General features: G+C 46.4%; 38 protein-coding genes and 1 CRISPR repeat array (1 of these 39 running past the window's edge). Of the genes, 14 read left to right on the forward strand and 24 right to left on the reverse strand.

Annotation, left to right across the window (positions count from 1 at the left end):
* The first annotated feature begins 233 nt into the window (after positions 1 to 233).
* A complete protein-coding gene (gene glsA, locus QUA50_RS07375) occupies positions 234 to 1,160 on the forward strand; it encodes a glutaminase A (RefSeq protein WP_333262275.1) in 927 nt (308 codons plus the stop codon).
* 371 nt (positions 1,161 to 1,531) lie between these two features.
* Here the strand turns inward: glsA and QUA50_RS07380 are convergent, their stop codons facing one another.
* Together QUA50_RS07380 and QUA50_RS07385 are read right to left on the reverse strand one after the other, a co-directional pair.
* Positions 1,532 to 3,346, reverse strand: coding sequence for an adenylate/guanylate cyclase domain-containing protein (locus QUA50_RS07380; RefSeq protein WP_333262277.1), 1,815 nt, complete (start codon positions 3,344 to 3,346; stop codon positions 1,532 to 1,534).
* A gap of 637 nt (positions 3,347 to 3,983) precedes the next feature.
* Positions 3,984 to 5,090: a FecR family protein gene (locus QUA50_RS07385; RefSeq protein WP_333298600.1), complete on the reverse strand. Its 1,107-nt coding sequence runs from the start codon at positions 5,088 to 5,090 to the stop codon at positions 3,984 to 3,986.
* A gap of 668 nt (positions 5,091 to 5,758) precedes the next feature.
* On the opposite strand from QUA50_RS07385, the gene petP reads away from it, so the two are divergent.
* Together petP and QUA50_RS07395 are read left to right on the forward strand one after the other, a co-directional pair.
* Positions 5,759 to 5,959, forward strand: a complete 201-nt coding sequence (petP, locus tag QUA50_RS07390) for a cytochrome b6f subunit PetP (RefSeq protein WP_333262282.1) — start codon at positions 5,759 to 5,761, stop codon at positions 5,957 to 5,959.
* Positions 5,960 to 6,158: 199 nt separating this feature from the next.
* Positions 6,159 to 7,253 (forward strand): Get3/ArsA fold putative tail anchor-mediating ATPase NosAFP, encoded by a 1,095-nt coding sequence (locus QUA50_RS07395; RefSeq protein ID WP_333262285.1) that lies wholly within the window; start codon positions 6,159 to 6,161, stop codon positions 7,251 to 7,253.
* A gap of 277 nt (positions 7,254 to 7,530) precedes the next feature.
* On the opposite strand, the gene QUA50_RS07400 is transcribed toward QUA50_RS07395, so the two are convergent.
* Both QUA50_RS07400 and QUA50_RS07405 read right to left on the reverse strand, forming a co-directional pair.
* Complete coding sequence (locus QUA50_RS07400) at positions 7,531 to 9,585, reverse strand: elongation factor G (RefSeq protein ID WP_333262287.1); 2,055 nt, start codon at positions 9,583 to 9,585, stop codon at positions 7,531 to 7,533.
* Between the two features lie 577 nt (positions 9,586 to 10,162).
* Positions 10,163 to 12,076 carry a heavy metal translocating P-type ATPase gene (locus tag QUA50_RS07405; RefSeq protein ID WP_333262291.1) on the reverse strand — a complete coding sequence of 638 codons (1,914 nt, stop codon included), beginning with the start codon at positions 12,074 to 12,076 and terminating at the stop codon, positions 10,163 to 10,165.
* Positions 12,077 to 12,237: 161 nt separating this feature from the next.
* Here QUA50_RS07405 and QUA50_RS07410 point away from each other — a divergent pair, with 161 nt between their 5' ends.
* Entirely contained in the window at positions 12,238 to 13,338 is a 1,101-nt protein-coding gene (locus tag QUA50_RS07410; protein ID WP_333262292.1) for a precorrin-8X methylmutase, read from the forward strand.
* A 51-nt stretch (positions 13,339 to 13,389) separates the two neighbouring features.
* Positions 13,390 to 18,534: direct repeats of the CRISPR family, unit length 37 nt; unit sequence GTTTCAATCCCTGATAGGGAGTTAGGTTAATTGCGGC.
* A 279-nt stretch (positions 18,535 to 18,813) separates the two neighbouring features.
* Here QUA50_RS07410 and QUA50_RS07415 read toward each other — a convergent pair.
* From QUA50_RS07415 to QUA50_RS07440, 6 genes are all read right to left on the reverse strand, one after another.
* On the reverse strand, positions 18,814 to 20,931 hold the full coding sequence (locus QUA50_RS07415) for a DNA-binding protein (RefSeq protein ID WP_333262295.1): 2,118 nt from the start codon (positions 20,929 to 20,931) through the stop codon (positions 18,814 to 18,816).
* Positions 20,932 to 21,302: 371 nt separating this feature from the next.
* A complete protein-coding gene (locus tag QUA50_RS07420; RefSeq protein WP_333262298.1) occupies positions 21,303 to 22,019 on the reverse strand; it encodes a Uma2 family endonuclease in 717 nt (238 codons plus the stop codon).
* A 33-nt stretch (positions 22,020 to 22,052) separates the two neighbouring features.
* Entirely contained in the window at positions 22,053 to 23,060 is a 1,008-nt protein-coding gene (locus QUA50_RS07425; RefSeq protein ID WP_333262301.1) for a ribonuclease III domain-containing protein, read from the reverse strand.
* 350 nt (positions 23,061 to 23,410) lie between these two features.
* Positions 23,411 to 24,103 (reverse strand): hypothetical protein, encoded by a 693-nt coding sequence (locus tag QUA50_RS07430; RefSeq protein WP_333262304.1) that lies wholly within the window; start codon positions 24,101 to 24,103, stop codon positions 23,411 to 23,413.
* 190 nt (positions 24,104 to 24,293) lie between these two features.
* The gene (locus QUA50_RS07435; protein WP_333262306.1) at positions 24,294 to 25,079 is read right to left on the reverse strand and encodes a PP2C family serine/threonine-protein phosphatase; all 786 of its coding nucleotides are present in this window, start codon (positions 25,077 to 25,079) and stop codon (positions 24,294 to 24,296) included.
* 172 nt (positions 25,080 to 25,251) lie between these two features.
* Complete coding sequence (locus QUA50_RS07440) at positions 25,252 to 25,914, reverse strand: VWA domain-containing protein (RefSeq protein WP_333262309.1); 663 nt, start codon at positions 25,912 to 25,914, stop codon at positions 25,252 to 25,254.
* A gap of 244 nt (positions 25,915 to 26,158) precedes the next feature.
* Here QUA50_RS07440 and QUA50_RS07445 point away from each other — a divergent pair, with 244 nt between their 5' ends.
* Positions 26,159 to 26,761, forward strand: coding sequence for a Uma2 family endonuclease (locus QUA50_RS07445; protein ID WP_333262311.1), 603 nt, complete (start codon positions 26,159 to 26,161; stop codon positions 26,759 to 26,761).
* A gap of 51 nt (positions 26,762 to 26,812) precedes the next feature.
* Positions 26,813 to 27,082 carry a DUF6737 family protein gene (locus QUA50_RS07450; protein WP_333262314.1) on the forward strand — a complete coding sequence of 90 codons (270 nt, stop codon included), beginning with the start codon at positions 26,813 to 26,815 and terminating at the stop codon, positions 27,080 to 27,082.
* Positions 27,083 to 27,259: 177 nt separating this feature from the next.
* Here the strand turns inward: QUA50_RS07450 and carB are convergent, their stop codons facing one another.
* From carB to QUA50_RS07465, 3 genes are all read right to left on the reverse strand, one after another.
* On the reverse strand, positions 27,260 to 30,571 hold the full coding sequence (carB, locus tag QUA50_RS07455) for a carbamoyl-phosphate synthase large subunit (RefSeq protein WP_333262452.1): 3,312 nt from the start codon (positions 30,569 to 30,571) through the stop codon (positions 27,260 to 27,262).
* Positions 30,572 to 31,154: 583 nt separating this feature from the next.
* Positions 31,155 to 31,394: a hypothetical protein gene (locus tag QUA50_RS07460; RefSeq protein ID WP_333262317.1), complete on the reverse strand. Its 240-nt coding sequence runs from the start codon at positions 31,392 to 31,394 to the stop codon at positions 31,155 to 31,157.
* 91 nt (positions 31,395 to 31,485) lie between these two features.
* Positions 31,486 to 31,614 (reverse strand): hypothetical protein, encoded by a 129-nt coding sequence (locus QUA50_RS07465; RefSeq protein ID WP_333262320.1) that lies wholly within the window; start codon positions 31,612 to 31,614, stop codon positions 31,486 to 31,488.
* A 387-nt stretch (positions 31,615 to 32,001) separates the two neighbouring features.
* On the opposite strand from QUA50_RS07465, the gene QUA50_RS07470 reads away from it, so the two are divergent.
* From QUA50_RS07470 to QUA50_RS07485, 4 genes are all read left to right on the forward strand, one after another.
* Positions 32,002 to 32,259 carry a hypothetical protein gene (locus QUA50_RS07470; protein WP_333262323.1) on the forward strand — a complete coding sequence of 86 codons (258 nt, stop codon included), beginning with the start codon at positions 32,002 to 32,004 and terminating at the stop codon, positions 32,257 to 32,259.
* A 13-nt stretch (positions 32,260 to 32,272) separates the two neighbouring features.
* Positions 32,273 to 33,481 (forward strand): murein transglycosylase A, encoded by a 1,209-nt coding sequence (locus QUA50_RS07475; RefSeq protein WP_333262325.1) that lies wholly within the window; start codon positions 32,273 to 32,275, stop codon positions 33,479 to 33,481.
* Between the two features lie 396 nt (positions 33,482 to 33,877).
* Complete coding sequence (locus QUA50_RS07480; protein WP_333262328.1) at positions 33,878 to 34,579, forward strand: tetratricopeptide repeat protein; 702 nt, start codon at positions 33,878 to 33,880, stop codon at positions 34,577 to 34,579.
* Positions 34,580 to 34,803: 224 nt separating this feature from the next.
* Entirely contained in the window at positions 34,804 to 35,691 is an 888-nt protein-coding gene (locus QUA50_RS07485; protein ID WP_333262331.1) for an ROK family protein, read from the forward strand.
* 342 nt (positions 35,692 to 36,033) lie between these two features.
* On the opposite strand, the gene QUA50_RS07490 is transcribed toward QUA50_RS07485, so the two are convergent.
* The 4 genes from QUA50_RS07490 to QUA50_RS07505 all read right to left on the reverse strand — a co-directional run bounded on the left by QUA50_RS07490 (position 36,034) and on the right by QUA50_RS07505 (position 40,995).
* Entirely contained in the window at positions 36,034 to 36,456 is a 423-nt protein-coding gene (locus QUA50_RS07490; protein WP_333262334.1) for a hypothetical protein, read from the reverse strand.
* Positions 36,457 to 36,919: 463 nt separating this feature from the next.
* Positions 36,920 to 38,578: a CTP synthase gene (locus QUA50_RS07495; RefSeq protein WP_333262336.1), complete on the reverse strand. Its 1,659-nt coding sequence runs from the start codon at positions 38,576 to 38,578 to the stop codon at positions 36,920 to 36,922.
* Positions 38,579 to 38,647: 69 nt separating this feature from the next.
* Positions 38,648 to 39,859 carry a transposase gene (locus QUA50_RS07500; RefSeq protein ID WP_333262339.1) on the reverse strand — a complete coding sequence of 404 codons (1,212 nt, stop codon included), beginning with the start codon at positions 39,857 to 39,859 and terminating at the stop codon, positions 38,648 to 38,650.
* A 131-nt stretch (positions 39,860 to 39,990) separates the two neighbouring features.
* Positions 39,991 to 40,995 carry an Rpn family recombination-promoting nuclease/putative transposase gene (locus QUA50_RS07505; protein WP_333262342.1) on the reverse strand — a complete coding sequence of 335 codons (1,005 nt, stop codon included), beginning with the start codon at positions 40,993 to 40,995 and terminating at the stop codon, positions 39,991 to 39,993.
* 314 nt (positions 40,996 to 41,309) lie between these two features.
* On the opposite strand from QUA50_RS07505, the gene QUA50_RS07510 reads away from it, so the two are divergent.
* The 3 genes from QUA50_RS07510 (at position 41,310) to cutA (ending at position 45,434) form a co-directional block, all read left to right on the forward strand.
* Positions 41,310 to 43,784: a VIT domain-containing protein gene (locus QUA50_RS07510; RefSeq protein ID WP_333262345.1), complete on the forward strand. Its 2,475-nt coding sequence runs from the start codon at positions 41,310 to 41,312 to the stop codon at positions 43,782 to 43,784.
* A gap of 253 nt (positions 43,785 to 44,037) precedes the next feature.
* Entirely contained in the window at positions 44,038 to 44,934 is an 897-nt protein-coding gene (locus QUA50_RS07515) for a pentapeptide repeat-containing protein (protein WP_333262347.1), read from the forward strand.
* Between the two features lie 167 nt (positions 44,935 to 45,101).
* Positions 45,102 to 45,434, forward strand: coding sequence for a divalent-cation tolerance protein CutA (gene cutA, locus QUA50_RS07520; RefSeq protein ID WP_333262350.1), 333 nt, complete (start codon positions 45,102 to 45,104; stop codon positions 45,432 to 45,434).
* A gap of 55 nt (positions 45,435 to 45,489) precedes the next feature.
* Here cutA and QUA50_RS07525 read toward each other — a convergent pair whose 3' ends face one another.
* Complete coding sequence (locus QUA50_RS07525; protein WP_333262352.1) at positions 45,490 to 46,029, reverse strand: DUF2231 domain-containing protein; 540 nt, start codon at positions 46,027 to 46,029, stop codon at positions 45,490 to 45,492.
* Positions 46,030 to 46,079: 50 nt separating this feature from the next.
* Entirely contained in the window at positions 46,080 to 46,358 is a 279-nt protein-coding gene (locus QUA50_RS07530; protein WP_333262355.1) for a hypothetical protein, read from the reverse strand.
* A gap of 211 nt (positions 46,359 to 46,569) precedes the next feature.
* On the opposite strand from QUA50_RS07530, the gene QUA50_RS07535 reads away from it, so the two are divergent.
* Positions 46,570 to 47,742, forward strand: coding sequence for an FAD-binding oxidoreductase (locus tag QUA50_RS07535; protein ID WP_333262455.1), 1,173 nt, complete (start codon positions 46,570 to 46,572; stop codon positions 47,740 to 47,742).
* Between the two features lie 268 nt (positions 47,743 to 48,010).
* Here the strand turns inward: QUA50_RS07535 and QUA50_RS07540 are convergent, their stop codons facing one another.
* From QUA50_RS07540 to QUA50_RS07560, 5 genes are all read right to left on the reverse strand, one after another.
* Positions 48,011 to 49,126 (reverse strand): ATP-binding protein, encoded by a 1,116-nt coding sequence (locus tag QUA50_RS07540; RefSeq protein WP_333262357.1) that lies wholly within the window; start codon positions 49,124 to 49,126, stop codon positions 48,011 to 48,013.
* Positions 49,127 to 49,130: 4 nt separating this feature from the next.
* Complete coding sequence (locus QUA50_RS07545) at positions 49,131 to 52,844, reverse strand: PAS domain S-box protein (RefSeq protein ID WP_333262360.1); 3,714 nt, start codon at positions 52,842 to 52,844, stop codon at positions 49,131 to 49,133.
* A 44-nt stretch (positions 52,845 to 52,888) separates the two neighbouring features.
* Entirely contained in the window at positions 52,889 to 55,714 is a 2,826-nt protein-coding gene (locus QUA50_RS07550; protein WP_333262363.1) for an adenylate/guanylate cyclase domain-containing protein, read from the reverse strand.
* A 217-nt stretch (positions 55,715 to 55,931) separates the two neighbouring features.
* Entirely contained in the window at positions 55,932 to 57,488 is a 1,557-nt protein-coding gene (locus tag QUA50_RS07555) for a PAS domain-containing sensor histidine kinase (protein WP_333262366.1), read from the reverse strand.
* Positions 57,485 to 57,671, reverse strand: partial view of a Rab family GTPase gene (locus QUA50_RS07560; RefSeq protein ID WP_333262369.1) — the 3' end only. Its footprint extends 350 nt past the window's final position; only the last 187 of its 537 coding nucleotides appear in the window; its start codon lies off the right edge, out of view; it ends in the stop codon at positions 57,485 to 57,487. Before QUA50_RS07560 ends, QUA50_RS07555 begins: the two co-directional genes overlap by 4 nt.

Raw genomic sequence — 57,671 nt, forward strand, 5'->3', positions numbered from 1 at the left:
GTTCTCGGAATTGCGGTGGAGTTCAGATACAAGCCCACATCTCCGGCGGTACTCCGCTTGATGCTGGGTAGTTGACTAGCCTGAAGTTCGAGCTTGGTTGAGATCCCCGAAGAAACCCAGTTTCTGGCCGCAGAGAGCTGAAGTGACACAATTCGGTTAATAAACGGGGTTTATGGCTCAATATCGCGCCAGGAATGGCAATCTAAAATTTAAAATGATCGAAATAATCGAGAGTGAAAATATCCACCAGCCAACTATCTTGCCTGCAACCCGAACAACTGGCAGTTTGGGCAAAAGAGGCAATTAATCGCAGTAAATCGGGTCAAATCCCTGCGTACATACCTCTCCTAGCGCAAGCCGACAGACAAGGGTTTGCCGTGCAAATTCGGGCAATTGACGCGCAAGTTATGAGCTGGGGTAGCATTGCTCAAACATTCCCGCTGATGAGTGCAGTCAAGCCTTTTGTGCTACTTTATTTGCTGTGCGAATTGGGCGAAAAAACGGTATTTGACTGCGTTGGCTGTGAGCCTTCGCAACTGCCTTTCAATTCTTTAACTCAACTCGAAATAGATCAAGGGAAGCCGAGAAACCCGATGATTAATAGCGGGGCGATCGCCCTAGCGTCTTTGATTCCCGGTCAAAATGCTGTGTCCCGCTGTCAAAACTTGCTCGATTGGCTGAATCAACAGGCAAACAGTCAGTTATTTGTTGACGAGTTAATGCTCGATTCAGTGATGACAACTCCGAATCAAAATAATTGGAATCTCGCCTGGAAAATGGTAGAATCGGGTTATATTAAAAATGCAGAAATTGCTTTAGAAACTTACAATCGCGTCTGCTGTTTGTCGGGAACTGTGGAGGATTTAGCTAAGCTGGGGATGGTTTTGGTAAATAGCGGCGATCGAGCAATGGGGGAAAACTGCCGTACTGTCAAAGCGCTGATGGCAACTTGCGGTTTGTATGAAGCATCGGGCCGCTTTGCGCTGCGGGTGGGATTGCCGGCCAAGTCGGGAGTTAGCGGGGCAATGCTTTCGGTAATTCCGGGTCAAGGTGCGATCGGCTTTTACAGTCCGCCCCTGGATCGAGACGGAAATTCTATCGGTGGGTTATTTTTGTTAGAAAAAATAGCTAAAACTCTTCGGCTGAGCGTATTTGATTAGATGAGATTGCTCTTTTGTTTACCCTTTTCTTTCCCCAAAATATTGGCAATTAGGAAACAAGATAATTCCGTAGGGGCGGGTTTTACCACAATATCTAATCAGTACAAACAAGCTTTATAAACCCGCCCCCACACCGCTAATAATCTACATCAACCAACACGGGCGATCGCCTGAAAAAAATGTATATTTCGATTTACCGTGGGGCGGGGGCGGGTTTTTGAGATTATTTGTTTGAGGCGTATATTGTCGAAAAACCAGCCCCTACAACCAATACTTTAATTTCCCAGTATGAAGTAATTGGGCCTAATTAACAGGACATAATATCACAACTAATGACTAATGACCAATGCCCCATGCCCCATGCCCGATAACTAATGCTTTTCGCCCAAAATAGCATAAATCACAGTCCGTTCTTTTTTGCCGCGCAATTGAATCTCTCCTACTTTTTTGCCTTCGTAGCGATCGCGCACATACGAAAAAGTTCTAGCCGTCACCAACAAATTAAAAGGACTGTCAGAAACAATTTCCTTATTCATCGCCTCCAATCTAGCAGCAACGTTAACAGCATCACCGATCACAGAATAATTCAAACGCCGGGAACCGCCCACGCTGCCAGCAACTAACTGTCCGGTATGCAAACCGATGCCAAACTTAATTAAAGGTTTGCGTTCAATTCTAAGCTGCTGGTTAAGTTGGTGCAGCCGTTCGTGCATCGCAATACAAGCCGCAACTGCATTCAAAGCATCTTGTTGAATTTCTCGATATTCGGTATGGCAAAAAGGCACTCCAAAAACTGCCATAATTGCATCACCGATGTATTTATCTACAACGCCACCGTGATCCATAATACAGTTAGTCATCGCTTCCAAATAATTGTTCAACCAGGTGAGTAAATCTCGCGGTGGCATTTTTTCGGAAATCGAAGTAAAACTACGAATATCCATAAACAGCACCGTTGCTGTAAGTTCTTGAGGTTCGAGTTCTCCCTGTTCAAATATCTCAGCTTTGCGTTGCCAAATAAGCTGAGCAGTCTCTGGATCGACGTGCTTTTCAAATAACCTCATCAACTGCTGCTTTTCGTACTGTTCCCGAAGTTGCAAAGCAGTGCTAGATAAAATGAGAGTGCCGATAGGTGCGGCAATCGGAACCCACCAAAAAAAGAAGCCAAATAACAAAGCGGCAGCCCCAATCCAAATTATAGGCAAACCGAGAGCGATCGCAATTCTCTCTTTAACACCTCGGTTGCCCAGAACCAAAGCGGTAAGCGGGCCAATCCCCAACAATAACAAAATTTCTACGAGTACCGGCAGCCGCTGCAGCAAGCGTTGATTGAGCAAATTGTCAATCAACGCTGCATATAAATAAACCCCAGCCGTAGTCTTGTTGAGAGGTGAAGATATCGGATCGAAACCGGTAGCAACTATGCCCACTAAAACTAACTTATTGGTCAGAGCATCTGCAGGAATTATACCTTCTACGACATCAACAAAAGAATAGGTAGGTAGATTTTCTGTTTGCCCCGGCCAGTTAACCCAGACTTTTTTTTCCTGCTTATTTTTGGACTGTGGGAGCAATACAGGCTCTTGGGGATTAGCAGCATTGTACCTGTGAGTCATTGCTAAACCGAAATTAGGAATCCCGTTGAGAAAGATTTTTGACTCGCGGCTAATACCGTCGCTATCGGGTTCCTGGCCGATGTGGCCGACACCTGCGGCGGCGGCTTTTAAAGATGCTACGGGTTCTTCTTTGGTGGTTCTAGCGAGTACAACTTTGCCGTTGGTGGCGATTGCAGCGGCTAAAATATCATCTTTCGGACTTGGATCGAGGAAAAGAATGTCAAAACCAAGGGCTGTGGGGGGAGATTTTTTCAGTGCTTCTAGCAGTTGGGCGTAGCGGTTGCGAGGCCAAGGAAATTGACCGTATTCTTGCAAGGAATGCCGTTCGATCGCAATTACCGCAATTCTCGAATCCCATCCAGGATTGGGCAAAATTCCCGATTCTCGAATTTGAAATAGCGTTTTGTATCCCAAATATTCAAGGGGTTTCCACATTCCAAAGTGTAGCATGGCTACAGACAGTATACCTACTAATCCCCCTGTGATCCAGGGAGGATTTGCGGTTAGATGTTGCTGCAGGCCGAGCAGTTTATTTTCTTTGAGACGATCGATCCATTCTTTGAACTTCATGCAATTAGTTTGACGCAATCATTGACATTCGATTCCGAATTTCGAGAGGAGTGGGAGTCAATCGATTTTAGATTTTAGATTTTAGATTTTAGAGGCGACCCCACGGATAAATACGTTCGGCAAGTTTCATCGGATACAGGTTTTTTATTTCTGGAGGGATGAATGACGTGGCGGGTATCCTGGATGCGGGAATTGTCATGAAGTTTTACAATACCGTAAGGGCGAAGGGTGGGGGCAAAATACAGCGGATTCCAGGTTTATAAAGTACACCCCAGAAACCGGGTTTCTTCTGGATTTCTCGCCAGAAATCGGTTTTATTCAAGAAACCCGGTTTCTCTGTACTTCACTTACCTGGAAAGTGCTGTATCTTTATTTTGACTACCGAGATTCATCGCAAAATGCTTCGCACCTACACAAAATAATCAACCCTGATACGACTTAGGATCTAACTCACATCTTGCACCATTGTCAAGAACAGGCTTTTTTGTGGGGTCGGGCGGGTTTATAGAACCTATTTGCAAGCTTTAAGGCTGTTGGCGAACCCGCCCCTAGGGCTTATTGAGAATGGTGCAACATCTCAGATATAACTCAAGTCCTCAGAGACGGCCGGCGTACATTACTCGCGACGATAGGTTGTTTAGCGAACTGCGAAACTGTAATGCATTTCTGTGACTGACGGGCCTCGCACTACGATTTCGAGGCGGCGGCTTGGAGGTAAAATTCCTTGGATCTTGAAGTTCCCATTTCGATCGCTCTTAATCTCTTCGTTGTTGACATAAAGTGTGTCGATCGGGTTAATTTGACCGCTGAGGCTATAGATATTGCCGCTGAGTCTCCCTAAACTGCGGACTTGGAGTTTAGCTAGGCGAGGGCTGGCTGAGGGCGCCACGGGCGAGGTTTGAGGGAAAATTGTCGTGGCGTTGCCGCTGTTGAGAACTACTTCCGAGTCGGTGTTGCCGGATACTACGACTGCACCTTCAATAGTTTCGACTGCGGTTTTGCCCCCACCGACGCTGACGCCAAAGGATGTGCCGCGAACTCCGGCAACGCCTTCTGGGGTTTCAACCCTGATTGGGGCGGTTCTGGCAGAACGGGTTTGTTGGGCAATTTGACTGGATTTGCCGAGTCCGCTGAAGGTATTGAGGGCTGCTATTTGGTTCGGCGGGATCATTTTTGAGGTGGTGGCTGCTGGAGTTGTCGCAGCCGTTTTGCCGATCGACAATCTGACTCGCCCCCTGCTGACAAAAATGGCTGTGTCTGTTTGGCCGCCTGCACTGCTTGACAAATTGGATATTCTGACTGCTGTTTTTTCGGCAACTTCCACGACGCCGGTGTTGTTGTCGATGCCTAAACGGGCTGTGGAATTGGGGCCGGTGATGATTTCGTCTCCGGGGGCCAGGAGCCGATCGCCCACAACTGCCGGCCGCCCTTTAAAGCTGACTGTACCGCGAATTTCTTCTATTTCGAGCGATCGGGCGGCCGCTGTTCCCTGGGCGTTTATCGTGTGTGCTGGGGATGGATTCGCCGCCACTGTTGCCGAATTTGTTGGAGATTTGGAGGCGATTGCCAATGCTGGCGGTCGATCGACCGAGACAATTTTAGTAGCGTTCGACGGCTGTTTGGGGGATGGAGAGAGCGGACTGGCGATCGTCCCGCGAAAGGGCGACAGACTCGCGAGCACAGCCAAGGACAAACTTAGGAGCGGAATTTTGGTCGATCGCCCACAAGTAAAAATTTTATTCATAATTTCAATTTTGTCATATTGAAGTTCCTCAACTTCATTTCCTCTATCAGACGGCATACATCCGGAAATCGTTCCATTTTTTATGCCGTAACACAGCAGTAAAAATAAACTTTATCAGCCTGAAAGTTTAGCATTTAAAAAAAATTTATGCTCATATTTTAGTAAACTGTTACAACCTGGCACTTTACTAAAATATGAGCTTCGGGAAAATTAGCCAACCCTACTCAAAGTGCTTTGCAGCATCTACTTGAGCCGTTTTCAAGATGAGAGAGGGCAGATTTGTATATAGCAAATATAAAATTAATTACTGCTTGTGGATGCCTTTTGGCTTCTGCCGGAAGGATGACTAATTGTGTAGAAATTCTGTAGTTTTGACAATTAATAAAAAGATGGTTTTTGCGAAGCGATAAAAAATAATTATCTAAGTGGTGAACAGCCTCTGACAGTGGAGCTTGCTGCTGTGGAACATTATGAAGCAAACCCAAGCGACTCAGGGTAGGCGCTCGACAAACTCCGACTAGAATACCGTCTTTTAGGGAAAGTTGGTGGAAATTTCGATGGAAAATCATAGGGAGCGATCGACGGATGGTGTTGCTGTTGAGAAGTAGACGCCAAACTGTAAAATAAACGGTTGTATATAGGTTATATAGAGCAGGAGAACAATTTCAGTGGCAATAGAAGTAGGTCAGAGAGTGAAGGTGCGCCGTCTCAGAGATCGGATACCTCCAAATATGGTGGGCAAGATAAAGGAGAATCCAGTAGGCACTGTTGACGGATTCAGAATGGTTGACGGTAGCGGAGTAGGCGTGGTTGTCAAGTTTGACGGTTTTGCGACTTGGTTCTTTGAAGATGAGCTAGAACCCGTTTAACAGATGTAGAAGGAAGAGGGGCACGACACGGATTCGGACACGGATACACGGATTGAATTTAACTGTGTTTCCTTTCGTCTCCCACTCTCCCCCTCTCCCACTCTCCCACTCTCCTCTTCCTCCACTCTTCCCCTCGCCCACTCTGGCTGAAGGTTGCGCTTAAATGTTAAAGAGTAAGCTTTGGCAGTGAGAACAGAAAATGGCTTTGATTTTGACATTTTTGGGCAAAGGCGGCACTGGCCGCAGTACGATCGCGATCGCAACAGCTAAAAAATACGCGGCTCAAGGCAAGCGAGTTCTGCTGCTCGGCCAAGATCCGGGCCCTGCATTGGGCATTCTGCTAGGGGTTCCCCTGACTCTCAACCCCCAGGAAATCGCCCCCAACCTCAAAGCAGTTCAGGTGCAAAGCGCGCCGCTGCTAGAACGCAGGTGGGACGAAGTTAAGCAATTAGAAGCTCAATATGTCCGCACTCCGTTTTTCAAGCAGATTTACGGCCAAGAATTAGGAGTGTTGCCGGGAATGGACAGCGCGCTGGCGTTGAACGAACTTCGGGAATACGAGGACAGCAAACAATACGATGTAATTGTTTATGACGGCAATGGCGGCATGGATACGCTGCGGATGCTGGGAATGCCGGAAATTCTGAGTTGGTATATCCGCAGGTTCCGCCAAGCTTTGGTAGATTCTGATTTGGGTAAAGCTTTGTCGCCTTTTATTCAACCGGTTGTCAGTACCGTGTTGACTGTCGATTTGTCGGGAGACAATGCTTTTCAATCTACTAAGCAAGTCGATAATCTTTTGGATAAGGGTAAGGAAGCGCTGGCAGATCCGAACCGCACGGCGGCTTTTTTGGTGACGACTGGAGATGCAAGTGCGATCGCAACTGCCCGCTATCTTTGGGGAAGTTCTCAACAAGTTGGCTTGACTGTGGGCGGTGTCATTGTCAATCAAGCATCGGTTACAGAAGCTATTACTGCCGATTTCGATCCTTTGACTGCTGTTTCGGTTCCGGCACACAGTGACAATAATTGGCAGCCGCTAATTGATGCTTTGCCAGATTTTTCTGAGGCGGCAAAAGCTCCCAAACCGATTAACATAAACATTGCACAGCGTCAAGTTAGTTTGTTTTTGCCTGGGTTTGACAAGAAAGAAATTAAATTGATTCAATCTGGGCCGGAAGTGACGATCGAAGCGGGCGATCAGCGGCGCAATATTTTGCTGCCTCCGGCGCTGACTGGAAAGTCTGTTACTGGTGCTAAGTTCCTGAATGGTTACTTGATTATTTCTTTTTAGGGTGAGGAAGAAGGCACTCTAAGAGATTTTGACACGGATACACGGATGAATTATCGAGTTCTCTAATATCATGTCTCGTTGATTCGCGATCGTGTAATTTGTGCGATCGTAAGGGCGGGTTCCACCAACCATAATCGCCCCAAACAAACAATCTCGAAAACCCGCCCTCTCCCCACGATAAATCGAAATGTACATTCAGATTGACCGTGGGGCGGGGGCGGGTTTATTTATCCTTTCAATTCTTCCCGATATGGTTGGTGAAACCCGCCCCTACAGCTTAACTTTTACCGTTTCCATTGCCGCCAGTCGTTTGCAAAACCCGCTTAGCTAAAGGTTCCGGCACTTCTTGCAGTCGATCGAACTCCCAATTAAAAAATCCGACTCCCATTGTCTGCGATCGCAATTCTACGATCAAATTCTGCATTTCTGCGATCGGCAAATAAGCAGAAACTGCATCCCATCCCTTCCAGTCTTGTTTACCTTCGTAGCCGAGAATTTGACCTCGGTGTCCGCTGACCAACTGCAACACCTTTGATGTACACTCGTTCGGAGCGCAAATTTCAACTTTGGCGATCGGCTCCAGCAATGCCGGTTCGCACTTGGCCATTCCCTCCTGCATCGCCAAACGCGCCGCTTGCTTGAAAGCTTGTTCGGAACTGTCCACAGAATGGTAGGAACCGTTCGTCAGCGTCACCGCTACGTCTACCACGGGGAAACCCAGGGGGCCGCGATCCAAATACTCGCGCACTCCCACTTCCACGCCGGGAATATACTGTTTTGGGACGACGCCGCCGACTATTTTGTCGCTAAAGGTGAAACCTTCTCCGCGAGGCTGCGGTTGAATGTCGAGGTACACGTCCCCAAACTGTCCGTGCCCGCCGCTTTGGTGTTTGTAGCGCCCGTGGATGGAAGATGCTGGTTTGCGGATGGTTTCTTTGTACGGCACTTGCGGTAAGTGAGTTACCATCGGCAAGTTATACTTGCGGCGCAACCTGTCTAAAGCTACTTTCAGGTGGATTTCGCCTTGACCCCAAAGTATAATTTCGTGAGTGTCGCCGTGCTGTTCCCAGACTAAAGATGGGTCTTCTTCTAGCAATTTAGCTAAAGCGGAACTCAGCTTAACTTCATCGTTGCGCTTTTCTGGGACGATCGCCAGTGCGTAGACAGGCGGGATGATTTCGGCTTTTGGCAATTCTTCCTCCGATCCCAACACATCGCCTGTTTTCAAGCCTTCTAGCCTTCCCAAAGCCACAATTTCCCCGGCGCTGACAGATTGCAAACTTTGCGTTTGCTGGCCGGTCAAGCGGTACAAACCGTTAACTCGAACGCCGTTCAAAATTGCTCCGTCTGCCAGCGTCCCCCGCCAGATTCTCACTAACGATAGTTTGCCTCCCTGCGGCGTGTAATAGGTTTTGAGGATTTGAGCTAGAACTTTGTTTTCACTTTGTATAATGCCGCGGCGATCGGCTGTAGTTTCCGGTGTCGGCGCTTCCCTCAGCAAAGCTTGCAGCAGAGGCCGCACGCCGAAATCTTGTTCGGCGATGCCGATGAATACTGGCACAATTAAATCTGCGCCTAATTCCATCTTTAAATCGCGGGTAATTTCTTCGGCGTCGGGATTGATTTCTTCGAGCAATTCTTCGAGTAAATGGTCGTCAAAATTCGCCAATTCTTCGAGCATTTGCTGCCGCGCTGCGCTTTCTTGTGGTTTGAGGTGTTCTGGAAGCGGGACGGGATCTGCGGCGGCGCCCGGATGGTAGTGGTAAGCTTGTTCGGTTACTAAGTCGATAAAACCGATGATTTGTTCGTTTTTGCCGATCGGATATTGGTGAGGTACAATCGGTCTGCTGGAAACGGATTTGAGGGCGTCGAGCACGTCGGTGAAGTTGCTGCCGCAAGTGGTTTCGTCCGTGCAAGCTCGATCGATCTTGTTGATGAAAACTAAGTGGGGAATTTCCCAATCATCCAGGAATTTAAACAGGGGTGCGAGGGTTAAAGTGCGATCGGCTTGGGGTTCGCAAACAATTATTGCCGCATCTACACCGATGAGTGCATTGTAAGTTTCTTGGGCAAATTCTACCGAACCCGGACAGTCGAGAAATGTGAAGCGGACGCCTTCATATTCAGCGGTGGCGGCGTTTACTTCTGTGCTCATTTTGCGATCGCGTGCTTCCGGCGAACTATCACCTATTGTGTTGCCATCTTTGACATTTCCTTTGCGGGTAATTGTCCCTGTCACCGACAGCAAACTTTCGAGCAGTGCGGTTTTACCGCTTAAATAAGGGCCAACAATTGCAACGTTTCGCGCGGCCCAAATGACTTTTTCGTTCATAATAGCCTCCTACACAAAGTGAAGGGGAAGGGGAAGGAGAAGATGATTATTCAGGAAAAAAACTTGTGCTTGCTGGTTTCTCCCATCTCTTCCCTTTTTAACAGTCCAACTTTTCTTTGCTGTTTTTCTTAGTTTAATCTTAAATTGCGACACCAATTCATTAATTACTGTGAACTATTAAGTATTTTTGTAAATCACTTTGAGTCGCGGGTAGCCAGAAACCGGGTTTTTTCCACAATATCTCGATATCACCAACAGACTCGGAAAAAAACCCGGTTTCTTCGAGTCTTAATGCGTCCTAAACAGTACCCAATTTGTAGGGGCGGGTTCACCAACCATCTACAGTAAAAATGAATAATCTCATAAACCCGCCCACCCCCACAAACAATAAAAATGTACCAGGAATTTATCGATAAAATGTTCATGTAAACAATGGCGCGGACAGGGCGGGTTTATGAAATTGTTTGTGGGTTTCATAGATGGTTGGTGAACCCGCCCCTACAAATTCGCCTGGGAAAAAGCAGGCACAGCCTGTGGATCTGCGTTACCAGGCTCTGCCTGGTAACGAGTAATCTAATTAATTTCTCAGCAGTCGCAAACCGCTTAATGTGACTATTACTGTAGACCCTTCGTGACCGATGACGCCGAAAGGCATGGTGATATTTCCGAAAAAGTTAGCCGCCAATAACAGCACAATGCAACTGAGTGCAAAAACAATGTTTTGTTTGACAACTTTTTGAGCGCGCCGACCCAAACTAATTGCTTTAGCTAGTTGCTCTAATTTATCTGCCATTAATACGATATCAGCAGTTTCTAAAGCAACATCGCTGCCGGAAATTCCCATCGCAATGCCCACGGAAGCTTGAGCGAGGGCGGGGGCGTCGTTGATGCCGTCTCCCACCATTGCTACAGTTTGATACTGGGTTTGCAGTTGTTTAATTGCCTGCACTTTGTCTTCTGGCAAAAGTTCGGCGTACACTTCTTTGATGCCTAATTGACGGGCGATGTGTTGAGCTGTTTGCTCGTTGTCGCCGGTTAGCATAATTATATGTTCTACGCCTAATTTTTGCAAGCGTTTTACTGTTGCTGCTGCTTCGGGGCGGAGGGTATCTGCTACTGCAATGATTCCTAAAAGTTGCTCGCCTTTGGCCACCCAAACAACCGTTTTACCCTCTGCTTGCAACTGCTGGCTGATTTGAGCTAATTCAGAAGTTGCTTCGACAAATTTGGCTTTACCAATGGCAATGATTTGATTGTTGACTTTGCCGATAATTCCTTGACCGATTTTTGCTTGTACGTCGGTAGCGGTTGACAATTGTAACTGTTGCTGCTGGGCGGCGCTGACAATTGAAGAGGCGATCGCGTGTTCGGAATGAGCTTCTAGGGCGGCAGCCAATTGCAGAACTTCTGTTTCAGTATATCCGGCTGCTGGTACAATTTGGATAACTTCAGGTTTTCCCGTGGTGAGAGTTCCGGTTTTGTCAAAGGCGATCGCCCTGACTTTACCAATCATCTCTAATTGCGCCCCACTTTTAAACAAAATTCCCTGTCTCGCCCCGTTAGCAATTCCCGAAAGCAGCGCCGGCATAATCGAAGCCATCAGCGCGCAGGGGGATGCGACTACTAGGAAAATCAGCGCCCGATAGATTGTCTCTTCCCAATTCCAGCCCAAAACAAAGGGCGGCAAAGTTGCCAGCAGCAAGCCTAAACCGACAATTAATTTGGCATAACCGCGCTCGAATTTTTCCACAAACATTTGAGAAGGCGGCGCGGCTGTTTGCGCTTCTTGAACCAGCCGAATCACTCGCTGAATCAAGCTGCTTTCTGGAGTTTTATGAACTTCGAGTTTCAGGGCGCCGACACCGTTAATTGTACCTGCATAGACTTCATCGCCCCTGGTTTTTTCCACGGGCATCGATTCGCCGGTAATCGAGGCTTGGTCGATCGCACTGTAGCCTTCAATAATTATCGCATCTGTGGGGATGATTTCTCCGGGCTTGACTAAAATGCGATCGCCAATTGCCAATTTGTCGATCGCAACTTCGCGTTCCCCGCCGTACATTACCACCCTAGCAGTATCCGCAGTCAAACTCATCAAACTGCGGATGCTGCGTTCAGTCCGCTGCATAGCATAACCTTCAAGGGCGCCGCTAATTGCAAAGATTAAAATCAACACCGCACCGTCAACAATTAAATGATATTCTTGCCGCCACAGCCCCAAACCGGCCGCGCCCAAAGCAGCGACAATCATTAACAAATCTACATCTAATTCGCGTTCTTGAAAAAGCGTAGTTAAGCCTTCGCGGGTACTGGAATAGCCGCCGATAACATAAGCTGCGGGCAAGATTAACACGGCTACACCCAGCCAGCCGAATTGCAGCGCTAGCGAACCCAAGATTACTAGAATTCCGCACAGGGCCGCAGTCACAGCATCTGGATGTTCTTCGGCGAGGCGCCAGAGGCGAGAAATCGGGAGGGAATTGGGAGTCATGGGGGAAATTTGATTTGGTAGAATGACTCCTGTAGCCTAAACCTTGACATCAATGTCAATGTCAAGAGTAAAACCAAACAAAATTACAAAACTCAATAACCATCCATACCCATCTGCGTCCATCCGCGTTTATCCGCCCATATCTGCGGTTAAAAAATCCCATGCAACAATACCTGACAATCAAACAACTTACAGAAGCGGTAAAAGGCACAATTACCCCTCGGATGGTGCGGCATTATCACGCTTTGGGGCTGCTATCTCCGGCGGTACGATCGACCTCTAACTACAGATTGTATACCCGCAGCGACGTGCAAAGGCTGCAAAGAATAGTGGCACTCAAGCAGCAAGGCTTTCAACTGTCTCACATCCGCAAACTCTTAGAAACAGACGCGGATGCTTCGCCAGACGCGCTGATGGCGACTCTGCAACGGCAATATCTGTCGGTTATTCAGCAAATTGTTCGCCTCAGAGAAACGGCATCAGCCTTGGAAGGATTGCTGGGGCGGGATATTTCCTGTCAAGCGGTGCAAGCGGACGCCTTGGCGCAATTAAGGCTGTTGCAGGCGGAAACTGAGGGGGGGTTGGATGAGTTGGAACAATTTTGGGAGGGTTGGGATGCGGGGGCGCACACTCACCCGGAGGATTTTGGGGAGTCGTTGCAGCTTTTGTTGCCGGATTTGGCCGATCGCTCGGAAATTGAGGTAGACTTGCTTTCTAAACTGGTGTTAGCTTGCGGAGATTGTTCGCTGCTGCCGTTTGTGAAGTTGAGCGAAACGGCGATTCAATCGGCGCGGGATGCTTTGAAAAATCAGTGTCAAATTGTGGCTGATGTGCCGCCTGTTTTTGCGGCTTTGGATCGGACTAGATTGGCGCATTTGGGTACAAGTATTGCTACTTTAATTGATGACCCGCACATTAATGCTGCGGCGGAAGCGGAACAGGAATTCTGGCAGCAGCGCGAGTGGTTTGATAAGTTGTTGAAACTGGAAAAAGGATGTATATTGGTGATAGGATATGCGCCGTCTGTGCTGATGGCGGTTTGCGAGGCGATCGAGTGCGAGCAACTGCAACCGGCTTTGGTAGTTGGTATGCCGATCGGTTTTAGTCATTCTCCGGTGGCGAAACGGCGGTTAGTGCGATCGGGCGTTGCTTATATTACGACTGTGGGAACTTTTGGCGGCGGGTTGTTGGCGGCGGTTGCTTTGAATGCTTTGGTTGAGTCTTTGATTGAAAAGCCGAATTGTCACTGTCATTTGAAGTGAAGAGGGGATTTAGGTTGGTTGTGGTTTAATTTGTTTTTTGCTCTTTGAGAGGTTTCAATCCCTGATAGGGAGTTAGGTTAATTGCGGCTATTCATTTTTTAGTTAATTTCTAAGTGGGGGTTTTGTCAGTTTCAATCCCTGATAGGGAGTTAGGTTAATTGCGGCCAAATGAATTTTGAGCGAATGCCCCATCCAGCGAGCGTTTCAATCCCTGATAGGGAGTTAGGTTAATTGCGGCGCAGAAAACCAACTTCGATTCCATACCGGGCAGAAATCGTTTCAATCCCTGATAGGGAGTTAGGTTAATTGCGGCCCCAGACTTGAAGCACGAGGTGTACAAATAATGGTTTCAATCCCTGATAGGGAGTTAGGTTAATTGCGGCGCTGTTGCGCTTGTCGTGCGGCAGAAGCTTGGGTGTTTCAATCCCTGATAGGGAGTTAGGTTAATTGCGGCGGGCGATCGCTTCCCTCTCCTCTATAGCCAATGACTAACGTTTCAATCCCTGATAGGGAGTTAGGTTAATTGCGGCTCAAGCCGCGAGCTTTTGCCCGCTTAATTAACACTCCGTTTCAATCCCTGATAGGGAGTTAGGTTAATTGCGGCACTTCGCAGCTAAAATACCGCAATATTTCTTGCGGTAGTTTCAATCCCTGATAGGGAGTTAGGTTAATTGCGGCGTCGATTAGCTTAAGACAGTGTGATGCACCTATTGTTTCAATCCCTGATAGGGAGTTAGGTTAATTGCGGCATAGAGGCACTGGGATCTTTCCTCATAGCGCTTGCCGTCGCGTGTTTCAATCCCTGATAGGGAGTTAGGTTAATTGCGGCTAATGTAAGTCAACAAGCTACTTATTATGCGGTTTATGGTTTCAATCCCTGATAGGGAGTTAGGTTAATTGCGGCTCGTTTGTGCGTGTCAAGTGAATTTATGCGTGTAATTCGTTTCAATCCCTGATAGGGAGTTAGGTTAATTGCGGCGCTATCTGCAATCTCACCCCAGCCCCAGTTAGGATGTAGGTTTCGTTTCAATCCCTGATAGGGAGTTAGGTTAATTGCGGCTCCCAAATTTTCTGGCCGTTGGGGTCGAGATGAGTTTCAATCCCTGATAGGGAGTTAGGTTAATTGCGGCCTTCTTCGTACTGTTTTTGCGCTTCAGAAAAGCGCAAAGTTTCAATCCCTGATAGGGAGTTAGGTTAATTGCGGCCAAGATTCTTGGGATGCAATTTTTCACTGCCATGTTAGGTAACGTTTCAATCCCTGATAGGGAGTTAGGTTAATTGCGGCTTACTGAAGCTCCGTATCAGTTAGTTTGTCAGTACAGAGTTTCAATCCCTGATAGGGAGTTAGGTTAATTGCGGCTTGAGTTCTAAGTCCTTGAGATTGTTAGTCGCAGTTTCAATCCCTGATAGGGAGTTAGGTTAATTGCGGCGTAAATAGCAATTGCTGGTTGGATGTCTTTAAGTGTTTCAATCCCTGATAGGGAGTTAGGTTAATTGCGGCCTAGGTGGCGGTGGACTATTTCAGTCAATCTCCGTTTCGTTTCAATCCCTGATAGGGAGTTAGGTTAATTGCGGCGCAATCCGATTTGAGTGGATTTGCCCAGCACTAAGTTTCAATCCCTGATAGGGAGTTAGGTTAATTGCGGCGTCAGATGAAAGCCTATGCCAATAGCAAGAAAGCTGCGTTTCAATCCCTGATAGGGAGTTAGGTTAATTGCGGCTATATTTTGCCCCATTTGCGAGGGAGTGTGCCCAACAGTTTCAATCCCTGATAGGGAGTTAGGTTAATTGCGGCCATTAGGGGTAAATGTACCTGTAGCCACATCATGTTTCAATCCCTGATAGGGAGTTAGGTTAATTGCGGCTCGAAAGTGCTTCTTCTACAAATTGTTCTGGAAAGTTTCAATCCCTGATAGGGAGTTAGGTTAATTGCGGCATGATTATTACAACCATTCAAAATATCCCTGTCGTTGTTTCAATCCCTGATAGGGAGTTAGGTTAATTGCGGCAGAATTAGGGCGGCGCGTTCCTCAACAATACATTCGTTTCAATCCCTGATAGGGAGTTAGGTTAATTGCGGCGTGGTGCAATTCGATAATCATGCGCTCACCTTTGAAAGGTTTCAATCCCTGATAGGGAGTTAGGTTAATTGCGGCATAGGGCGGCAATGGTTGAAGCCATACGATCGCAGGTCAATGTTTCAATCCCTGATAGGGAGTTAGGTTAATTGCGGCTTTCTTTGGCAAGTCCCCACATCAAAGGGAGAGTTTCAATCCCTGATAGGGAGTTAGGTTAATTGCGGCCAGTGCGAGTGTGAGCAACAATAATTGAGAAGCACTCGTTTCAATCCCTGATAGGGAGTTAGGTTAATTGCGGCTGAAGACTGCGAAGACTTTTACGAAGAATGGGCAGGTTTCAATCCCTGATAGGGAGTTAGGTTAATTGCGGCTTTGGAATTTTTGACAAAACGGGGTAGCCATGAGCCGTTTCAATCCCTGATAGGGAGTTAGGTTAATTGCGGCACACCAACACCCGCACTGGCCGCGCTCCCACAAGTTTCAATCCCTGATAGGGAGTTAGGTTAATTGCGGCCCGCCCAGCCGTAAAGTTCTCTCTATTCGGTATATAGTTTCAATCCCTGATAGGGAGTTAGGTTAATTGCGGCATCAAAAATTCGTTACTTGACAAACAGTTGGGACAGGTAGGTTTCAATCCCTGATAGGGAGTTAGGTTAATTGCGGCTCTAATAATATCGGGCCCGATGTGATGCAGTTGACAAAAAATCAAGTTTCAATCCCTGATAGGGAGTTAGGTTAATTGCGGCCAAACCACCGAGAGACAGCAGCCTCGGATTCCAAAAAGTTTCAATCCCTGATAGGGAGTTAGGTTAATTGCGGCTAAAGTTTGTAAAATCTACATACGTGTTGGATATCAATGTTTCAATCCCTGATAGGGAGTTAGGTTAATTGCGGCTTTGGCGATCGCGATTTTGTGTGGCGGTTGTACGAGTTTCAATCCCTGATAGGGAGTTAGGTTAATTGCGGCCAGACCAAGATTGATGTTCCCGGGCGATGTAAACGCGTTTCAATCCCTGATAGGGAGTTAGGTTAATTGCGGCAATGGTTTTTTCGGTTCCCAAGTTTTCAGCAATTACTGTTTCAATCCCTGATAGGGAGTTAGGTTAATTGCGGCCTAGATGCAATGGGCGATCGTTTTGCGGCTCTGCTCAAGTTTCAATCCCTGATAGGGAGTTAGGTTAATTGCGGCCTAATTCTCTCAAGGATTACGTTAGCCAGCTTACGGTTTCAATCCCTGATAGGGAGTTAGGTTAATTGCGGCACGGACGCTAGAGACAACTACTGCGGAACAGATGAAGTTTCAATCCCTGATAGGGAGTTAGGTTAATTGCGGCACGAGGAGGAATAATGTTACCAAAACTAAATCTTGTTTCAATCCCTGATAGGGAGTTAGGTTAATTGCGGCTCGAGATGCGTCCGCCAGCGGGGGCGGTAGCAGTGTTTCAATCCCTGATAGGGAGTTAGGTTAATTGCGGCTGCCATCGCCAATATTGTCGATTCGTCTGTAGGTTAGTTCCCCCGTCGGCGGTTTCAATCCCTGATAGGGAGTTAGGTTAATTGCGGCGTGCAGGAAGCTAATCGTTTACAAGGAAAGATTTAAAGTTTCAATCCCTGATAGGGAGTTAGGTTAATTGCGGCGTATTGAGTTAATATCCCGTTCCCAGGCCACGACATTAAGTTTCAATCCCTGATAGGGAGTTAGGTTAATTGCGGCCCAGCAAAGTCAAGTCGATCGAGGCTGCCTACCGCGTGTTTCAATCCCTGATAGGGAGTTAGGTTAATTGCGGCCCGTTTTTGTCGGTTTGAGTTTCGATCGCCTGCGTTTCAATCCCTGATAGGGAGTTAGGTTAATTGCGGCGCAAGAGTTTCAAAGTTAAAAATCATCTGGCCCGTTTCAATCCCTGATAGGGAGTTAGGTTAATTGCGGCCAAACGGTTAAACGCTGTATTCAAAGGTCAAGCTTTGTTTCAATCCCTGATAGGGAGTTAGGTTAATTGCGGCCAGACAAACTTTACCTCTTAGCGGGTTTATCGCATGTTTCAATCCCTGATAGGGAGTTAGGTTAATTGCGGCTCAAACAATCAGAAGTAAAATTAAGAAAAGTTGTGTTTCAATCCCTGATAGGGAGTTAGGTTAATTGCGGCTTCGCCACCGTATATGAAGGGAACATTTGCGACAGCCGCAAGTTTCAATCCCTGATAGGGAGTTAGGTTAATTGCGGCTGAAAAAGAGTTCAATGGGCGCATTGTTTGAGCCTGAGGTTTCAATCCCTGATAGGGAGTTAGGTTAATTGCGGCCTTAGTTTGTGTTAATATGAATCCATAAACCAGTCTCCAGTTTCAATCCCTGATAGGGAGTTAGGTTAATTGCGGCCAAACACGACTCAAGCAGCAAGCACCGCTTTTGTGTTTCAATCCCTGATAGGGAGTTAGGTTAATTGCGGCCTGATGTTATATGAAACACCCTCAGTCGCGAAAGATTTGTTTCAATCCCTGATAGGGAGTTAGGTTAATTGCGGCCCGGTTAACGAGCGCACCCATAATTGAGTTTTCGCGCGTTTCAATCCCTGATAGGGAGTTAGGTTAATTGCGGCTCACTAAAAATAAACTTAATCCCAAGCCCCATGATTACAAACGGTTTCAATCCCTGATAGGGAGTTAGGTTAATTGCGGCTTTACCAAGCCCTTCTCCTGCTCCTTCTGGAAATTGGAAGGTTTCAATCCCTGATAGGGAGTTAGGTTAATTGCGGCTTGTATTGCTGTCTAGTGTTCTGAGAAAATATTGAGTTTCAATCCCTGATAGGGAGTTAGGTTAATTGCGGCACTGGGATTTTCCCACCCACGATCGCCCCTAAGCAAAGTTTCAATCCCTGATAGGGAGTTAGGTTAATTGCGGCCATTGCGCGACTTAGAGATAGACGAAACATTTATCAAAGTTTCAATCCCTGATAGGGAGTTAGGTTAATTGCGGCCGATGGAAATGGTAATTTCTGGAAAAGATCCCAAGTTTCAATCCCTGATAGGGAGTTAGGTTAATTGCGGCTCAAAGAAGTTGCCACAATACTAGGCATCCTCAACGGAAGTTTCAATCCCTGATAGGGAGTTAGGTTAATTGCGGCAGCCCGTTCCAGAAGCCTTGCTGTATTTGGTTTTCAAGGTTCAGTTCCGTGAATCTAAAACAAAAGTACCATTTGGGCCTTCGACTTGTCAATACCCAATTTTTCATATTCACCCCAAAGCCTTATCATGTAATACTTTCAGCCTTTCCGTGAATCTTTTTTTCAGACAGAGAGCCTCAAACCCTTGCAGCACAGACATTGTAGCCCCACAAATTAACACCTCAAATTTAACACCTACCCATTCACGGATTTTCCACCCAAAAACAGACATCAACCGAATCACCACTTACCCAAAGCCCCCCAAACAGTACCCGAAACCACCCCCCAAATCGCCCCCAAACCAGCCCCCACGATCGCCCCCGCCACAGGCCCCAACTCCACCGGCACCCCAGCGCTAACAGCCGGAAACATCGCAGACACCCCCGCACCCAACACAGCACCCGCAAAAGTCCCCAAAAAACTGCCCCAAATCGCCCCCAAACTCCCACCCCTCACCCCCGAAGGCTGAAACGAAATCGGCAGCTTCGGCGCAAACCCGCAAAAACCCAACAAACCCCCAGAAACCACACCCCCAACAGAACCCACACCAGCCGCCACGATCGCCACACCCAGCAACAAACCCGCAAACTCATTCAGCGGCCGCATCTGGACACCGTATTGCTGCCAAACCACCAGCCCAGCCCCCAAAAAAACACCAGCCAGAGTCCCCACAAACGAACCCCAGACAGCCCCCAAATACCCTCCCCGCCGGCCCCACACCCTCCCCGCCGGCAGCGCCAGAGGAGGCTGAAAAGTTGCCCAAACACAGCCCCAGACAGCACCAACCCCCGCCCCAGCCAAAATCCTCTCCCCGATCCCCGGAGTGCTATTAATTGCGCCAAACACCGCACCGCCGATCGCCGCCAACAAAAAAGCCCCCCAAGTCGCCCCCACCAAAACTCCGCCCCACTTCCGCCAAATCTGATTCGGCGGCAAAGTAAAAACCCCCCACATCACCCCAAAAAAACAGCCCCAAATCGAACCAACAAAAATCGCCCCCAAAATAGCACTGCCCCCCTCAGCTATTGCCGAATAAATCCCCCCGATCGCCGCCAAACACAAACTACCCCAAACACCACCCCAAGCAGCATCCTGAAAAATGCGCTCAAACTTGCCCACCGGAAGCTGAGGCGCTGGAGTCCGACTCCGAGAAGACATCGGCATCGGTAGCAAGGGCACTGCGTACTGGCCGATGGGGCGTGAAAGCCCCGTGGACGCTTGTTGTCGGCGCACTGCGGGCTGGGGTACGACAGGCGGTGGTTGGGGCTTTTTACGCTTAATTTTCGCGGGCTGCAAGTGCAATCCGTTGCTGATTGCTTGCCGCGAAGGAAACGGATCGCGCCCTTTCAGGAGTTTTGCCCGATCGCACCAAGGGCACCGACTCAGATGATTTCCGTATTTATGCTGACTGTTTTTGCTGCAAGTTACCAAAGCATCTTCCGCTTCCCGAATCGCATTCACCCAAGTTTTCGCATCCGGGCGCGCCGCAGGATTGCCGTGCCCTTCCTCAAAACAGCGGATAAACATCTGCCGCAGTCGCGGATGCAGCATCTCAAAAGGAGGCGCAGCCGGCATCGGGCGGTAGGGAATCCGTTTCGTACCTGTAGGGAAATGGCCCGATCGAATTCTCGCTTCCAAAGACGGCGGTTCATCGCTACCGAGATAAACTCCCGCAAACGGATGCGTACCTTCCATCAGCAATTGAAAAATTAATACCGCTAAACCGAACAAATCGTGCTCTGGAGATCGATCGATATCGCGGAAAGTCTGCCCCTGCAACTCCGGCGGCGTAAACTCCGGTTTCCCCACGGGACACCGATAAACGTAACCCGTATAAGGATCGCGCACTTGAAACGAATCCGTGTCCACCAGCGTTACCAGCGCCGTATCCGTCACCAGAATGTTCGACTCGTTTACGTCGCCGATGACGTAACCCCTGACGTGGAGGGCGTTTACAGCCGAGGCGAGGTTTCTGGCGGTACGGTGGAGGTAAAGATAGCTAAATAGCGGTTTTTGTTCGCGCCTGGTTTTGGGAGTGTAGAAAGTGTGTACCGGCATCACTTTGTTGACGCGCGGCATCACAAAACCGACGATTTTTTCTCGCCCGCCGACAGTATGCAGCAAATCGATCGGCCAAGCAATGGAAGCGTGTCCCGGTTCCGCGATCGGCGCATCCGGCGGCATACTGAACATGACTGTGAGTTTGTCGCCGTCTTCGTCTGTCGGTTTGTGGTAGATTTTTGCTACAAGGGACGAGTCTTGGGCGATCGGGTAGATGCGACCTTCACCCCCACTGGCGATCGCGGTTTTGGTGTCGATCGCAATCAGTTGTCCGCTAAATTGGCGCTGCAACTGCATAGAATTCGCTTAGGGTATGGGGGCATCAATCGATTTTAGATTTTAGATTTTGGATTTTAGATTAAAGAAAGCTACCCCACTGATAAATCCGTAATTCTATTTTATTGTGGGGAGTAGGGGTTGGGCAGGAGAGCCCGCCCTGGAAAATTCAGCAACAGGCTACGAGGGCCTGTTCCACGATAATTCTATTTTATTGTGGATTGGGCAGGAGAGCCCGCCCTGGAAAACTCAGCAACAGGCTAAGAGGGCCTGTTCCACAATAGTTCAATTTTATTGTGGGGAGTAGGGATTGGGCAGGAGAGCCCGTCCTGGAAAACTCAGCAACAGGCTAGGAGGGCCTGTTCCACAATAGTTCAATTTTGCAGTTGTGCTTACAATTGATTCGGATCGATGCCCATTCCTCGGAGTCTTGCTTCCAAAGCTTGCGATCGCGATCGTTCTTGTTCCAGCAGCATTTCTGCCTGTTCGGCCCGGATCTGTTCTTGTTCGGCCCGCGCCTCAGCTTGCTGGATCAGTCGATCGAGTTCCACAAAACTCCTAAACGGTTCTCCAGAGGGCCCGAACATTTCGAGTCCTGTTTCTGATAACTGAAACCGCACTCCCAGTCTCGGACTTACCCAACCATCAATTTGTTCGATCGGTTCTAATTTTCCCTCAGCCCGCAACCATCCTATCAGTTCCAATTTTTCTGGATCGTACAAATAGTATTCTTCCACACCATAGCGTTCGTAAAATTGAAATTTTTGCATCATCGGAGTCAGACGATTTCCCCGCGACCAAATTTCAAATGCGACTTGTGGCGCAATATCATTTTCATACCACTGTTGATAGGAACCTCGATATCCTTTGGGGATGCCAAAAACTGCCATTACATCTGGTGCTTGAGACAGTTTGTTATTGCCTTCCACCGGATACCAAAGCAAGTCACCTGCTACAAAAACATTTGGATTGTCGGCAAACAGCAATTCTAAGTTTTCTTTAATCCAAACAATTAATCGAAACTGATCCGTATTGTTTGACATCGGTTCGCCGTTATCGTCGGGGTAGATGATATTTGATTTTTCGGGAGATTGCAGTTGTGTAACCATTGCTGTTTCCCCAATTTTTTTGACAAGTTGATTTTATTTTAGTCGATCGCCTGTTTCCTCTTCGAGTTCGTCAACTGCGGTTTGGATAAAGTTATCCACCAGCCAGTCGCGGGTACGCGAGAAATTGCTTCTCAATTCCAGGTACTGACTGCCTAGTTTTGCCTTAAAGTCTTTGGGGAAAATCTCTTTCGCCACTAACATATTTTTCCAGCGAGTTAGCTGGCTGGCGTTGCGTTCGGGAAAACGGTTGTACAAATAGTCGATCGCGATCGCATCTAGAATATCTGCACCCAGGATTTCCCGGCGTTTTACCTCGTTTTCCGGCCCTGTTTGTCGCCGCTGAGTTATCTCCCCATGCTGGCTAACATTTGGTTCTATCAAGTGCTGAATCAGCCAGTTTCCCCCACGAAAAAAATCGCGGCCGAACTCTAAGTAAATCGCGCCAAACAAAGCTTCACAAGTCTCATAAAAAACTCTATTGCGATCGCTTTCTTCTGTTTCTATTCCATTCCATACGCGCCAACCTAGTTCATTTAATTTCAAATTTTGTGCAAAATCCGCAAGTTTTTTGGGTTCTGCTAAACGAGCTTTTAAGGTTGAGATAGCATCGGGATCTAGTTCTGGATATTCGCGGTAGAGGTAATCGGTAACAATAGCACCGAAAATCGCTCTCCCTAGGAGTGACAGGCGTTGGTACTTAACCTCTTGCCAAGCGGGAGACTCCTCCGGGCGATCGGAGTAATAGCTGGTAGAGTAACGGCAATTTAAGGCAATTTCCAGCAGTTTTGTCTGCTGAAAGCTGGAAATGTCGATCGCTGCTTTGACTGCTTCAATATCTACCTTTTTATTTTTTATTAGCTCTAATTCTTCTTCACATTTTCCCCACTTTTCCAACCAATCACCGCCCGCATCTTCCACATACAAATCCACAAAATCTACCCCGTAATTCATCCATTCATCCTGCATTTTTCTGGCTGCTTCCAGTTCTTCCCAGACTTTTTGCAAGTTATTTTCAACGGTATGTGTACCTTGTAATGTCATAGTATTTGATTTTGATGTAATTAGATTTTATTTCCAACAATTTCACCGCAATTAAATCAAATCTCAATTCAATTTAGGCAGACTTGCTAGTTATTTCACCCGATTGATTGCTGCGGTAAATGTTCCCATTGCTTAGCCTTCGTATCAAGCACCTCTTGCCAGCGTCTGGCAAACCGCTCCCGGAAACAGAAAAGGGGAGGAAAAATCTTGCTCTGTTTTCCCTTTTCCCGAAGCAGGCTGGAGGTTAGGTTTTTGGCATTGTCGAAAATTGTGCAATATGTGAGTTAGTCAAATTTTTTTTCACAGAGTTTGGAGCAGTCGAACTATTCTCAGCAGCAGATATGCTTGATTTACGGGAACTTGAGGTAACGACCTGCGGGCAAATTATCACTATTATATAATGCTATATTAACTAACTGATTCAGGAAATTTGCATCGTTTTTATCATAACTTAAAAATAATCCTCTGTCAATCCCCCAATCTTGAAGAGTTTGTTGCCAATTATGATATTTTTGTTCAGAGAATTCATCCGAAAGAGTTGTGACTTGAATGCAGAGGGGCTGCTGTTGGCGGCTGCTAACGATCGAATCGGTTGCCATAGAAAGATCTGCAACATATCGATACAAAACAGTGCCTTGGCGATCGACAATTCGGGCTGCGATCGCCCGAATGACGAGATCGTCAGCCGGATCGAATTGGCCGGCTTTGAGTTTTTGTTTCCAGATGTAAAATTTGCGATCGTTTTCGCTCAGCCATTTAGGAAACAGATAGCTGTACCAATACCTTTCCCCCGGCGTCATTAACTCAAACGCAGCTTGCTGTTCTCTTTCCGAAGGTAGAGATTGAACAGCCAGCCAAACCTGAGAATCTCGGATAAGCTGCAGCAAAAAAGCCATCACAAATTTTTTAGCCGTTAGCGAACCGGGTTTAATATCTTTCACCCAGCGATTGATTTCATCCAATCTTCTCGCCAAACTCGGATCTATTGGATCTGCGGCGATAATTAGGGAGTTGAGCTTATCCTTAATCTCTTGTGCTTGCAAACGACGACCTACTGTACAAACTAAAGCAGAATTGTTGACACCTCGATTTTATTATAGAACCGCGCCAAATTTTCACCGCTGATGAGCTTGAACGCATTAGACTTGTTGCAAGATTCAGAATCGGAAATTTTTAACCGCAGATCGACGCCAATTCACGCAGAGGGTGTTGGCTTTGGCAAAATGTTTATTTTTAATTGTCCTGTGCCTCCGAACGCGCAAAAGTTGCTAACAATAATGTTAAGTCATCATCGGTGCGTTCGGAAACGCGGGGCGATCGCAAAAATGACTCTAACTGCTGTTTCGCATCTTCTTCTTCTTTCCACTCGCCAGAAAACCGAAACAAAGGCGCAAAAAACGGGCCGTGCGGCGTGCCTTCTGGGATTTTGAGCGCTAGCATTTGCAAGCCGTCGGAAAAAACGGCTAAGTGCCGCAGTTTTTCCCGAAGTACCTGAAATTGGGCTGTTTCGATCGCATTCGGCGAAATCAAAAAGATAGTTTCGTTGATGTATTCGCCGCAGGGGGGTACAGTCAGGGCGATCGCATTTCCTGCACTATCACCTGCTACCGCCGCACCGTCGCCGATTTGAGCAACTGCGATTAATTCCGGCGTAGCAACAACCGCAATTAAAGTGCAGGCTAAATCTCTCGCAGCCACTTCCCGCACTGCCGCTTCTGCTTCCACCTGCGCCCGCGCAACTTGCAGTGATGCTGTCAAGAATACCTGCCATTCATCGTCATTTTGAGGCAGCCTTTCCTGTTGCTGGCCAATCGTTTCGACAACCGCTTCCACAGCAATTTTTGCCCCAACTTCTGCGAGTGCTGCGGAACCCGCGCCATCGGCAACTGCTGCCGCTAAAACACCGTTTGGCAAGAGACGCCAGCAGTGGGCATCTTGACAAGGCTGCGCTCTTTTTTCGTGGCTCGTACCTATCACCGATGCCGCTACAACTTGCCAATTGAAGGATGAATTCTCCATTAATTACTCTTTAATTCAAAACTTAGTAAATTCACAACTATGCAAAGTTAGGGCTGGTTTATTTATCCCTAATTATATAGGGCGATGCACACCACACCTTACTAATTATGTAGGGCGATGTACACCGCACCTTATCGCTTGTCACTAATGACCAGTGATTTCCAACTAATGACTAAACAGTTCCCCATCCGGGTGGTGGCAGTGCTACTTGTTCATCAATTTTTGAGTGAGAAACTCTCTGCATACTAGCCGACAGCCAGATGAACATCTCTCTAAAGTCTAATCCTCTCAATTTTACAGGCGTGCGCTCCACAATTTGCGCGAGACGAGGAATATTAGCACCTTCAACTCCGACTGCAAAAAATGCCACGCGCTTGTTAGTTTCTTCCTCTTTAATCCGCTGTGCTGCTATTTCCACAACATCGTCAGATTCGCCTTGAGGTTCGCCGTCAGTAATCATAAATACCCACGGGCGGTAGTAGGTAATGCCGTTGTTGCGGTATTCCGATTTGCGGGCCGCAATGGTATCTAATGCTAGCTGAATGCCGGCGCCCATGTGGGTTTGTCCTTGAGCTGTCAGCAGCGGCGTCTCGAACTGGTCGGCCGTCACGAAGTCTTGCACGACTTTGATTTGATTGTCAAATGAAATAATCGCGACTTCGACTCGCTTTTTAGCTAGTTCGTCTTTAATTAGGTCATTCCTAAAAATTTCCAGCCCCTCATTCAAGGCATCTATGGGTGCGCCTTGCATGGAGCCGGAGGTGTCCAGCAGGAGGACGCAGGGACAGCGCGGCTCTGGGTTTTCGGCAAATTCTACGGCTTCGTCTAGTCTCATGGTTCGGGGTTGACCTGGGAGTGGCTCGATTTCTAGGTTTGTTACTTTACTGTATCAAGTCAGCAACAAAATTAAGTGCAAATTGCTAGGGCGATCGCATTTTACCATTTACCTGAATCGATTTGAGATTTTTAATTGTAGATTTGAGATTTTAGAATTGGATGTCTGCGGTCAAAAAAACAAATTCATTCCTACCTGTGGTAATATAGACTAATAGTATTACTGCAAAATAAGGATAAATCTTATGATTGCAACAGTCACACAGCAATTAACCTTTGACCAATTCCTTGTAGAATGTCCAGAAGATGGACGTTATGAACTGGTAAATGGAGAAATAGTAGAGATGAATTCCACAAGAAATCATGATGATGTTGCTGATTTTACGTCTGACTCATTTAAAGATGAAATTAAACGGCTAAGTTTAAATTATGTAGTCAAAAATACCGCCGTTATCAGAACTGTAAGTAAAGCCGGCATCGAACAAGGGCGGAGACCGGATGTCAGCGTAATCGATCGCGATTTGTGGCGATCGAACCGTTCTGCTTATGCTGCATTGCGGGAACCAATTCAATTGGCTGTGGAAGTAACCTCAACAAATTGGGAGGACGATTATACAGACAAATTGGACGAGTATCGGCGTCTCGGAGTTCCTGAGTATTGGATTGTCGATTATTTAGCAATTGGCAGCCGGGAATTTCTGGGAAATCCCAAAGTTCCAACTGTATTTGTTCACCTTTTGGATCCAGATGGCAACTATCAAAGAAGCGCGTTTAAAGGCAGCGAACGAATTGTGTCGCGGACTTTTCCCGAATTAACGCTGACAGCAGAACAAGTGATGAATGTTTAACTTCGGTTAATCCAGCTACCCGACTATTCTCCCTAAAAAAACACTGAAAATATGAAATCTATTTCTGATAAAAAACTTTCCGATCGAAAAGCTATTAGTCCTTGGAGTTACAAACCGTGGTGGTGTCAGCCTTGGTCGATTCTTTTAACTGGTACTAGCCTGATTAGCGGTAGTTGGTTTTTATTAAAAACTGTTTGGATAACTGTTTTAGTCGCGATTCCTTTATTAGCCTGGATGGGTTTTTTCTTGTTACTATGGCCGAGGTTGATGCTGTCTAGCGGGATTCTCGAAAAATATCAGGAATCGGAGATTAAAAGTTGAGACTAAAGCTTTTGATGGGGGGGCAGGATGTCCGCCCCACAATCAAATCTACTCTTTGTGGAACAGGCCGGAAAGCCTGTTCTTAACGGAAGCGCAAGCGAGGCAGAGCAAGAGTGACATCGGTTCCCAGCCAGAGTCTGGGAACCAGTTAACCCTAAACATAGGGTGTTTCGCCCTCTAGGCTTGCGGGTAATAGTCTTGAATTGCTTTTACTTCCATCGGGTGAGATTTGAGCGATCGAATTCCGGCTGCTGTCGCTTTGGCACCGGCTATTGTGGTAATAATCGGGATTTTGTAAGTCAAAGCTGTGCGGCGGATAAAGATGCCGTCGGCGCGGGATTCTTCGCCGGAAGGTGTGGTGATAATTAGTTGAATTTTCTCATTTTTGATCGAATCCAACAAATTCGGCCGCCCTTCGTGGAGTTTCAATTCCAAATCTACCTCTAAACCTTGCTCTCGCAAAACTTTGCGTGTTCCGTGAGTTGCAACTACTCGGAAACCCAATTCTAAGAATTCCTTGACAACGGGTACAACTGCTAGTTTGTCCCGATCGCGCATCGAAACCAACACGGTTCCCAACAGCGGCATCTGTTGTCCGGCGCCGAGTTGAGCTTTGGCAAATGCTTTGCCAAAATCGGTGTCAATTCCCATGACTTCGCCGGTCGATCGCATTTCTGGCCCTAACAAAGTATCAGTTCCCGGAAACTTAGCAAAGGGCAATACAGCTTCTTTTACCGAAACATGAGTGGGTACAATCTCTTCAGTAAAACCCAAAGCTTCTAGAGTTTTGCCAGACATGACTCGCGAGGCCATTTTTGCTAAGGGAACTCCGATCGCCTTGGAGACAAAAGGCACTGTTCGAGAAGCGCGCGGGTTAGCTTCCAAAATGAAAACTTCTTCTCCTTGAACGGCAAATTGAATATTCATCAACCCGATTACTTTCAGGGATTTTGCTAATTCTACAGTCCAGCGGCGGATTGTTGCCAAAGCTGCATCAGAAAGTGTTTGGTAAGGGATAGAACAAGCAGAGTCGCCGGAGTGGATTCCCGCTTCCTCAATGTGCTCCATAATACCGCCGATCGTCACATTGCCAGTAACATCGGCGATCGCATCGACATCAACCTCGATCGCATTCTCCAAAAACTTATCAATTAAAATCGGATGATCTGGTTCTACTAGCACGGCATAGGTCATGTAACGTTCCAATTCCGTATCGGAATAAACAATTTCCATAGCTCGCCCGCCCAACACGTAACTCGGCCGCACCACTACCGGATAACCGATCCGTTGAGCTACTATTAAAGCATCCTCAAAACTACGGGCCAAACCGTTAGCAGCTTGCTGAATATCCAACTCGCGCAGAATCTTTTCAAATCGCTCTCTGTCTTCAGCAGTATCAATGGAATCCGGCGAAGTACCCCAAATTTTTGTTTGTACATCGGGGTGATTTTCCAGAGCTTTTTGTAAAGGAAGCGCTAATTTCAGCGGGGTTTGTCCGCCAAACTGAATAATTATTCCTTCGGGATTTTCGGCTTCGATAATGTTGAGAACATCTTCTTTTGTGAGCGGTTCAAAATACAGGCGATCGCTGGTATCGTAATCCGTCGAAACCGTTTCCGGGTTCGAGTTGACCATAATTGTCTCAAAGCCGTCTTCTCCTAGGGAATAGGAAGCGTGACAGCAGCAGTAATCAAACTCAATTCCCTGTCCGATTCGGTTGGGCCCGCCACCTAAAATCATCACTTTTCGCTTGGTAGAAGGCAAAACTTCGGACTCTGGCGCGAGACTGTGGCCCACAGGCGAAACTTTCTTTTCTTCATCGCCCAATTCCCAAATAGCCGCACCCGCTTCGTAGGTGGAATAATAATACGGTGTAAACGCTTCAAATTCAGCGGCACAGGTATCGACTGTTTTGTAAATCGGAATTACGCCTAACTGTTTGCGGTAAGCGCGGACTTGATCTTCCGAGGTTTTGGTGGCGTAAGCAATTTGGCGATCGCTAAAACCCAACTGCTTTACTTCAAACATTGTCTCTTTTGTCAACTGTTCCAACCGCGTTCGTTTCAAGAACTTCTCGGTTTCCAGCAATTCCTGCATTTTATCCAAAAACCAAGGATCGATTCCTGTAAACTCGAAGATATCTTCCACCGACATTCCCATCATCATCGCGTGGCGAACTGTAAAAATGCGATCGGGATTTGGTGTCCGCAATCCGGCGCGAATTTGTTCCAAACTCGGCAACTTTTCCGGTTTGTCGCACCCGAAACCCGCGCGGCCTGTTTCCAATCCCCGCAGCGCTTTTTGAAAGGATTCGTTGAAGCTGCGCCCGATCGCCATTACCTCCCCAACAGACTTCATTTGCGTTGTCAGAGTCGATTCGGAACCGGGGAACTTTTCAAAGGCAAATCGGGGAATCTTCGTCACCACGTAGTCAATTGTCGGCTCAAAAGACGCCGGAGTTTTCTTGGTAATATCGTTGGAAATTTCGTCTAGGCTGTAACCTACCGCTAATTTTGCCGCCATTTTTGCAATAGGGAAACCAGTTGCTTTCGAGGCCAAGGCGGAGGAACGGGAAACCCGAGGGTTCATTTCAATAACGATGAAATCTCCGTTGACTGGATTGACGGCAAATTGAATGTTGGAACCGCCGGTTTCAACTCCGATTTCGCGAATAATTTTCACCGAAGCATCTCGCAGCCGCTGATATTCTTTGTCTGTCAGAGTTTGCGCCGGGGCGACGGTGATCGAATCGCCGGTGTGGACGCCCATCGGGTCGAGATTCTCGATCGAACAAATAATCACCACATTATCTGCCAAATCCCGCATTACTTCCAGTTCGTACTCTTTCCAACCAATCAAAGATTGTTCGATCAAAATTTGCGATACTGGACTGGCATCAATCCCGCCTTGTGCCATTTCTTCAAACTCTTCTTGATTGTAAGAAATGCCGCCTCCCGTGCCGCCCATTGTAAAAGCAGGACGAATAATTAACGGATAACTGCCGATTTGATGCCCAATTGCTTTGGCTTCGTCGAGAGTGTTGGCAATTCCCGAAGGGCAAACTGCAACCCCGATTCGCGCCATCGCTTCCTTAAATAATAGCCGATCTTCGGCCATTTCAATTGCTGGCAACTTAGCACCAATCAACTCGACGTTGTATTTTTCTAAAACGCCATTTTTAGCGACGGCAACTGCTAAATTTAGCGCAGTTTGACCGCCCATAGTCGGTAAAATTGCTTGAGGTCTTTCTTTGGCAATGATTTGTTCGAGGATGGCCGGCGTTAGAGGTTCGATGTAAATGCGATCGGCAGTTTCCGGATCGGTCATAATCGTTGCCGGGTTGGAATTCACCAACACTACTTCAAAACCTTCTTCTCGCAAAGCTTTGCAAGCTTGTGTCCCTGAATAGTCAAATTCGCACGCTTGACCGATAACAATTGGGCCGGAACCAATGAGAAGAATTTTTTTTAAGTCTTGACGACGGGGCATAGGTTCGTAATTGGTAATTGGACAAGGTTGAGGATTAATTTGATACTTTGCTTCACTCTTAGAAACAGGCTTTCTAAGCTGTTCCCCCAAAAGCTTACTCAAAATAGTGCAAGTTTTGTTGTTAATTTGAAATTGTGCACCATTCTCAGCATTTTGGAAGCAGAACCTCGCAACTCCGGCCCACAGACACCCCCAGCTAACCAGAAATATTGATGAGAAAAGGGTGCAGTCGATCGGTAAATCAAGACTATTTTAAGTGTTGCGGTCAAATCGTGTTCTAAAATACACAATCCCTGTATTCCGCCGGATTAATCATTGTAGGGACACTCCAAGAACCCTTCTTCGTGTCAACTTAACGTCTAACCCAATCACAGACTCTTGTTTGAGTATTAAATCTAGATCCCCCCTAGCCCCCCTTAAGAAGGGTGGGACAAGAGTCTTCTCAAAGTCAACCCCTACTCCCCAACAATCAGGGGGATTTAGGGGGATATAGAATTAGCTAAAAGCTAGATTTATCAATGGTTTCATGCGATTGTTGACGCGTTTTGGATCTTGGAGTGTCCCTACCGTATTTATCCTATTTTTAGGCTTTGCGCGATCGGCGAATGAGTACGCTTATCACTTGTCCCGGCTTTGCACCTCGCTGGGGCGGGCTCCAATCCCCGACGGCGGCAAATCCCAGTCGGTACAAGGTGTGGATGGTTTCTAACACGGCTGCGCGGGAACCGACAACCGTTATCCGCACGACTTCCTGTTCGGATACTGCTGAGTCGTCATTTGGACGCGCGGAAAAGTTACCGTCAGGCACGAATTCCTGTGACATAATATGGTCTCCTGGTTTTTGGTTTTCTAGGAAAACCCAAAAACCCAGCCGCCCCGCACGGTAACACAGAGCGGGGCGGCTACAGAGAGTGTTAAAATTCTCCATTAGCCTCCAGACTGGCGCAATCAGTTTGGCGGTTAGCTGTCCATTGCTGTTGGTAGCAGCTTTGGGCAGTGCAACTAGATTTTTGGGCGACGCGGGCTGCTTTCTCTTCGAGCAAAGCAGCCTTAATTTCACAGCGTAGCCGCAGATGGGGGCCGCCGTCTATCGATTTTAGATTTTCTATTTTAGATTTTAGATTGAGATTTTAGATTGAGATGTTCTTCCTGCAACGACTCTCCGTCTCTCCCACCCTCGGCTTCTCCCAGTCTCCCCCTCTCCCCCTCTCCCTCTCCCTCAATCCAACCCACTAGATGAGGGAATGCGCCGAGGAAGGGGTAAAATATGGAATCGTTCCAAAAGCTTAAAATCAAAAATCAAAAATCAAGATATGCCTACAACTCAAGTGCGAATATTCCGTGCACCTGCTGCTTGAGGGCAACCACATCAATTTTAGATTTTAGATTTTAGATTTTAGATTGTCCTGCAACAACTCTCCCCATCTGCTATGCCTAGAACACCCAGCGAATATTCCGTGCACCTGCTGCTTGATGGCGGCCATCGCGAAGAAGTACGTTTCGCAACGCTGCAAGATTTTCAAAAGTGGTACAGCAGTACGCTGGTGCCGAAACAAGATTCAAGAGAATTTCTTAACGTCCCGATTAAAAATATTCAAGGCGAATACATGGTAGTTCGGCCTACCAGCGTTCTCGCAATTCGCGTAGAACCGATATTTACTTCTAGCGTCGAACGATACGAGGAGTAAGGAAAATAATCAATTGAGTAGGAAAGATTGGAAATTGAGCAAGATTTTTCGCTATCAGCTATTAGCGATAGCGATCGCCTGTTGCGTTTTGGCGATCGCTTTTTCGGTGCCCGCCGTTGCAGCCCCGCCACTGCAACCAATTAGTATCAATCAATTGCAAGCGAGTGAATTGGAGTCGATCGCCTTTGACGCTCAAATCTGGGGCGAAAATGGCAAACCGGGCGATAAACAATTGCTGTTAAGGTCGATCGACCACAGCCTCCGCTATCTCAATACATCAGCCGCCGCCGCTGCTTACAGCCGCTATCCAGTAGCAGGAGTTACGCGCGATCGAGTCCGCCGTTCCCTCGATCGATTCCGCCAATTAGTTGTCAGTTCCACAACCCCAGCACAACTTCAAGAATCTGTCAAGCGCGAATTTGTATTTTACAAATCCACGGGCAAAGATGGCAAAGGAACAGTCGCATTTACAGGTTATTTCGAGCCGACTTACGCAGCCTCTCGCACGCCTAATTCCGAATACCGTTATCCCCTGTACCGGATGCCGCCAAACATGGCCTCTTGGCCGAAACCTCACCCGACAAGATTGCAATTAGAAGGCGCAGATGCTTTGCAGGGAAGTAAAGGATTGCTGCGAGGATTAGAATTAGTTTGGTTGCGCGATCGATTCCAAGCATTTCTCGTGCACGTCCAAGGTTCTGCGAGATTGCAGCTAACAGATGGTAGCGAGATGACCGTCGGTTTTGCAGGCAAAACCAGTCACAGTTATACAGGAGTTGGACGAGAATTAGTTAAAGACGGAAAGTTTACTTTAGAAGAGTTAACTTTGCCGAAACTAAGGGAATATTTTACCAACTTTCCCGCAGATATGAACAAATATTTGCCAAAAAATGAAAGCTTTGTATTCTTCCGGGATAGTAATGGAGCTCCAGCCACAGGAAGCATTGGAGTGCCAGTAACTGCCGAAAGGTCGATCGCCACCGACAAAGCCTTAATGCCCCCCGGCGCACTAGCATTAATTAGTACAAAACTCCCTTATCCGAATGCGGCAGGACAACTCGAACAAAATGCCGTGAATCGGTACGTTTTGGATCAAGATACTGGCGGTGCAATCAAAGGTGCGGGGAGAGTTGACGTATTTATGGGAACGGGGGATTTAGCGGGCGATAGGGCCGGTTATATCAACTCAACAGGAGAACTGTATTATCCGCTTTTAAAGTAGGAACAAAGCGAGTGGCCAGAAACCGGGTTTTTACGAAAAATATTCGCGATAATCCGCAGATTAGGAAAAAACCCGGTTTCTTCGATATTCACTCTATCTACGGTATTTGGTAATATGGGTTAGTTGGTTGGGTAGGGGCGGGTTTATCAATATTTGGAATGGGAATTATAGATGGTTTGCGAACCCGCCCCTACGGTATTTGATAATAAAATAATACATCTAAAATAGCAAAATTGGTAGGGCGGGTTAGCCGAAATTTATATCATCAAATAGCAGAATTCATCAAGCCGCCCCACCCATCCCAGATACTCAAACACCCGCCCCTTTCCCATCGCAGATACCGACAAACCTGTCCGCATTCGTATAAAATAGAAACAACCCAACCCATCCCCACAAATGCTAAACAAAATTTGGCAATTCCTCAAACGACTCATCCAGCGCCTATTAGGAACCGCACCCCCACCACCGCCACCACCACCTGCGCCCCGCCCAACCTTAACTGACGCGGAATACGAGTCGAAATTCATGGAAATTCTGGAAGGGGTGAATGCCGGCTGGAGTCGAGGGGATGTAGCGGGATTCTTAATCGCAAAAGGCCTTAAAGATGGTGAATTGGCGGCTTGGCTGCGACGGTTTGGGACTCGATTGTTAGAGGGCGAACATGATGGCACTGCTGCTACGGATGCGGTGGCATCGCTTCAGGAATTGGCGCAGCGGCTGGTATTGTTAGGTAGAATTGGCAGCGGGGAATTGTCAGAGGTTGCGAGGCAAATTGGGCGGGAGATATTGACACGGTTTCCGCTGCCGGAGGTTGAGGAGGAGGAGACAAAGGGGAGGGTGATTGAGGCGGTGTTTGTTGGGGATGGTTTGGGTTTTTCTGGGGAAGTGAACCGCAGAGGCGCAGAAGCTGTGGAGGCAGAATCGGAAGTTAATGTAGAGGCGAAAGCGTGGTGCGAGAGGGGGAATGAGCAGTATAATTTAGGAAGATTTGAAGAGGCGATCGCATCTTACAACCAGGCAATTGCTCTCCAACCAGACTACCACGATGCTTTGCACAACCGAGAGGTAGCGCAACGTAGGTTAGGCGAAATTCAATAGGCGAACTCGCTTTTATCCATAATTTTTGCTAGGAATTGCGATCGGTATGATAGTATTGAGTATTTAGCTCAGTTTTCGTCGCTAGTTATTATACACTAAAATAGGAGTTGGAGGATTTAAATCCTCACTAGAAACTTAATTGATAAGGTGCACAATCAGCAGCCTAAAATATGTTTATCCTATGAGGATTAATCCCAAATCCTTGCATCTCAAACCCAAATCGAATGACACAAGTAATCGGCATTGACTTAGGCGGAACCGCAATTAAACTCGGCAGATTTAGCGAAGATGGCATTTGTCATCTATCCTTAACTGTTCCAACCCCTCAACCGGCAACGCCAGAAGCCGTTTTAGCTGCGATGACCGATGCTATTTTACAACTGAATCCGGTCGAAAATGCTGTAAGTGCGATCGGCATCGGCACTCCAGGCCCCGCAGACGCCGCAGGCCGCATAGCGAGAGTAGCAATTAACCTCAAAAACTGGCATAACGTCCCCCTAGCTGACTGGTTAGAAGCTAAAACCGGCCTGCCCACAATATTAGCAAATGATGCCAACTGTGCCGGATTGGGAGAAGCTTGGCTGGGCGCAGGAAGGCACTTTAAAGACCTAATTTTAATAACTTTAGGTACAGGAGTCGGCGGTGCAGTTATCCTAGACGGCAAACTATTTGCAGGCCATCAAGGCGCGGCTGGAGAACTAGGATTGATTGCCATAAATCCCGACGGCCCGGAGTGCAACAGCGGCAATCGCGGTTCTTTAGAACAGTACGTTTCGGTGCAAGCAATTCGCCGAGAAACGGGTTTGGAACCTCTAGAATTAGCCGATTTAGCTAAGTCTGGAGATGCCAAAGCTTTAGAATATTGGCAAAATTACGGGCGTTATCTGGGTATCGGTTTGGCAAGTATAATTTATATTTTAACGCCGGAAGCTATTATTATCGGCGGCGGAATTAGTGCTGGTGCAGAGTTTTTCTTACCGAAGGTTAAAGCCGAAATTGAGCAACGTGTACTGCCGAGTTCTCGCGAAGATTTGCAGTTATTGGTTGCTGAATTGGGCAATCAAGCAGGCATGGTAGGGGCAGCCAAGTTAGCGTGGCAGCTTGTTCAATAGTTAAAATTTAAAAAAGCAGCGCATTTTACTGCGCTTTTTTCATATCTAAACTTAGGGTACAACCTAACGATCGCGAATTAAATAACTTACAATTTTAATTGTTATTGTGGGATGGGCCTAAGAGCCCGTCCTTAAAAGACGGGCTCTTAGGCCCATCCCACTTTCAAGAGTGGAAGTTATTTAATTTTCATTCCTAAGCACCTTACAAAAAAAAAAATAAAATGAATGTTAATATCTACTAAAAATAGTCTTGCTTCCTCCTTCATTGTTCATGCTTCTAACTCATGACTAATGACTAACAACTAACGACTAATGACTACTGACTAATGACTACTGACTGCTTCATGGCAGAGATTGCCCAGTCGTATTTTTAATGTATTCCTGAATTTCTTGATAAGCGTCCGGGTTGCTTTGGCGGAGGATAATAATATTAGTTGCGCTGTCAGGCAAGCAAAAGCTTAGCCGACCGTTCTGTTCGCAAGCAAAAGAGCTAATTCGACTCATATCGATCGCAAATTCTTTGCGGTCATAATGAATTTTAATCCACGAACCTCTCGAATTGCGATCGATGGTTTTTTTGAGGTAATCGAGAACTTGCTTGTAAGCCTCATAATTGCCTTGGGGATTGAGGATAATCGGCTGACTGCTATTAGGCAGCCAAAAGGTGAGACGCTTGTTATCCAGTTCGCTAGAAAAAGCACTAATAGTGTCAAGGTCAATTATGTATGTACTTTTCTCATAAGTAATTTTGCTCCAATAAGCCACAAAGCCTCCTCAAACCTGTGTTTCCTGGTATTTTAGGATAGTTTGACAACTCCTACCATTTTAGATTTTAGATTTTAGATTTTAGATAGGGCATGACTGATGACTATCGGGGTTGGGAAGTTGCCTAAAGTTGCATTTTTTTGGGAAACTGGTATCACCCTTGAAATCCGTAAAAAGTTAAGTAAAAATATCAGATTTTTACCTTCTGCCTTCTGCCTTCCGCCTTCTCCCTTGCGGTACTAGCCCCCCAGCCCTAGTATAGGGGTTGGGGGGTGAGGTCTTTCACTCGTTGAGAATGCTGCCCGATATCTAGTCCGATAAGTGCAACCCCTATCAAATCCTATTGGTCTGTTGGGCGGGTTTTGTAATGTCGATTGTCGGGGCGATTTGAATATTGTGTACTCTGAACCGCCCCTACAGACCTCTAATATATCAGAACTAATCGATCGCACATGATATGAGATCAGTTTGCTGCAACTTTCTCGGCCACCAAGTCGCGACCCTCATCTTCTAAAACATCCTGCTTTCCCTGGATGCTAGCGGCCTGGATAAACCCTTGAAACAATGGGTGGGGGGCGCTAGGTCGAGATTGGAATTCGGGGTGAAATTGGCAGGCTATGAAAAAGGGATGGTTGGGAAATTCGATCATTTCTACCAATCGGCCGTCTGGAGATGTACCGGACACTGCATAACCTGATTCTAAGAAAAGATTGCGGTAGGCGTTGTTAAATTCGTAGCGATGGCGGTGCCGCTCGTAAATCACTTCTTTCTGATAAAGTTTGAAAGCTAGCGTGTCTGGGTTGACACGGCACGGATACAAACCCAGTCGCATTGTACCGCCCAAATCGACTACATCTTGCTGTTCTGGCAATAAATTAATTACCGGATTTGCTGTATCTGGGTTAAATTCAGCGCTGTTGGCATCCTGTAGTTGGGCGATGTTGCGCGCCCATTCAATCACAGCACACTGCATCCCCAAACACAAGCCCAAAAATGGAATTTTGTTGTGTTTAGCATATTCGATCGCCGCTATTTTGCCGTCAACTCCCCGAACCCCAAAACCTCCGGGTACAAGAATGCCGTTGATATCTTTGAGATAATTATCGAGGTTTCCCGATTCTAAATCTTCTGAGTTAATCCAGTGTAAATTCAGGTCGCAGCCGATCGCAATTGCCGCGTGCCGCAAAGCTTCGACTACTGAAAGATAAGCATCGTTCAACCGCACGTATTTGCCAACTAAAGCAATATCAATTTTGTGATTGGGACTGTAAAGCCTGTTGACTAAAGTTTGCCACTGATGCAAATCTGGCTGGCGATGTTCGAGTTGCAGCAAATTGAGCGTTTGTTGCGCCAAACCTTCCTGTTCCATCATCAGGGGTACTTCGTAGATACTTTTAGCATCTTGAGATGTGATGACGCATTCTTCCGGGACGTTGCAGAATTCCGACAATTTCTGTTTCATGCCCAAAGACAGCGGGCGATCGCACCGACAGACTAAAATATCTGGTTGAATGCCGATCGACCGCAATTCCTTCACCGAATGCTGAGTCGGTTTAGTTTTCATCTCTCCAGCCGAAGGAATCCAAGGTATCAGCGTCACGTGCATATACACAACATTTTGCCGCCCCACATCCTTGCGAAACTGGCGAATTGCCTCCAAAAACGGCAAAGATTCAATATCTCCCACCGTTCCGCCGATTTCCGTAATCACCACATCAGGATTAGTATTTTTTGCTACTCGGTGAATTCGATCTTTAATCTCGTTAGTGATGTGCGGAATCACCTGCACCGTGCTCCCCTGATACTCACCGCGGCGTTCTTTGTTGATCACCGCTTGATAAATGGAACCTGTGGTGACGCTATTGAGGCGAGACATGGAAGTATCGGTAAAACGCTCGTAGTGTCCCAAATCCAAGTCTGTTTCTGCACCGTCTTGCGTGACAAAGACTTCTCCGTGCTGAAACGGGCTCAGAGTGCCGGGGTCAACGTTAATATAGGGGTCTAGCTTCAAAATCGAGACAGAATAGTCCCGCGACTTTAATAGGCGGCCCAAGGAAGCACCGACAATTCCCTTGCCGATGCTGGAAACCACGCCACCAGTCACAAACACAAATTTGCTCATAGGATTTTCGACTTTAGATGTTTCAATGTCAGGTCAGACTCAAATGTGACATAGTTGACACTCCCGGTGCTAAAGCAGCGGGGATTCTTTGTTCGTAGACTCAACTTGCTCAGACAGGATTTCTCCAGCCAAAGTAGAGGTCGAATCTCCCAAAGCGTTCGGGTCTTTGACCCAAGTTCCGGTATGCCCTACCGTACTCAAGGCTAATTTCAGGATATTAATCGCAGCATTCCAATCCCTATCCATAACGAACCCGCATTCACAAACATGGGTTCTTACGGATAGGGTTTTTTTTACGATTGCACCGCAGTTAGAACATTTTTGCGAAGTATATGCTGGATTGACGGCAACCGTCACCCGGTCAAATTTTACTCCAAAATACTCCAGCCACTTCCTGAATAGATACCAACCCGCATCATTGATCGATTTGGCGAGACAGTGATTCTTTACTAAGTTTTTAATCCTCAAATCTTCGTAGGCGACCAAATCGTTAGATCGGATTACGCAACGCGCCAGTCTCTTAGCGTGTTCTTCGCGTTGCCTACTTATTTTGAGGTGTACTCTTCCTAATCGATTAATTGCTTTCTTGCGGTTGGCAGAGCCTTTCTTTTTACGAGAAACGCGGCGCTGTCGAAACTTTAACCGTTTCTCAGTGGTTCGATAAAACTGGGGGTTTGGTTCAGAGTGACCGTTAGAGTCTGTATAAAACTCTTTGAGCCCTACGTCCAAACCGAGTGTTTTACCAGTCGGCGTCGTATCTACTTCGTTTTCAGCACCGATCAAAAACTGAACGTAGTAACCGTCAGCGCGACGGATCAAGCGTACCCGTTTTATTTGATCGAGCTGGTAGAAGTTTAGATCCCACGTTCCTTTTAGTTTGAGCTTACCAATTCCTTTCTTGTCAGTGAAAGTGATTTGCTTGCGGGTTTCTGAAAGTTTCCAGCCGCTCACTTTATATTCAACTGAGCGACAGTTTTTCTTAAAAGTCGGATAACCTTTCTTTCCGGGAAGAGCTTTCTTGCAGTTGTCGTAAAACCGAGCAATTGCAGAATAAGCTCTCTCGACTGACGCTTGGCAAGCACTAGAATTCAAGGTTTTGACGAAAGGAAACTCTTCTCTGAGCGCAGTGCTGTGCCGATACAAGTCTTTTTGCCCAACACCTCGGTTATCCATCCAGAAACGGATGCACTTATTCCGAACGAACTGAGCAGTCCTAATTGCCTCGTCTATTGCTGCGTACTGATTTGGTTTTCCTTTCGCCTTGAATTCTAGAACGAACATCTTACGTGGAAAATCGCTACGCTAAGATACTAACACTAAGCCGTTCTAAAAGGATGGGGCTTTAGACCCAAGTTTTTGGTAATCCATAAGGGCAACCACGGGGGATTGCCCCCTACACCCATTTGACCAAATTATTGACGATTGTTATGTGCTTGCAACCAAGTTGTCAAATCTGACAAACTGGCAAAGTCTAATAGTGCCTCTCCTAGATTCTCTAATTGCTGAGCGGATAACTGAGCTATGCTGGTTTTGAACTCCGGCGACAGCAGGCCGACACTCCGCTCCAACTGACGAACAATTAATGTCACTTTTCCTTGTTTGATGCCTTGTTCGATGCCTTGTTCGATGCCTTGTTCGATGCCTTGTTCGATGCCTTGTTCGATGCCTTGTTCGATGCCTTGTCTGATTCCTTGTTCTATCCCGATTCTGGTAGCTTTGGTAATTGCACCGCGCTGGTCTTGAATAAAAATTTCTCGCCTTTCTAAATCCTCCAATTCATCAGGATCGAGATTTGCTTCATTGGCAATTGTAAAAGCTTTGCGGAGTTCCGGTACATTTCCCAACTCTTCCGGCACAGACCTTAACGTCCGAGCGGTTTTCATAAAATATATCCACTTATCAGTCAGAGTCTCTAATTCTGCTAAAGTCTTGTCAAATTTGGGCAACTCAACAAAGACAAATTCTAATTCATCCGCCAAATAATCGGCCAGATTGTTTTTTTCTTTGATACAAAACCGCGAAATTACTGTTTCCAGATGCTCAAACATTGGGAAATCTGTAATCGTCAACGCAATCACGGGATTTAAGAGGTTGTAGTTTTCTCCGCTTTTTAATTGCACTGAGTAAGCTTTGGTAGCATTGTATAAAATCCGCTTCTCAAAGGATTCTACATTCAATACCTGCATTTCAATTATCACAGTTTTGCTGCCACCAATTTTTGCTTTGACATCCAAGTAAGTATCTTTGACTCCTTTGATTTTGGGAGCTAAATAAGGGTCAAGAATTTCTAAATCTTCGATGACCGGCTGCGCTTCGTAGAGGATGGCATTTAAGAAGCTAATCAAAATGTCTTTGCTGTCAGCCGAGCCGAAGATTTTTTTAAATGCAAAGTCGGTTTTGGGGTTAATAAAATTCATGGCTTTTTCAATTTATTAGAGATTGAGAGGTTGAGGTTAGAGTTATTTAATTATTTAACTATCATACAATCTTCTAGGTTGGGTCGCGGACGATCGCCCCAACCGACTTCACCCAAATACGGATGCAAGCCCACAGCAGTCTAGACAAAAGTTCCACTCCCCCATGAGCGCCTGTAGAGTTAATCTAAAATCTAAAATCTAAAATCAGCCCTACGCGCTCAGTCATTTTTCCCAAAAAGCTAACTGAGGAACGTTTCGGCAATGGTAAAGTCATGGTAAACAAAGCACCTCAAGTCTGCTAAAAAAAAACAGCTATGAAGTTTGTCTGCGTTCTATCCCCTCAACGGTTGCTTTGTACTGGTATCGCATTGCTCGCAGCCATCGAGTGTGGCGTGTGGCTCGCTCCCAATGGGGCGCGGGCAAATGCTCTTGGGGAAAATTATTCGTCTGTGTCGCCGAAAATCCTCGCTAGTAACGATGTTAATTGCAATGGCGGACGATCGCCCGAAACTCCCTGTCCAGTCGGCGGTTTGTTCGTCAAAACTCCCAATACTGCCCCAGAACAAGTCTTTCCTCTCAAGCAGACGGAAGTTAAAGCCAAAATAGCTGGCAATATCTCCCGCGTCGAAGTTGTTCAGAAGTTTGAAAATCCTTTTCCAGAATCTATAGAAGCTGTTTATGTATTTCCTCTGCCCGACGAAGCGGCGGTGGATGACATGGAAATTAAAATAGGCTCACGAATTATTAAAGCTGATATCAAACGCCGCGAGGAAGCTTTGGAAATGTACGAACAAGCCAGAAAGCAGGGTCGGACTGCTGGTTTGTTGGAACAAGAACGATCCAATATTTTTACTCAGTCTCTGGCTAATATCAAACCGGGAGAAAAAATTGAAGTTACGATTCGCTACACCGAAAGTCTCAAGTTTGCCGGCGGCGATTACGAATTTGTGTTTCCAATGGTGGTAGGGCCGCGCTATATTTCGGGAAATTCGACCGATGCCGATCGCATTAACCCGCCTGTTTTGCCTCCGGGAACGCGATCGGGTCACAATATCGCTGTTTCGGTAGAAATAGATGCTGGAGTTGCGATCGGCGATGTCCGCTCTACTTCCCATCAAATTACAACTCACCGCAGCGGCAATATTGTGCAAGTCCAATTAGCCAATTCTGACACAATTCCCAATAAAGATTTAATTTTGCGCTATCGAGTGGCGGGCGAAAATACGCGCGCAACTGTCTTGACTCAATCCGACCAGCGGGGCGGTCATTTTGCTACTTATTTAATTCCGGCTTTCAACTACAAAACTAATGAAATTGTACCTAAAGATGTCGTGTTTCTGATGGATACTTCCGGTTCTCAAAAAGGCGAGCCAATAGCAAAATCTCAGGAGTTGATGCGCCGCTTTATTCAAGGGTTGAATCCCAACGATACTTTTACTATTATTGATTTTGCCAATACTACGCAAGCGCTTTCAACTACTCCTTTAGCGAATACGGCAGAAAATCGACAAAGGGCAATTAATTATATCGAAAAGTTGCAGGCTAACGGTGGCAGTGAACTGCTTAACGGCCTTCGAGCAGTGATGAATTTTCCGGCGGCGGCAACGGGAAGGCTGCGGAGTATTGTATTAATTACTGACGGTTACATTGGTAATGAAAATGAAGTGCTGGCTCTGGTTCAGCAGAGTCTGAAACCGGGAAATCGACTTTATAGTTTTGGTGTCGGGGGTTCGGTGAATCGGTTTTTGCTCAACCGTTTGGCCCAAGTGGGAAGAGGCACGTCTCAAGTAATTCGTCAAGATGAACCGTCGGCAGAAGCGACAGAAAAGTTTTTTCGTGAAATTAATCGTCCGGTATTGACTAATATTCAAATTAGTTGGGAAGGAGTGGGGGAAAAACCGGAGATTTATCCGATCGCACCCCCAGACTTGTTTGCGAGTGGGCCGCTGGTTTTGTTTGGCAAAAAGGCCGATCGAACTAACGGCCAACTTCGCATCCGCGGCACTCTTGCGGGCGGCAAAGCTTACGAGCAAGTTTTACCTGTTAATTTTGCTCGCTCCGGCTCTTCGCGACAGCGGGAGTCTACTTCAGTCTCCGCAACGGCTACGGATTTTGGCAATCCGGCGGTAGCTCAACTTTGGGGGCGATCGCGCATTAAAGATTTAATGAATCAAATGTTTGGTGGCGAGACTAAATCTCTGGTGGAAGCTGTGACTAATACTGCTCTGACTTATCGGTTGCTGTCGGAATACACGGCTTTTGTGGCTGTGAGCGAAGAAGTGCGAGTGGAACCAGATGGATCTCGCCGCCGCGTGCAAGTGCCTGTGGAATTACCGCAGGGTGTCAGCTATGAGGGTATTTTCGAGTCGGGAGCGGCAGAGCCAACTAGGGGCGGCACTCGCAGCGTTACCTCGACTCGCAACTCGGCACCGGTGAGTCCAGCTCCTGCTATGGCGCCGCAGCAAGGTTACGGTGAGTTGCAACGTCCGAAGCCTTTGGCTTCTCGCCTCCAAGTAGTTAGCGCCGAAGGGTTGGATGCCGGGGCGATCGCCGCTTTGACTCAATACCTGCAATCTGTTAATCTCCCGGCGGGGGTTAGCGGTGAAACGGTGTGGGAGTTATCGGTACAAGACGGCAGCGTTGCCCGATTGGCTATCGACACTCAAACCTCGACGCTGCAAGCAACAGACGCCCTAGAGACTCTCAACAGGGCCTTGAGTTCCTGGCAACCTCCTGCAGGATTCAAGGGCACGCTGCGCCTGAAGTTGCGAATTACGGTCGAGCCTTAAGCAACGAGTATCTATGTCAAGAAACATTAACTTTTAATTCAAAAATACCGAAAGTGCGATCGCTACCGCGCGGAAGATATAAAATCTTTATTAAGAGATTGCCTTTAAACAGAAAGTGATGTTAATGAAATTTATACCGTTTGAGGCAAACGCTAAAACAGTTTCCTTTCTGAAACAGTTTCCTTTCTGAAACAACCTTAACAGTAAAGATTTCTGGATCGAAACCCCACAATCATAGAAGGTATGATGCCCTATGGAAGTTAGCGAACTGCTCAACAATTACGAAAAAGGAGAAAGAGACTTTACTGGAGCCGACCTCAGCGGGAAAGACCTCAGCGGAGCAATCTTAATCGGAGTCAACCTTTCGCGAGCTAATCTTTCCGGAGCGAACCTCAGTAGGGCGTTTCTCACCAAAGCAACACTCAAAGATGCACAGATGCACAGAACCAATCTGAGTTTTGCCAAAATGGGTGAAACCCAACTCTCTGGTGCAGATTTGACAAAAGCTAATTTGAGTGGAGCTTTTTTGGTAAAAGCAAAAATGCCCAAGGTAAAGTTAAGCGGCACAACTTTAACTGGCGCCAACCTGCGGGGTGCTGTGTTGTGGAATGCCAATTTGTGCAGCGCCGACTTGCAATTAGTTAACTTGCTGGGCGCGAATCTGACGGGAGCTAATTTTAAGTGGGCCAACCTTTACGGTGCAAGGCTCAATAGTGCAAAACTTTTTGGAGCTCAATTAACCGGAGTCAGTCTGCGGCGAGCGCAGTTGACAGGGGTGAATCTCTGCGGTGTAGATTTGAGCGGCGTCAACGTGAGCGAAGCTAAACTCATGGGAGCTAATTTGGAAGGCTCGAATTTGGCGGGGGCGAATTTCAGCGCGGCTCAGTTGCGTGGGGTGAAGTTGGCGGGTGCAAACTTAACCGGGGCTAAGTTGAGGGGAAGTTGTTTGAGAGGGGCAAATCTGAATTGGGCAAAGTTGTGTCAAGCAGATTTGATATCAGCAGATTTGAGCGAGGCGACGTTAATAGGAGCTAATTTAGATAATGCTTTGCTGGCGGGAGCTATTTTGCCGGATTCTACTAGGCGCTATTTTTCCTTAGCTGGGGCTGGCAGAGTCAATTCTTGGGAAGTTAATGAGATTAACGGTTGATTGTTGACTGTTGACTGTTGACTGTTGACTGTTGACTGTTGACTGTTGACAATCAAGCATCCAGGATACAAGCTCCCGAATTTATCTCGCGCAAGTCAATGCTTCAATTCTTCAATCTAAAATCTAAAATCTAAAATCTAAAATCGATTGACTGTTCACTGATTACTATGACAATTAATTTTGGGGTGGTGCTGGTAACTGCGGCATCGGAGGCGGAAGCGGAGAATCTAGCGAAATCTCTAGTTGAAAACAAGCTGGCTGCTTGTGTGAGTTTGTCACCAATTCGCTCGATTTATAGTTGGCAAGGCGAGATTCATTCCGAGTCAGAGTGGCAGTTGCTGATTAAAACGGATTTGGCTAAATTTGAGGCTTTAAAAACAAAAGTTCAGGAACTCCATTCCTATGAAGTTCCCGAAATTATTGCTATTCCTATTATCGCTGGCAGCGATGCTTATCTCAATTGGCTGGGACAATCTTTAAGTTTGCAGTCAAGATTTTAGTCCTAAATTATCCAATGAAGAGAGACGGAATTCCCTACTAAAAATGGTCAGAAACCTAGGAATTATGACTGGTAGGGCCGATGACGCCGACTTTGTGGCGAAAACTTAGTTCGCCGCCGAACCAGCCTGTAACGCCCAGCAAAGTTGCCACGACGATCGATATTGCTAAACCTGTATATACGATCGGCTCAGCCGGATTTCCTTGGCGCAACAGCAAGTTAATCAGGGTAAGTACCATAACCGCCACATTGCCGCCCATGTGCAACCAACCGGCACTGCGATCGCGCACTCTTTTAACTTTGAAAAAATCTAAAAAGCCCGTGATTGCGGCCAAAATCCCCGCAGCAAAACCGACACCCATTAGCCAAACCGAAGCTCTCGCCCAAAACGGATCGCTTGTCAACCAATAACCGATGTCCGCGCCGGCGGCTCCTACTAAAAAAGCTACTGGAAAGATGACGATTACGGGGTGGAGCGGATGACCTGCAACTGAAACTGTACTTGTAATGCCAGCATCGCGGTACTCTGTGTCGTCACTTTCGAGAATCGGCGGAATATTGGGATAAGGCGTACTATTTCTGGGATTTGTTTCCATGATTTCTACGATAACTTTTGTACAACAAAGCCGTTTTTATTGGATTGAACTTAATCCCAAACCCGTTCGCCATTTTCGTCAACGCGGGCCTGCCTAATTACGTCAGAAATTTCCTCAGCGTCTTTGACGTGGTGCAAAGCTTTCTTTTCCCCATCGGGTTCTTCGACGATCACATAAGTTGGAACTGTAACTACATCTCCCACGATGTCGGGTACGTGGTCTACCGCCAGTTGCTGCGCTTTTTCTTCAATGGTTTGCGGTTTGTCGGAAATACGATCGCCCGGATTGACCGTGCGCTCCATATCTTTGCCTGGTTTGTCGATACTCATAAAAACCTCTCTGGTATTTCTAATTTTTTGCTGACTCTAATTCATACTATTGAACGAAAAATCTCTCTACGCAAACATCTCCCGACGGGTGGAAGTTTCAGTTAGGGCGATCGCAGGCAGCCTCTACCTACAGGAAGAGGCTTTGCGGCTTGTTCCAAAAAAACCTAAGCTAAAATCGAAGCACGATTTTTTCCTTCCCTTTGAGTTGCCCATGAAAAGTTACGATTGGATTGTTGTCGGCGGCGGTATTACGGGTGCGTCACTGAGTTACGAACTTGCCAAAAAAGGTTTTGCTGTGCTGCTTTTGGAACGAGATGCTACCATGCAAAATGCTACTCGTTTTAGTTATGGCGGCTTGGCTTATTGGTCGGGAACGACTGATTTAACGCGGCAATTGTGTCGGGAAGGTATCGAACGCCACCGCAATTTATCAGCCCAATTAGATGCTGAGACTGAGTTTCGCGAGTTGGATTTGTTGCTGACAATTGATGCAGGCTCCGATGTCGAAAAAGTGGCGGCTAATTACGCGCATTTTGCAATTGTTCCGCAGCTTCTGAGTGTTGCAGAAGCTGGCGAGTTGGAACCTTTGCTGAATAAAAGTGCGATCGCCGGAGCTCTGACTGTGCGTCACGGTCACATTTCGCCGACTGCCACAAATAAAGCTTATTGTCAAGGGTTTCTGCGGTTGGGAGGAACTAGAGAATTTGCTGAAGTAATTGGGTTTATAGAAGAGGGAAATCGGATTTCGGGAGTTAAGACGGCACAGGAAAGTTATGCTTGCGAAAATACGGTTATTTGTGCTGGAGGTTGGAGTCGGAGTTTGCTGAAAGCCGCTGGTGTTTCTGTGGGAGTTTATTTTACTCGCACGGAGATTTTGGAAACTTCACCTGTGGATTTGGAACTCAGAACTTTGGTGATGCCTGCGGTATTAAAACGTTTTGAATTGGAAGCTGAATCGAGTAGAATTGAGGTGGATTTTCTTTGGGATGAACCGGGTAAAGAGTTGCTGTCGCCGATTTTAGATTCGGGTGCAATTCAGTTTAATGATGGCAGTTTGCGGATCGGGCAATTGTCGCGCACTTTGAGCGATTTGAATGCTAAAGTCGATCGCGAAACCAGCGAAACGGCAATTCGTGCAGGCATCGGCAAAGTTTTGCCTGATTTGGCAGGTTTACCTGCAACTTGGCACGAGTGTAGTGTGGCATTTAGCGCTGATAATTTGCCTGTAGTGGGGCCGATTGCCGATCGCCCCGGATTGCACGTTTTTTCGGGTCTCAGCAATCCTTTGACTATTGTACCTGCTTTAGCTGAGCGATTTGCTAATTGGGCGGGGGGAGAAGAAGATAGGGCGATCGAGCTTTTGTCTCCCAATAGATTTGCTTAAAAATGATATCATGTCCGGCCTGATTGAGACTTGTATTAATTTTGTAGGGGCGGGTTCACTAACAATAATTGCCTGTAATCTACAATCTCATAAACCCGCCCCCCCGATACTTTTATCTCCTCTCCGTTGAATTGTCCGCGATGAAATTCTGTCGCGTGGTGGGGGCGGGTTTATGTAGATTGTTAGTCTGGATTATAGATTGTTGGTGAAACCCGCCCCTACAAGTATTGTGCTTATTTTACCGGACATGACTACTGACTACTGACTACTAACTACTAACTAAAAAAGGCAGGGTGATAATAAATGTAGTACCTTTGCCGATCGCACTTTCCACACTTATTGTACCGCCGTGCAGGTCAACAATGTGTTTGACAATGCAAAGTCCCAAACCCGATCCTTTAATGTTGCCTACATTAGCACCCCGTTCAAACTGCTGAAATAGTTTTTCTTGATATTCCGCTGTCATCCCAATTCCCTCGTCTCGAACGCACAAAATTATTTGTTGGTTTTCGCAGCTTAAGTCTAAACTTACCTTGCCACCGTTCGGAGAATATTTAATAGCGTTGGAAAGCAAATTAGTCAGAAGGTGGTGCAGTAATTTTGCATCAAGATTGGCGTGCAGCGGGTTTGTGTGACTGCAGAAATGTATTAGGTGTTTGTCGGTGACGATAGGTTGCAGTTCTTCTAAAATAGAATTGCATAAATCCGTCGCATTAATCCGATTTAAATTTAAAGAATTTTTTCCTGATTCGGCTTTGCTAAGCATTAAAATATCTTCCAGCAGCCCGCTCATATTACTGACTGCTTTTTTAATGCGATCGACATTTTTATGGGTAGTTCCGGGGCTTCTATGCAAGTCGCTATCTTCTAGCATTTCAGCCGACAATTGTATGGTAGTTAAAGGAGTGTTTAAATCGTGGTAAGCCATTGAAATAAAGCGGGATCTATCTTCATTTTTTTCTGCTGCTAAAGCCATTATTTTTTTGAGACTAACTGCTTCTTGATGTTTGCTCAGTGCTATCTTGATAGTGGCGTGCATTTCTCTTTCTTTAAAGGGCTTTAGCAGGTAGCCGTAAGAACCGGTATTTTCGGCTCGCTGCAAAGTTTCGTCGTCAGCATAGGCAGTTGTATAGATAATTGGTATATCTAATTCTTGATGAATTATTGCTGCTGTTTCTATGCCGTCAATGTCGCCTTTGATAACTATGTCCATTAAAATTAAATCGGGTCTTAGTTCGCGGGCGCGCTGGATGGCATCCGCTCCTGAAGAAACGATATCGGCGATTAGATATCCCAATTTTTCTAGTTTTGGGGATAAACTTTTAGCAATTAATAGTTCATCTTCAACAATTAAAATATTAATTGGCTTTTCGACCAAGCTCATATTGTTACAATCTTTGACAGTAGTTTAACTCGTTAAATCTTAAGTGAAATGATGTTCCCAATTCTCTGGATATTTCGATGGTTCCTTCTAACTGCTCGGTTAAAGTGCAGACAACTTGAAACCCCATTGAGTGAGTTTTACGAAAATCTAACTTTTCAGGAAAGCCAATGCCGTTGTCCTTAACTAAGAGGTTGATTGCTCGATCGCCCGTTTGATAATAGCATTCTACACTAACTGTACCAGTTGTGCCATCAGGAAAAGCGTGTTTCAGCGTATTTGAAACCAATTCATTGGCAATTAAACCGCAGGGAGTAGCAGTTTCAAGATTTAGGGAAATTGGCTCAGCTAATACCTGCAACTGAATTTTGTTGTTGCTAATATTGTAAGAGTGAAACAAGTTACTTACCAAATCTTCAAGATATTCGCCAAAATTAATTTGCGCTAGGTTAGTCGATCGGTACAGTTTTTCGTGAATCAGAGCCATAGAATAAAGGCGATTCTGACTTTCTTCAAACATTTTGCTTACTTGGGGGTCGGCAACTGTGTTTGATTGCAATTCTAACAGACTGGCAACTACGCAGAGGTTGTTTTTGACGCGGTGGTGAATTTCTTTGAGCAAAATTTCTTTTTCTTTGAGAGAGTTTTTCAAATTTGCTTCCGCTTGTTTGCGATCGCTCAGTTCAGCTTGCAGTTGCTGGTAAAGTAGAGATTGCTGAATGGCGATCGCCAATTGATTCACCAACTGCTGAAATAAATTGATTTCCGATTCTTGCCACTCACGAGGGCGATCGCATTGGTGGGCAATCAGCAATCCCCAAAGTTGGCTGTGCTGAATAATCGGCACTACTAACTTTGCCCTAACTTGAATCTCTGTCATAAACTGGGCCACACAAGCTGTAAGGTAAGGAGAATCTAGTGCACAGATCGCAGAAACTCGCCCTTCCAGATAAAGCTGATAACTTTGGGCCGGAAAAGCCTCTTCGCCAAAACATCTATCCATCAATTGGCTGCATCCTTCTGCCACGGCTTCAGCAATGACTCGACCCCCGTTTTCGGGTAAAAGTTGATAAACCAAAACTCGATCGGCTAATAATACTTGCTGGAGTTCCGCAACCGTGGTGTTGAGAATTTCCTCTAATTGCAAAGACTGGCGGACGCGACGGGCGATCGCCTCTACAAGCCGTTCTTGCTCGAACTGCTGCCCCCTAGCGAGTTCGGCGTGTTTAGAATTGCTGATATCAGCAGCGTAACCAATAATTTCGAGCGGAATTCCCCTGCTGTCAACCAATAGTTTTAGTTCCGTCCTTAGCCAGCGGTAAATACCGTCTTGGTGTAGAAAACGGTACTCGCAAATGCAATTTTTATCCTCTGATAAACCACCAACATTTACTAGAAATTGTGACCGATCTTCAGGGTGAATTCGATTCGACCAAAATTTAGAATCGGCTAACACTTCTTGGGGTTCGTAGCCAACGATTGTCTGAACGTTGTCGCTGATGTAAGTAGTACAAAAGTCCCCCGTCGGTGCGGCTGTAAAAATGACCGCGGGATTAGAACCAAGTAAAAATTGCAGGCGTTCTTTTAACTGCTGAAATTCCATTTCTGCCCGCTTACGATAACTGATATCTTCGATCGCCCCCATGCTGTAGAGAGGAATGCCCTCGCGATCGCGGATCAGCGTCACCGTCAAGTTTGCCCACATCAGCTCTTTATTCTTCTTAATCAACCGTTTTTCCCTTTGGAAGCGAGAAATATGGCCCTCTACCAACTGCTTGACTTGCTCGACATCTGCGTGTATGTCTTCTGGATGCGTGAGTTCACTAAAAGTCATGCTAGCCAACTCCGAATCGCTGTAGCCCAACATCTGGCGGTGAGCTTCATTCACTTTGATCGTGCGGTAGTCGCGCACGCTTGCCAAACCAAGCGCGATCGGAGCATCGTCAAATAAGTTGCGAAACTTTTCCTCGCTCTTTTGCAGTGCAGCTTCTGCGTGTTTGCGAGCGGTAATGTCTCGGGCGACCCACATCACCCGATCGAGCTCCAGCGGCGAAATACTCGCATCAAACCAAAATAATTTGCAGCCAATTTCCATCCTGTATTCAACTCTGTGGGTTTCCCCAGATGCCAATGTTTGGCGAATGTGGGTCAGGGCAAAATTAGCTTCCGCTTCTGGGAAGATTTCGGCGAGGGTTTTGCCTAGCACTTCAGGAGCGGGTTTGTACAGCAGTTCGGGAGCCGTGGGGGCGATTTTGAGGTAGCGACCGCTTGCGTCGAAAACCAGCACGATATCCGTCATGGCGTTAAACAGCGCCAGCATTTCGGCTTCGGAGTTTTGGAGTTTTTCTTCGGTCAATTTGCGCTCGGTAATGTCGGTGTCAGTGCCAGTCAGGCGCAAGGCCTTGCCAGAAGCCGATCGGATCGCGCTGCCGCGGGCCAGTATCCAGCAGGTGCTGCCGTCTTTACGCAGCATCCGGTGTTCTACTTCAAAAATTTCTGTCACACCCTCTAGATAAGCATTTACTGCTTCGGCGACGGCAACTCGATCCTCGGGATGAACGTGAGACACCCAATCTTCCATGCGGTTGGGAATCTCTGCGTCCTGATAGCCCAACAAAGCTTTCAAAGACGGAGCAATGTAGATTTCGCCGGTTTCCAAATTCCAGTCCCAAACCCCCACTTTGCCCGCCGATACAGCCATTTCGTACCATTGTGTCCGCTGCTGGACTCGCATTTCTAACTCTGCATTGAGCTGCTGCAAAGCGATTTCTGCTTGTTTGAGATTTGTGACATCCCGGCCTGCTGCTTGATACTCGACGATTTGTCCGCTGTCGTCGAATATAGCCCGATCGATCCACTGCTGAGTGCGAACTTCCCCGCTCGGCAAAATGACTCGGTGTTCGCACGTAAAAACAGGCTTGTCGGGAGATAATAAATTATATTGCTCCAGAAAAGATTCTCGGTCTTCCTCTAAAATCAGCGACATGAAGCTGTTGCCGAGCAAGTCTTCTGGTTCCACGCCGAAATAGCGGCAGTAAGCTGGATTGACAAAAGTGATTTTACCGTCGGGGAGGTAGCGGCAAATCAGTTCGGTTTGGTCTTCCACAATCGCCCGGTAGCGCGCTGCGCTCTGCTGCAGGGCATTTTCGGCATTTTTGCGATCGCTGACTCGTTTTTCTCGTTCACAATTGCCGTCTAACAGTTCGGATTGTTCTTGCAGTTTTGCCACTTCTTGATGCAGTGTCTCGATCCAGCTATACATTGCTGGGCGAATCCTTTTTTCGCTGACTAAACCTACGAGCAGACCCCGTTCATCCACAATTGGCAAGCAATCGATCGAGTATTGACAAAATAGCTTAAATGCGGTAGTAATATCCGTAAATTCTGATTCTTTTAAGACAATTAAATTCCGCGTCATGGCGTCGGCAACTTTCATGCCTTGCCATCCGTATTCGGCCGCAGCTAAGTTGAGCACATCTTCCGGGCTTAGCAGTCCGACTAGCTGATTTTCATCGACAACTAAGACGCAACTAATCGATGCTTTTACAGTTGCGTTTGAGTCGGGCAATGCAGGTGAATTAGGCAGCGGGCAAGGGTCGATCGCCCGACGGATCAGGGCGATCGCATCTCCGAGGCAAGTGGAGGGCGCAACCGTCACAGGGTGGCGATCGACAGCTTCGTCGGGCGATCGTAAATTTGCCGACAAATTAGCAAGTTCCATTAGTCTTGGTCAAAAAGTATTGTTAATTAACTTTAGCAACACTTTTAGTCATCAGCCAGATGACTGATTACTGATGAGCTGCCTGACTCTCGACCAAGGAGAATATAAGTTTTCATTCCCCCTTTGCCTTTAACTTCAATTATTCCTCGCTCCTGAAACAAATATTTATTTTCCAACAATTTATAAGTAGTTTCGCTCACTTGAATCCGCCAAGGCAAACCCTGAGATTCCATGCGGGAAGCAATATTTACCGTGTCGCCCCATAAATCATAAATAAACTTCTTTATACCAATTACTCCGGCAACAACCGGGCCGCTGTGAATGCCGATGCGAATGCTAAAATATTTATTATGGCTAGCATTAAATCTGGCTATTTCTGCTTGCATATCTAGCGCCATTTGGGCGATCGCCTCTGCGTGGTCTGCCCTGGGTTCAGGCAGCCCTCCTACTGCCATGTATGCGTCGCCGATGGTCTTGATTTTCTCTAAACCGTGCCGTTCGCACAAAAGGTCAAATCCTGAGAAAATCTGATTGAGGAGATCCACGAGTTCGATCGGATTCATGACGGCAGACAAAGCCGTAAACCCTACAATGTCAGCGAACAAAACAGTCACTTCCCGAAAGTATTCGGCAATAGTAGTTTCGTTTTGCTTGAGGCGTTCTGCTATTGCCTTGGGCAAGATATTTAACAGCAGCTTTTCTGATTTTTCTTGTTCTTCCCGCAGGGCATCTTCTGCTTGTTTGCGTTCCGTAATGTCGTGGTAACTCCAGACTCTGCCGATAATTGCATCTCCCAGCCGCTGCGGTTCCGAATAGCGTTCAAAAAATCTGCCGTCTTGAAATTCCAACAAGTCGTAACTTTCGGCTTCTGGCTGCTCGTAAAGCGATTCTATTCTCTCTTGAAATGCTTGGGGATCTTTGAGTTGGTTCAGGACAAAGGCGATCGTTGTGGCGTCGTCTCGCAGTGCCATCACTTCGTTAGGTATGCCCCACATTTCCACAAATTCTCGATTGAAAGTGACTATTTTTCCGCTTCTGTCAGTAGCTAAAATACCGTCAGCCGTAGAATCAAAAGTTGCTTGCAGCAGGGACACAGATTTTGCAAGGGCGTCTTCTGCCATCTTGCGAGCAGTAATATCTCGCAAAATAGCGCGAATCGCTACTAGCGAACCTTCCGCAAATTTACAGCTTATGCTGCCTTCCAGCCAAATTCGCTCGTGATTTTTAGTAATAAAGATTCCTTGAATAGAGTCGGGATATAATGTCTTTTCATTGACATTATTTTGGTTAATAGCTTGATACAATATATCCAGAGACTCTTGGGAACTGTTGGGATGAATGATATCAAAAACAGTCATTTGAGCAATTTCTGCTTCGCTGTAGCCCAGAGTTTCCCGCCAAGCCCGATTTACATACAAAAAATGACCGTCGGCTCCAATACTTTGAATTAAGTCACTAGCATTTTCAAATAAATCTCGCAGTTGTTCTTCGCTTTCTCGCAACGCTATTTCCGCTTGCTTGCGCTTGATAAATTGACCGATTTGGCTGCCGATTGTCGCCATTGTCTGGAGCAATTCTTCATCAAAACACTGCACTTCCAGGCTGAAAAAAGTCATCACCCCCAACACAGACCTTGCAGAATTTTCATGGTCGTAGTCCCCCAAAATTGGGAAACCAAAAGCTCCGTGGAGTCCTTCTTCAGCAGCGATTTCGCGGCGCATACAACTGTCGCTTTTTGTGACATCGGCAATCCATTGAGAGGAACCGCTGGCCCAAACGAAACCGGGTAATCCTTCGCCCAAGGCACAAGTCATTTGTTCGGTAAATTCGGCAAATTTGGGAATAGAAACTGAGCGTTTTGTCCAACTGGCTACGCAGCGAAGCAAATTCGGGTCGGAAACCGCAGTTATTCTCTTAGTTTCTGACAGCAGTTTTTCCCCAGATTCAGGCATCCAAAGTTCGGCAGTATCCCATCCCAAGCTGTCACAAATTACGGGGAGAATTGCTGCGATCGCCCTTTTGACTGTTTCGCATTCCGAAAGGATGCGAGTGGAAACATATTGGACTACTTTTCGCTTGCTTGCTCGCTGTTTATCCGTAACATCGCGACCGATATACACGAAATCTTGAAGGGCGGCAGAAGATGCAGAAATCCCTTGAATTTCACTCGGAATAGCCGTACAGGAAAAGGAAACTGTTAGCTTTTCTCCGGTTTTTGCCGTGCAATTTACTTCGGCGTTAGTTTGCGATTGTTGAGGCTCCTCTTGGCTGACTGCTTGCAAAGATTCGCCAACAGCAGCAATAGCGTCTATTTGCTGACCTACTAATTCCGATTCGCTGTAACCGAACAAATCTTGAGCCGCTTGATTGACTTTTTTAATTTTTCCCGCTGCTGTTGTTACCAACAAAACTTCGGCCATTGAAGTAATAATCTTTTCAACATAATTATTAGTAGCGGCTAAGGTACTCAATAAAATATTCATTTCATTGGTAGCTTGGACTAGAGTTTGCTCTAAAGCCATCCTGTCGCTTACGTCTTCAAAAAATACAATTAATCTGGGTTCGTTATCGTCATTGCTGAACTCGACGATATACATATCAAAATAAAGCGGCGAGCCATTTTCTAATACCCGCGTTATCGCTTTTAATTCAAAATTTGGCATCCGCCCTTCAAAAATATCGATTAAAATTTCTTCACTTCCCACCAATTCTGGAAAGGGAATGCGGACATCGTTGCCTGCTGCTACTTCATCGGGACAGTCGGCAAACCGCTGCACTTTGAGAGATGTTTCTTGGATAAAAAAGTCTTTATCCAGTGCTAGGTACTCCAAGTGGGGGGGAACCAACAGTTTTTTTAACAGGGTTTTCATGTGAGATTTTGAGTAGTGAATGCGCCCTCGGTATCTAATATCAATTCTCGCCTCGTTTTGCAACAATGATGAGCGATCGGGAAAGTTTCCTCAACTATTTGTAAGGTGCGTCGCTGCGAGATTGTCGCTTTTTTGAGGAGTTAAGGGTGGCGACGCACCCTACGGCTAATGTTGCATAATTTCTGAGAATTAGTATAATCATCTGAGATTAATCTATTTATCTCTGTTTGTAAAATGGAATTTTGACGATAAAAGTAGTCCCTAACCCTATCTCGCTGGAAAATTCGATTTGACCTCCGTGCAAATCTACACACTGCTTGACTATGGATAAACCCAGTCCTGTACCTAGTATTTTTCCGACATTTTTGGCTCGATAATAAGATTCAAACAGTTGTTCTTGGTCTTCGAGAGGAATGCCCATGCCTGCGTCTTTAATTTTAAATATAGCTTCTTCATTATTCTGACAATTTAATTCAAAATAAATATGACTGCCGATCGGCGAATATTTGACAGCATTTGATAGCAAATTTGTCAAGATGTGCTGCAGCAATTTTGGATCTAGTGCGGGGAACTGTTCCGTTTCCTGCGAGTCATTATCATTTTGTTTCGCGGGCGTAACTAATTCTTGATAAATAAAGTTAATTGTATGATTTTTTCCATAACTAATTTTAATTGATTCTACTAACTCGCTGCAAAATTTTTTTAAGTCAACTGGTGCGGGATAGAATTCGAGTTTTCCTGCTTCGGCGCTGCTGAGCAACCGCACGTCATCTAATAGCTGAGCCATTTGTTGAGATGCTGATTTAACGTGTTGCAGGTATTGTTGTTTTTCCGCGTGGGTGATATCGTCGCCGTAGTCTTGGAGGATTTTAGTAGCAAATAATACTGTACTTAAAGGATTGCCAAATTCGTGAGCAATCATCGAGAAAAAACGAGATTTTACCTGTCTGAGTTCTTGCTCTTTTGCCAAAGAGCGGCGAATTTCTATTTCTTGTTGTTTGCGTTCTGTGATGTCCCTACCTATATAAATGAAATCGTAAAGTCCCTCTAATTCTGTCTGAACTGCCGAACAGGAAAATTCTACCCAAATTTTTTCTCCTGCTTTAGTAGTGCAGACTATTTCTAGTTCTCTACGTAGCTCTTTTTGAGACAAAATATATCGGTGGCGAGCTTGGTAAATTAATGTTTCTTCGACTACTATTATGGACAGGGGGTTGCCGATTAATTCTGCTTCGTTATACCCAAATAACCATTGGGCAGATTGATTGATTTTTTTGATATTTCCTAATGTTGTTGTCACCAACAAAGCATCACCCATCGAACGAATAACTTTATCTATATAATCTTTAGAAGCGGCTAAGGCACTAACCAAAAGATTAGCTTCATTCGCCCTCTGAATCAACGATTGCTTCATGACCATCTTTTCGGTGGTATCTTCAATCAAAATTAGCAATTTACTTGGCACATCTTCTTGTTCTTCTTCATATTTGATAGCCAACATATCAAAGTATAAAGGGCGGTTTGGGTCGGCAAACCGAGCGATACCTTTGACTTCAAAACCGGGCAGCCGTCCCATAATGATGGACATGAGGATATTTTCAATGCCAATCAGTTCGGGAAAACTCAGGCGAGCATCTGCACCGGGTATAGCCTGGCCCGGAATATCAGCATAATGCTGCACTTCGGCGGAGGTTTCCTGAATGATGAAATGGTGATTTACTATAAAATACTGTGTTTGTCGCGGGCCCAACAGCTTTCTTAACAGGAGGTTCATACTTGTTCTACCATTGTGTAAGCTAGTTTGTAGAAGATTTCGTCAACATCTTTGCCTGTTTTAGCAGATGTCGTGTAAACTGCTATTACTTTGTCTTGACATATCGAATGGGATATTTCTACTAGCAGCGCCAATTTTTCCTCGTCAATCAAGTCTACTTTGTTCAAAGCCACAATAATTAAA

This window comes from Microcoleus sp. M2_D5 (assembly GCF_036701935.1).
Taxonomy (GTDB): Bacteria; Cyanobacteriota; Cyanobacteriia; order Cyanobacteriales; family Microcoleaceae; genus Microcoleus.

Bases quoted from the DNA above. Each gene is read 5' to 3' on its own strand.
- QUA50_RS07555 (WP_333262366.1), bottom strand. From the start codon at position 57,488: ATGAACCTCCTGTTAAGAAAGCTGTTGGGCCCGCGACAAACACAGTAT.
- QUA50_RS07445 (WP_333262311.1), top strand. From the start codon at position 26,159: ATGATTGCAACAGTCACACAGCAATTAACCTTTGACCAATTCCTTGTA.
- QUA50_RS07400 (WP_333262287.1), bottom strand. From the start codon at position 9,585: ATGAACGAAAAAGTCATTTGGGCCGCGCGAAACGTTGCAATTGTTGGC.
- QUA50_RS07415 (WP_333262295.1), bottom strand. From the start codon at position 20,931: ATGCAGTTGCAGCGCCAATTTAGCGGACAACTGATTGCGATCGACACC.
- QUA50_RS07405 (WP_333262291.1), bottom strand. From the start codon at position 12,076: ATGACTCCCAATTCCCTCCCGATTTCTCGCCTCTGGCGCCTCGCCGAA.
- QUA50_RS07385 (WP_333298600.1), bottom strand. From the start codon at position 5,090: ATGAATAAAATTTTTACTTGTGGGCGATCGACCAAAATTCCGCTCCTA.
- QUA50_RS07525 (WP_333262352.1), bottom strand. From the start codon at position 46,029: ATGGAAACAAATCCCAGAAATAGTACGCCTTATCCCAATATTCCGCCG.
- QUA50_RS07550 (WP_333262363.1), bottom strand. From the start codon at position 55,714: ATGAAAACCCTGTTAAAAAAACTGTTGGTTCCCCCCCACTTGGAGTAC.
- QUA50_RS07540 (WP_333262357.1), bottom strand. From the start codon at position 49,126: ATGAGCTTGGTCGAAAAGCCAATTAATATTTTAATTGTTGAAGATGAA.
- QUA50_RS07515 (WP_333262347.1), top strand. From the start codon at position 44,038: ATGGAAGTTAGCGAACTGCTCAACAATTACGAAAAAGGAGAAAGAGAC.
- QUA50_RS07535 (WP_333262455.1), top strand. From the start codon at position 46,570: ATGAAAAGTTACGATTGGATTGTTGTCGGCGGCGGTATTACGGGTGCG.
- QUA50_RS07425 (WP_333262301.1), bottom strand. From the start codon at position 23,060: ATGACATTACAAGGTACACATACCGTTGAAAATAACTTGCAAAAAGTC.
- QUA50_RS07410 (WP_333262292.1), top strand. From the start codon at position 12,238: ATGCAACAATACCTGACAATCAAACAACTTACAGAAGCGGTAAAAGGC.
- QUA50_RS07435 (WP_333262306.1), bottom strand. From the start codon at position 25,079: ATGGAGAATTCATCCTTCAATTGGCAAGTTGTAGCGGCATCGGTGATA.
- QUA50_RS07485 (WP_333262331.1), top strand. From the start codon at position 34,804: ATGACACAAGTAATCGGCATTGACTTAGGCGGAACCGCAATTAAACTC.
- QUA50_RS07395 (WP_333262285.1), top strand. From the start codon at position 6,159: ATGGCTTTGATTTTGACATTTTTGGGCAAAGGCGGCACTGGCCGCAGT.
- QUA50_RS07380 (WP_333262277.1), bottom strand. From the start codon at position 3,346: ATGAAGTTCAAAGAATGGATCGATCGTCTCAAAGAAAATAAACTGCTC.
- QUA50_RS07545 (WP_333262360.1), bottom strand. From the start codon at position 52,844: ATGGAACTTGCTAATTTGTCGGCAAATTTACGATCGCCCGACGAAGCT.
- QUA50_RS07460 (WP_333262317.1), bottom strand. From the start codon at position 31,394: ATGTCACAGGAATTCGTGCCTGACGGTAACTTTTCCGCGCGTCCAAAT.
- QUA50_RS07495 (WP_333262336.1), bottom strand. From the start codon at position 38,578: ATGAGCAAATTTGTGTTTGTGACTGGTGGCGTGGTTTCCAGCATCGGC.
- cutA (WP_333262350.1), top strand. From the start codon at position 45,102: ATGACAATTAATTTTGGGGTGGTGCTGGTAACTGCGGCATCGGAGGCG.
- QUA50_RS07420 (WP_333262298.1), bottom strand. From the start codon at position 22,019: ATGGTTACACAACTGCAATCTCCCGAAAAATCAAATATCATCTACCCC.
- QUA50_RS07510 (WP_333262345.1), top strand. From the start codon at position 41,310: ATGAAGTTTGTCTGCGTTCTATCCCCTCAACGGTTGCTTTGTACTGGT.
- QUA50_RS07480 (WP_333262328.1), top strand. From the start codon at position 33,878: ATGCTAAACAAAATTTGGCAATTCCTCAAACGACTCATCCAGCGCCTA.
- carB (WP_333262452.1), bottom strand. From the start codon at position 30,571: ATGCCCCGTCGTCAAGACTTAAAAAAAATTCTTCTCATTGGTTCCGGC.
- QUA50_RS07440 (WP_333262309.1), bottom strand. From the start codon at position 25,914: ATGAGACTAGACGAAGCCGTAGAATTTGCCGAAAACCCAGAGCCGCGC.
- QUA50_RS07450 (WP_333262314.1), top strand. From the start codon at position 26,813: ATGAAATCTATTTCTGATAAAAAACTTTCCGATCGAAAAGCTATTAGT.
- QUA50_RS07505 (WP_333262342.1), bottom strand. From the start codon at position 40,995: ATGAATTTTATTAACCCCAAAACCGACTTTGCATTTAAAAAAATCTTC.
- QUA50_RS07530 (WP_333262355.1), bottom strand. From the start codon at position 46,358: ATGAGTATCGACAAACCAGGCAAAGATATGGAGCGCACGGTCAATCCG.
- QUA50_RS07500 (WP_333262339.1), bottom strand. From the start codon at position 39,859: ATGTTCGTTCTAGAATTCAAGGCGAAAGGAAAACCAAATCAGTACGCA.
- QUA50_RS07470 (WP_333262323.1), top strand. From the start codon at position 32,002: ATGCCTAGAACACCCAGCGAATATTCCGTGCACCTGCTGCTTGATGGC.